Origin of the sequence: Acinetobacter sp. YH12112 (assembly GCF_013418945.1) — a bacterium.
GTDB classification, from domain to species: Bacteria; Pseudomonadota; Gammaproteobacteria; order Pseudomonadales; family Moraxellaceae; genus Acinetobacter; species Acinetobacter indicus.
In genome coordinates this window covers 1-57,671 of the sequence record NZ_VPBA01000004.1, presented here as the reverse complement: position 1 = coordinate 57,671, position 57,671 = coordinate 1, and the positions used below count along the sequence as shown (strand labels likewise).

At 46.5% G+C, this 57,671-nt stretch carries 50 protein-coding genes, 6 tRNA genes and 1 other RNA gene (1 of these 57 running past the window's edge); 27 read left to right on the top strand and 30 right to left on the bottom strand.

The genetic code is table 11. The features are described 5' to 3' along the window. The 5 genes from carB to FTU50_RS02445 form a co-directional block, all read left to right on the top strand. Positions 1–722, top strand: partial view of a carbamoyl-phosphate synthase large subunit gene (carB, locus tag FTU50_RS02465; protein ID WP_180046089.1) — the end only. It extends 2,509 nt beyond the left edge of the window; only the last 722 of its 3,231 coding nucleotides appear in the window; its start codon lies off the left edge, out of view; the stop codon is at positions 720–722. A 92-nt stretch (positions 723–814) separates the two neighbouring features. Next, on the top strand, positions 815–1,291 hold the full coding sequence (greA, locus tag FTU50_RS02460) for a transcription elongation factor GreA (RefSeq protein ID WP_016659940.1): 477 nt from the start codon (positions 815–817) through the stop codon (positions 1,289–1,291). A 132-nt stretch (positions 1,292–1,423) separates the two neighbouring features. Then, a complete protein-coding gene (locus FTU50_RS02455; protein WP_016659939.1) occupies positions 1,424–2,860 on the top strand; it encodes a deoxyribodipyrimidine photo-lyase in 1,437 nt (478 codons plus the stop codon). Positions 2,861–2,902: 42 nt separating this feature from the next. After that, on the top strand, positions 2,903–3,526 hold the full coding sequence (locus FTU50_RS02450) for a CatB-related O-acetyltransferase (RefSeq protein ID WP_005176296.1): 624 nt from the start codon (positions 2,903–2,905) through the stop codon (positions 3,524–3,526). Positions 3,527–3,843: 317 nt separating this feature from the next. Further along, positions 3,844–4,281 carry a universal stress protein gene (locus FTU50_RS02445; protein ID WP_005176293.1) on the top strand — a complete coding sequence of 146 codons (438 nt, stop codon included), beginning with the start codon at positions 3,844–3,846 and terminating at the stop codon, positions 4,279–4,281. 52 nt (positions 4,282–4,333) lie between these two features. Here FTU50_RS02445 and FTU50_RS02440 read toward each other — a convergent pair whose 3' ends face one another. From FTU50_RS02440 to FTU50_RS02430, 3 genes are all read right to left on the bottom strand, one after another. Beyond that, positions 4,334–4,663, bottom strand: a complete 330-nt coding sequence (locus FTU50_RS02440) for an MGMT family protein (RefSeq protein ID WP_168390664.1) — start codon at positions 4,661–4,663, stop codon at positions 4,334–4,336. A 137-nt stretch (positions 4,664–4,800) separates the two neighbouring features. Beyond that, on the bottom strand, positions 4,801–5,706 hold the full coding sequence (locus FTU50_RS02435) for a neutral zinc metallopeptidase (RefSeq protein ID WP_016659937.1): 906 nt from the start codon (positions 5,704–5,706) through the stop codon (positions 4,801–4,803). Positions 5,707–5,753: 47 nt separating this feature from the next. Next, on the bottom strand, positions 5,754–6,680 hold the full coding sequence (locus FTU50_RS02430) for a DUF808 domain-containing protein (protein WP_075174426.1): 927 nt from the start codon (positions 6,678–6,680) through the stop codon (positions 5,754–5,756). A 203-nt stretch (positions 6,681–6,883) separates the two neighbouring features. Here FTU50_RS02430 and trpS point away from each other — a divergent pair, with 203 nt between their 5' ends. The 3 genes from trpS to FTU50_RS02415 all read left to right on the top strand — a co-directional run bounded on the left by trpS (position 6,884) and on the right by FTU50_RS02415 (position 10,705). Next, positions 6,884–7,897: a tryptophan--tRNA ligase gene (gene trpS / locus FTU50_RS02425; RefSeq protein WP_075167197.1), complete on the top strand. Its 1,014-nt coding sequence runs from the start codon at positions 6,884–6,886 to the stop codon at positions 7,895–7,897. Between the two features lie 404 nt (positions 7,898–8,301). Continuing rightward, the gene (locus FTU50_RS02420; protein WP_168382433.1) at positions 8,302–8,949 is read left to right on the top strand and encodes a YqiJ family protein; all 648 of its coding nucleotides are present in this window, start codon (positions 8,302–8,304) and stop codon (positions 8,947–8,949) included. Between the two features lie 25 nt (positions 8,950–8,974). Continuing rightward, on the top strand, positions 8,975–10,705 hold the full coding sequence (locus tag FTU50_RS02415) for a flotillin family protein (RefSeq protein WP_075167198.1): 1,731 nt from the start codon (positions 8,975–8,977) through the stop codon (positions 10,703–10,705). 59 nt (positions 10,706–10,764) lie between these two features. Here FTU50_RS02415 and pgaD read toward each other — a convergent pair whose 3' ends face one another. From pgaD to sdhC, 13 genes are all read right to left on the bottom strand, one after another. Beyond that, positions 10,765–11,253 carry a poly-beta-1,6-N-acetyl-D-glucosamine biosynthesis protein PgaD gene (gene pgaD / locus FTU50_RS02410; protein ID WP_180054303.1) on the bottom strand — a complete coding sequence of 163 codons (489 nt, stop codon included), beginning with the start codon at positions 11,251–11,253 and terminating at the stop codon, positions 10,765–10,767. Beyond that, positions 11,246–12,514 carry a poly-beta-1,6-N-acetyl-D-glucosamine synthase gene (gene pgaC, locus FTU50_RS02405; RefSeq protein ID WP_171249326.1) on the bottom strand — a complete coding sequence of 423 codons (1,269 nt, stop codon included), beginning with the start codon at positions 12,512–12,514 and terminating at the stop codon, positions 11,246–11,248. Before pgaC ends, pgaD begins: the two co-directional genes overlap by 8 nt. Next, a complete protein-coding gene (gene pgaB / locus FTU50_RS02400; RefSeq protein ID WP_180054301.1) occupies positions 12,514–14,364 on the bottom strand; it encodes a poly-beta-1,6-N-acetyl-D-glucosamine N-deacetylase PgaB in 1,851 nt (616 codons plus the stop codon). Before pgaB ends, pgaC begins: the two co-directional genes overlap by 1 nt. After that, a complete protein-coding gene (gene pgaA, locus FTU50_RS02395) occupies positions 14,364–16,823 on the bottom strand; it encodes a poly-beta-1,6 N-acetyl-D-glucosamine export porin PgaA (protein WP_180054299.1) in 2,460 nt (819 codons plus the stop codon). The genes pgaB and pgaA overlap by 1 nt, the downstream gene beginning before the upstream one ends. Before the next feature lie 191 nt (positions 16,824–17,014). Beyond that, positions 17,015–17,905, bottom strand: coding sequence for a succinate--CoA ligase subunit alpha (sucD, locus tag FTU50_RS02390; protein ID WP_005176265.1), 891 nt, complete (start codon positions 17,903–17,905; stop codon positions 17,015–17,017). A gap of 11 nt (positions 17,906–17,916) precedes the next feature. After that, the gene (gene sucC / locus FTU50_RS02385) at positions 17,917–19,083 is read right to left on the bottom strand and encodes an ADP-forming succinate--CoA ligase subunit beta (RefSeq protein WP_005176263.1); all 1,167 of its coding nucleotides are present in this window, start codon (positions 19,081–19,083) and stop codon (positions 17,917–17,919) included. A 170-nt stretch (positions 19,084–19,253) separates the two neighbouring features. Beyond that, positions 19,254–20,687, bottom strand: a complete 1,434-nt coding sequence (lpdA, locus tag FTU50_RS02380; RefSeq protein WP_005176261.1) for a dihydrolipoyl dehydrogenase — start codon at positions 20,685–20,687, stop codon at positions 19,254–19,256. 99 nt (positions 20,688–20,786) lie between these two features. Next, entirely contained in the window at positions 20,787–21,995 is a 1,209-nt protein-coding gene (gene odhB, locus FTU50_RS02375; protein ID WP_075167202.1) for a 2-oxoglutarate dehydrogenase complex dihydrolipoyllysine-residue succinyltransferase, read from the bottom strand. A gap of 16 nt (positions 21,996–22,011) precedes the next feature. Further along, entirely contained in the window at positions 22,012–24,837 is a 2,826-nt protein-coding gene (locus FTU50_RS02370) for a 2-oxoglutarate dehydrogenase E1 component (RefSeq protein ID WP_005176258.1), read from the bottom strand. A gap of 818 nt (positions 24,838–25,655) precedes the next feature. Further along, on the bottom strand, positions 25,656–26,366 hold the full coding sequence (locus FTU50_RS02365; RefSeq protein ID WP_005176256.1) for a succinate dehydrogenase iron-sulfur subunit: 711 nt from the start codon (positions 26,364–26,366) through the stop codon (positions 25,656–25,658). Between the two features lie 14 nt (positions 26,367–26,380). Then, the gene (locus tag FTU50_RS02360; RefSeq protein WP_104470394.1) at positions 26,381–28,279 is read right to left on the bottom strand and encodes an FAD-binding protein; all 1,899 of its coding nucleotides are present in this window, start codon (positions 28,277–28,279) and stop codon (positions 26,381–26,383) included. 12 nt (positions 28,280–28,291) lie between these two features. Beyond that, a complete protein-coding gene (gene sdhD, locus FTU50_RS02355; RefSeq protein ID WP_005176252.1) occupies positions 28,292–28,657 on the bottom strand; it encodes a succinate dehydrogenase, hydrophobic membrane anchor protein in 366 nt (121 codons plus the stop codon). Continuing rightward, a complete protein-coding gene (gene sdhC / locus FTU50_RS02350) occupies positions 28,657–29,055 on the bottom strand; it encodes a succinate dehydrogenase, cytochrome b556 subunit (protein WP_005176242.1) in 399 nt (132 codons plus the stop codon). Before sdhC ends, sdhD begins: the two co-directional genes overlap by 1 nt. A 1,021-nt stretch (positions 29,056–30,076) precedes the next feature. Here sdhC and gltA point away from each other — a divergent pair. Beyond that, positions 30,077–31,351, top strand: coding sequence for a citrate synthase (gene gltA, locus FTU50_RS02345; RefSeq protein WP_005176240.1), 1,275 nt, complete (start codon positions 30,077–30,079; stop codon positions 31,349–31,351). A gap of 119 nt (positions 31,352–31,470) precedes the next feature. Here gltA and FTU50_RS02340 read toward each other — a convergent pair whose 3' ends face one another. From FTU50_RS02340 to FTU50_RS02320, 5 genes are all read right to left on the bottom strand, one after another. After that, complete coding sequence (locus FTU50_RS02340) at positions 31,471–33,090, bottom strand: NAD(P)/FAD-dependent oxidoreductase (RefSeq protein ID WP_104500246.1); 1,620 nt, start codon at positions 33,088–33,090, stop codon at positions 31,471–31,473. 9 nt (positions 33,091–33,099) lie between these two features. After that, the gene (locus tag FTU50_RS02335; RefSeq protein WP_171432076.1) at positions 33,100–33,951 is read right to left on the bottom strand and encodes an SDR family oxidoreductase; all 852 of its coding nucleotides are present in this window, start codon (positions 33,949–33,951) and stop codon (positions 33,100–33,102) included. 15 nt (positions 33,952–33,966) lie between these two features. Continuing rightward, positions 33,967–34,923, bottom strand: a complete 957-nt coding sequence (locus tag FTU50_RS02330; protein ID WP_180054297.1) for a metal-dependent hydrolase — start codon at positions 34,921–34,923, stop codon at positions 33,967–33,969. A gap of 209 nt (positions 34,924–35,132) precedes the next feature. Further along, positions 35,133–36,596: a VWA domain-containing protein gene (locus tag FTU50_RS02325; protein ID WP_180054295.1), complete on the bottom strand. Its 1,464-nt coding sequence runs from the start codon at positions 36,594–36,596 to the stop codon at positions 35,133–35,135. Beyond that, on the bottom strand, positions 36,584–38,086 hold the full coding sequence (locus FTU50_RS02320; protein WP_180046095.1) for an AAA family ATPase: 1,503 nt from the start codon (positions 38,084–38,086) through the stop codon (positions 36,584–36,586). The genes FTU50_RS02325 and FTU50_RS02320 overlap by 13 nt, the downstream gene beginning before the upstream one ends. Positions 38,087–38,240: 154 nt before the next feature. On the opposite strand from FTU50_RS02320, the gene FTU50_RS02315 reads away from it, so the two are divergent. The 3 genes from FTU50_RS02315 to FTU50_RS02305 all read left to right on the top strand — a co-directional run bounded on the left by FTU50_RS02315 (position 38,241) and on the right by FTU50_RS02305 (position 41,173). Next, the gene (locus tag FTU50_RS02315) at positions 38,241–38,741 is read left to right on the top strand and encodes a hypothetical protein (RefSeq protein WP_016659914.1); all 501 of its coding nucleotides are present in this window, start codon (positions 38,241–38,243) and stop codon (positions 38,739–38,741) included. 374 nt (positions 38,742–39,115) lie between these two features. Then, a complete protein-coding gene (locus FTU50_RS02310; RefSeq protein ID WP_005176221.1) occupies positions 39,116–40,741 on the top strand; it encodes an NAD+ synthase in 1,626 nt (541 codons plus the stop codon). 237 nt (positions 40,742–40,978) lie between these two features. Beyond that, positions 40,979–41,173 (top strand): hypothetical protein, encoded by a 195-nt coding sequence (locus tag FTU50_RS02305; protein WP_180046097.1) that lies wholly within the window; start codon positions 40,979–40,981, stop codon positions 41,171–41,173. Positions 41,174–41,383: 210 nt separating this feature from the next. Here FTU50_RS02305 and FTU50_RS02300 read toward each other — a convergent pair. Next, positions 41,384–41,460: transfer RNA gene (locus FTU50_RS02300), tRNA-Met, on the bottom strand. A 186-nt stretch (positions 41,461–41,646) separates the two neighbouring features. Here FTU50_RS02300 and FTU50_RS02295 point away from each other — a divergent pair. After that, on the top strand, positions 41,647–42,060 hold the full coding sequence (locus tag FTU50_RS02295) for a hypothetical protein (protein WP_228148563.1): 414 nt from the start codon (positions 41,647–41,649) through the stop codon (positions 42,058–42,060). 41 nt (positions 42,061–42,101) lie between these two features. Here FTU50_RS02295 and FTU50_RS02290 read toward each other — a convergent pair. The 4 genes from FTU50_RS02290 to coaD all read right to left on the bottom strand — a co-directional run bounded on the left by FTU50_RS02290 (position 42,102) and on the right by coaD (position 43,414). Continuing rightward, a tRNA-Met gene (locus tag FTU50_RS02290) sits at positions 42,102–42,178 on the bottom strand. 73 nt (positions 42,179–42,251) lie between these two features. Then, positions 42,252–42,630: RNase P RNA component class A (rnpB, locus tag FTU50_RS02285), an RNA gene on the bottom strand. A gap of 27 nt (positions 42,631–42,657) precedes the next feature. Then, positions 42,658–42,921 (bottom strand): YfhL family 4Fe-4S dicluster ferredoxin, encoded by a 264-nt coding sequence (locus FTU50_RS02280; protein ID WP_034597403.1) that lies wholly within the window; start codon positions 42,919–42,921, stop codon positions 42,658–42,660. Between the two features lies 1 nt (position 42,922). Further along, on the bottom strand, positions 42,923–43,414 hold the full coding sequence (gene coaD / locus FTU50_RS02275) for a pantetheine-phosphate adenylyltransferase (RefSeq protein WP_005176208.1): 492 nt from the start codon (positions 43,412–43,414) through the stop codon (positions 42,923–42,925). A 181-nt stretch (positions 43,415–43,595) separates the two neighbouring features. Between coaD and smpB the strand changes: the two genes are divergently transcribed. Beyond that, positions 43,596–44,072 (top strand): SsrA-binding protein SmpB, encoded by a 477-nt coding sequence (gene smpB / locus FTU50_RS02270; protein ID WP_005176206.1) that lies wholly within the window; start codon positions 43,596–43,598, stop codon positions 44,070–44,072. 74 nt (positions 44,073–44,146) lie between these two features. Here smpB and FTU50_RS02265 read toward each other — a convergent pair whose 3' ends face one another. From FTU50_RS02265 to rluD, 3 genes are all read right to left on the bottom strand, one after another. Further along, the gene (locus FTU50_RS02265; protein WP_005176197.1) at positions 44,147–44,716 is read right to left on the bottom strand and encodes a flavodoxin family protein; all 570 of its coding nucleotides are present in this window, start codon (positions 44,714–44,716) and stop codon (positions 44,147–44,149) included. Positions 44,717–44,749: 33 nt separating this feature from the next. Continuing rightward, on the bottom strand, positions 44,750–45,499 hold the full coding sequence (pgeF, locus tag FTU50_RS02260) for a peptidoglycan editing factor PgeF (protein WP_005176194.1): 750 nt from the start codon (positions 45,497–45,499) through the stop codon (positions 44,750–44,752). Positions 45,500–45,563: 64 nt separating this feature from the next. Continuing rightward, a complete protein-coding gene (gene rluD / locus FTU50_RS02255) occupies positions 45,564–46,616 on the bottom strand; it encodes a 23S rRNA pseudouridine(1911/1915/1917) synthase RluD (RefSeq protein WP_045796449.1) in 1,053 nt (350 codons plus the stop codon). 71 nt (positions 46,617–46,687) lie between these two features. On the opposite strand from rluD, the gene FTU50_RS02250 reads away from it, so the two are divergent. Beyond that, complete coding sequence (locus FTU50_RS02250) at positions 46,688–47,671, top strand: outer membrane protein assembly factor BamD (RefSeq protein ID WP_104488034.1); 984 nt, start codon at positions 46,688–46,690, stop codon at positions 47,669–47,671. 460 nt (positions 47,672–48,131) lie between these two features. Next, positions 48,132–50,030 carry a DNA primase gene (locus tag FTU50_RS02245; RefSeq protein ID WP_104488032.1) on the top strand — a complete coding sequence of 633 codons (1,899 nt, stop codon included), beginning with the start codon at positions 48,132–48,134 and terminating at the stop codon, positions 50,028–50,030. A 36-nt stretch (positions 50,031–50,066) separates the two neighbouring features. On the opposite strand, the gene hemA is transcribed toward FTU50_RS02245, so the two are convergent. Then, positions 50,067–51,350: a glutamyl-tRNA reductase gene (hemA, locus tag FTU50_RS02240; protein WP_016659909.1), complete on the bottom strand. Its 1,284-nt coding sequence runs from the start codon at positions 51,348–51,350 to the stop codon at positions 50,067–50,069. 78 nt (positions 51,351–51,428) lie between these two features. On the opposite strand from hemA, the gene FTU50_RS02235 reads away from it, so the two are divergent. From FTU50_RS02235 to panD, 11 genes are all read left to right on the top strand, one after another. Continuing rightward, positions 51,429–53,141, top strand: coding sequence for a tetratricopeptide repeat protein (locus tag FTU50_RS02235; protein ID WP_035363052.1), 1,713 nt, complete (start codon positions 51,429–51,431; stop codon positions 53,139–53,141). A 5-nt stretch (positions 53,142–53,146) separates the two neighbouring features. After that, positions 53,147–53,725, top strand: a complete 579-nt coding sequence (lolB, locus tag FTU50_RS02230; RefSeq protein WP_016659907.1) for a lipoprotein insertase outer membrane protein LolB — start codon at positions 53,147–53,149, stop codon at positions 53,723–53,725. A gap of 12 nt (positions 53,726–53,737) precedes the next feature. After that, positions 53,738–54,568 carry a 4-(cytidine 5'-diphospho)-2-C-methyl-D-erythritol kinase gene (ispE, locus tag FTU50_RS02225; protein WP_005176175.1) on the top strand — a complete coding sequence of 277 codons (831 nt, stop codon included), beginning with the start codon at positions 53,738–53,740 and terminating at the stop codon, positions 54,566–54,568. Further along, positions 54,567–54,641, top strand: a tRNA-Gln gene (locus FTU50_RS02220). Before ispE ends, FTU50_RS02220 begins: the two co-directional genes overlap by 2 nt. 26 nt (positions 54,642–54,667) lie before the next feature. Then, positions 54,668–54,742: transfer RNA gene (locus FTU50_RS02215), tRNA-Gln, on the top strand. Between the two features lie 19 nt (positions 54,743–54,761). Beyond that, positions 54,762–54,836: transfer RNA gene (locus tag FTU50_RS02210), tRNA-Gln, on the top strand. A gap of 91 nt (positions 54,837–54,927) precedes the next feature. Further along, positions 54,928–55,002, top strand: a tRNA-Gln gene (locus FTU50_RS02205). A gap of 36 nt (positions 55,003–55,038) precedes the next feature. Next, complete coding sequence (locus FTU50_RS02200; protein ID WP_005176171.1) at positions 55,039–55,992, top strand: ribose-phosphate pyrophosphokinase; 954 nt, start codon at positions 55,039–55,041, stop codon at positions 55,990–55,992. Between the two features lie 99 nt (positions 55,993–56,091). After that, positions 56,092–56,388, top strand: a complete 297-nt coding sequence (rplY, locus tag FTU50_RS02195) for a 50S ribosomal protein L25 (protein WP_005176167.1) — start codon at positions 56,092–56,094, stop codon at positions 56,386–56,388. 19 nt (positions 56,389–56,407) lie between these two features. Beyond that, positions 56,408–56,992 (top strand): aminoacyl-tRNA hydrolase, encoded by a 585-nt coding sequence (pth, locus tag FTU50_RS02190; RefSeq protein ID WP_016659905.1) that lies wholly within the window; start codon positions 56,408–56,410, stop codon positions 56,990–56,992. Between the two features lie 134 nt (positions 56,993–57,126). Then, complete coding sequence (gene panD / locus FTU50_RS02185; protein ID WP_005176160.1) at positions 57,127–57,507, top strand: aspartate 1-decarboxylase; 381 nt, start codon at positions 57,127–57,129, stop codon at positions 57,505–57,507. Positions 57,508–57,671 lie beyond the last annotated feature (164 nt).

Genomic DNA, 57,671 nt, shown 5'->3' with positions numbered 1-57,671 from the left:
ACATTCTGGAAGTGAACCCACGTGCTTCTCGTACCGTGCCGTTCGTATCTAAGTGTATCGGTGAATCATTAGCGAAAATTGCTGCACGTTGTATGGCGGGTCAATCTCTGGAGTCACAAGGCTTCACAACCGAGATTATTCCTGAGCACTTCTCTGTTAAAGAAGCGGTGTTCCCATTCAACAAGTTCCCGGGTGTTGACCCAATCCTTGGCCCTGAAATGAAATCTACAGGCGAAGTAATGGGTGTGGGTAAAACTTTTGGTGAAGCATTCTACAAAGCTGTGTTAGGCTCGAATGAACGCTTACCAGGTTTGCCAACCGAAGGCGAAATCAAGCATGCATTCATTTCAGTACGTGATTCTGATAAACCACGTGCAGCAGGTATTGCCAAACAGCTTGCAGACTTTGGCTTCAAAATTATCGCTACCGGCGGTACTTATGATGTGATCAAAGCCGCAGGAATTGAATGTGAACGTGTGAATAAAGTAACTGAAGGTCGTCCGAATATTGTGGACCGCTTGAAAAATGGCGAAATTCACCTCATTATCAATACCACTGAAGGCAAACAAGCGCAGCAGGATTCATTCTCAATCCGCCGTTCTGCCCTGCAAGGTAAGGTCTATCATACGACTACCCTGAATGGTGCCGATGCGGTATGCCAAGCGTTAGCCATTAAATTGCCGATGGATGTTTATCGTTTGCAAGATTTAAGCAAAGGTTAATTGTCTACCGAGAAGTCCCGTCACCTCTCGGTGGCGGGCTTTTTTTCATTTATAGAGCTGTATTTTTCTAATATTCAACTTGAGGGACAACAATGCAACGTTATCCTATGACTCCTGAAGGCAAAGTCGCCTTAGAGAAAGAATTACACCAGTTAAAAACTGTTGAACGCCCACGTATTACTGCTGCGATTGCAGAAGCACGTGAACACGGCGACCTAAAAGAAAATGCAGAGTATCATGCAGCACGTGAGCAGCAAGGTTTCTGTGAGGGGCGTATTCAAGACATCGAAGGTAAACTCGGTGCTTGCCAAGTCATTGATGTAAAAGAACTTGAGCAAAATGGTCGTGTTGTATTTGGGGTAACAGTAACCATTGAGAACCTGGACACTGAAGAACGCAAAACTTATAAAATCGTTGGCGATGACGAAGCAGACTTCAAGATCAATAAAATCTCTGTGAACTCTCCTATTGCTCGTGGTCTTTTAGGTAAAAATGAAGGCGATGAAGCAAAAATTGTAACACCACAAGGTGAAGTTGAGTACGAAATCGTCAGCGTTGAATACATCTAATCCTTAGATGGTTTGACATCCCAAAGCCCCTCTTCTGAGGGGTTTTTTTATTATCTTTAAAACAAAAGTTCACGAAAAAATTACAGCAAATGTATATGCTTTAATAGTCAATATTTTTCTATAAATTTTAAAATGCAGCTTATTTGGTTCCGTCAAGATTTAAGAATTCATGATCATGCAGCTCTTTGGCATACTCGCGAAGCTGGCCCTTGCATTGCCTTAGTCGTGCTATCGCCAAAACAATGGCAAGTGCACAATGATGCGCTAATTAAAATTGACTTCTATTTAAGACAACTGAATCATCTAAAAAATGAACTTGCCACGTTAAATATTCCACTTGTTATTTTAACTATTCCATTATGGAAAGACCTGCCAAATCAATTATTAAGCTTATGCCAAAATCATAATATTCAAGCTGTTCATGCCGATATAGAATTGGGTGTAAATGAATTAAAACGCGATGCTCAAACTCAACAGCTATTAGAAAAGAATAATATTCGTTTTGAGTTGTATCATGACCGAACTATTTTCCCTGTTGGAAGCATTCGTAATAAAACTGGTCATCCATATCAAGTATTTGGTGCATTTAAAAAGCAATGCTATGAGAAACTCAGCATAAGCTTGCCACAATGCTACCCAACTATTGAGGTTCAAAAACCAATTCCACAGCACAATGACTTTACAAGAGAAGTTCCACAATTAAGTGATATTTACTCAGATTCAGAAGAAAAAGTAATCAGCGAAAACCTACAAAATCTTTGGCAAATTGGTGAGCATCATGCTTGGGAACTTTTAGATGAGTTTATTGAAAATCAAGTTGAGTATTATCATATTGAACGTGATTTCCCGAATTTGAATAGCACGAGCAAACTTGCAGCTTATTTAAATATTGGCATTCTTTCTATTCGCCAATGTTTACAAGCTTTGTTTCGCCACAGTCACGGCTGTATGGAATTTGAAAACAATGGGCAACAAATTTGGTTAAATGAACTCCTTTGGCGTGAGTTTTATCAGCATATTTTATTCGACTACCCTCGCGTATCGAAAAACTTACCATTTAAATTAGACACTCAACGCATTGTATGGCGCAATGCTCCTGAAGATTTACAGGCTTGGCAGCATGGGCAAACAGGTATCCCAATTGTAGATGCTGGCATGCGACAGTTACTTGCAACGGGTTGGATGCATAACCGTGTTCGTATGATTTGCGCGATGTTTTTAAGCAAAAATTTACTGATAGATTGGCGTTTAGGCGAATCATGGTTTATGCAGCATTTAATTGATAGTGATTTGGCTGCCAATAACGGTGGATGGCAGTGGTGTGCATCTACAGGAACAGATGCTGCACCGTATTTCCGTATTTTCAACCCTGTAAGTCAGTCGCAAAAGTTTGATGCAAATGGCGATTATATTCGTCAATGGGTACCTGAAATTTCACATTTAAATGCGAAACAAATTCACGAACCTTATGCGAAAAATCCACAACTAAAATTGGATTATCCAAAACCGATTGTAGATTTAAAAAGCAGTCGTGTTCGTGCAATTGAGGCCTTTAAGCATTTGAGTTAACTTCGGCTATAATGGCGTTACGCTTGTTCTTTGATTGCTCTTATGGCTGAACCCTTAATTAATTCCCCTGTTAAGCATTGGTGTGAATTCGAATTTATTTCTAAAACTATGAAAAACCCTAATATTCACATTAAGGGAAACTATTCTTATTATTCTGCTTATTGGGATCAGGGTTTTGAGCGTTGTGTTGTGCGTTATTTGCATGACAAGCCTTCTACGCCTGAGAAGCCAATTGATCAGCTTTATATTGGCAATTTCGTGTGTTTTGGGGCGGAATGCGTGATTATGATGGGCGGTAATCAGTTACACCGAACTGACTGGATTTCTGCCTTTCCGTTTGATACGCGCAGTTTTGTACCTGCTGGCGATACTGTTATTGGTGATGGTTGCTGGATTGGCTCACGTGCCATGATTATGCAAGGCGTGACGCTGGGTGAAGGTGCAATTGTGGCAACTGGTGCGGTCGTAACAAAAGACGTTCCACCTTATGCCGTGGTGGGAGGAGTTCCTGCCAAAATTATTAAATATCGCTTTCCACAAGAAGATATAGAAAAACTGCTTTCCCTTAAAATTTACGAGATGGATGAAAAGCAGTTTTTAAAGATGCGGGAACAGTTACAGACAGAGGATGTTGCTGCTTTGGTTGATTATTTCAAAGACTGCTGATTATTCCCTTGGACTTTTGCTTAGGCCAAGCATCAGGTCAAAACTTTCATCTAATCGATATTAAAACTCAAAAAACCTAAGCTAAACTCACTCTAAAGCCAGACTTAATGAAATAAGCCTTCAACTTTAGTGTAAATTGCTGATTAATTACTCAAAAACATGTTAAATTAGAAAGGCTTAAACTTCCTTAAAAATAATTATCCCTATGAAATTACTGGGTTTTATTATTTAAAAATAAGCGCTAAGATAAGATTAAGGCAATAGAAAGTGTTCCCTCAATTTTTTATTGTTGAATGACACAATAAGGAGAAATAACGATGGCATTTCAACACATTTTAGTTCCAGTGGACGGTTCTGAAACTTCTTACGCAGCAGTTGCCAAAGCAGTCGAGCTTGCCAAAGCTTTCGGCAGTAAAGTAACCGTTGCACAGGTGTTAACACTCGATCCATATATTGCATCAGAATACATTTCAGCAGGCCAGACCAATGACCTGATTGAACGTGCGCGTGTGTCTATTCTCAAAACACTGGATGAAGCCAAAGCAAAATTCCAGGAACAAGGTGTAGCAGTTGAGTCTCGTCTGCTTGAAGGTCAAGTGATTCATCGTGAAATTGCACGTGCTGCAACTGAAATGAATGCAGACCTGATTGTGATGGGTTCTCATGGCCGTACCGGTTTGAAAAAGTTATTCCTCGGTAGCGTCGCGCAAAGCGTACTGGGCGAAGGTAATGTTCCTGTACTCATCGTACGTTAATCTTTCCTCCAGAAAATTCCCTGTACCTGCGGGTATGGGGAATTTTTTATTTTTAGGGCTGCCATTGATACTGCTTTAAGCTCACCTTGTTATTCAGGACCACTACACCCTCCTGTATCAGTTTTAACGCCTGTATATTTTCACCCTGCGCATTGATTTTGCTTAGGCTAATTTTCCCTTGCGCATTTAGCACCCGATGCCATGGCAACACATGCCCCGGTGCCAGATGTTTCAGTACATAACCCACCAGACGCGCATGTTTCGGCAAACCGGCCAGTTTTGCAATCTGACCATAGGTGGCAACTTTACCAGGTGGAATCTGGGCAATCACCGCGGTGATATAAGCGGCCAACTCCTGACTGGGACGTGCTGGAATAGACATAAAAAGAATCTTAGAGTGTTGAAATCTATTGGGATGAAAAGCTGTGCTGGTTAGAAAAGCTAGGCTTAAAAAACTAGAGGACATGCAGTTGCACATTCTCCTGTATTCACCTTGAGTTAAAAAGCGGATGCAACGCTTTAGATGGCTTGTCCAAAGGTATCGCAATCATTCATATTGCCCGACTTCAGACCAGTATTAAACCATTGCACGCGCTGGGCACTGGTACCATGGGTAAAGCTATCCGGCACTACTTGTCCACTCGAACGTTTCTGCAAATAGTCATCACCAATTTTATGTGCGGCATCCATCGCTTCCTGCACATCACCCTGTTCCAGGAATTGAGTACGCTGATGGTTATGATGCGCCCAGACACCGGCCAGACAATCGGCCTGAAGTTCCTGACGAACCGATAACTGGTTGCCTTCGACCTGACTGGCACGCTGACGCATCTGCTGTACCTGTCCGGAAATCCCCAGAATGGTCTGAATATGATGGCCGACTTCATGTGCAATCACATAAGCCTGGGCAAAATCTCCAGCCTGATCCTGACGCGATAATTCGGTCTGGTTCTGCTCGCCGGAAATTCCCATCTGGGTGCGCATATCTTTAAAGAAACCAGTATCTAAATAGACTTTCTGATCGGCCGGGCAATAAAACGGCCCCATGGCAGCGCTGGCATTGCCACAGGCGGAACTGACCGCACCATTAAACATCACCAGTTTGGGTGGCACATATTGCTGATTCAGCTGCTCGGCAAACACCTGCGTCCAGGTATCTTCGGTATCGGCCAGAATAGTGCCAATAAACTCCATCGATTCCTGCTGCTCCGGCGTCGGATTTTCCAGACCACGCGTTTCCGCGCTCTGCCCCTGATTAGTCACCTGTTTGGTGGCCTGATAGGCTGTTTGCGGATCGACCCCAAAAAACTTCCAGGCCACAAAAGCCACCACCAGACCCAGAATACTGATTCCGCCGGCTTTGGCACCGCCACCACCGCGACGATCTTCTACATTGCTACTGACGCGACGACCTTTCCAACGCATAGCAATCTCCTTATTATCTTTATCTCTTGGCTAGAATTTTACATAGTTTAAGAGGCTTTGGAACGTGGCCAGACCTTTTTCACCAGACCAATTAGCGCCACCACAATCAAACCGGCAATAAAGCCCACAGCAAAATTGATCAAGGTTGGAGTAAGCGCACCAAAAATACTGCCGATATTGGGAATTTCCTGCACGTATTCCACACTGTCTTCGGTAAAGTGATGTACCAATGGAATAGCGTGGTTGATAATCCCGCCGCCCACCAGGAACATGGCCAGAGTCCCGACAATCGACAGGATTTTCATCAAGATTGGCGCAAAGGCCAACAAGCCGCGCCCGACCGACTGTTTAAAATTAGAAGCCTGTTCCGAGAGATGCAGCCCAATATCATCAATCTTGACAATAAATGCCACTAACCCATAGACCCCAATGGTCATGGCGATGGCAATAATACTCAGCACTGTGACTTTTACACCAAAGGCCGCGGTAGCTACAGTACCCAAGGAAATGACAATAATCTCTGCCGAGAGAATAAAGTCGGTCCGGACTGCCCCTTTGATTTTTTCATTTTCAAACGTGGCCAGATCGGTTTCGGTTTTAATTAATTCCTGCTGCGCTTCTTCGGCAGTTTTGGCTTTTTTCTTGTGCAAGGAATGCAGAACTTTTTCAACCCCTTCATAACATAAGAATAAACCGCCCACGACCAGTAACGGGTTAATCAGCCACGGCGCCACCACGCTAATCAGTAGAGCTAAAGGCACCAGAATCAGTTTATTGACAAAAGAACCTTTGGCCACGCGCCAGACCACCGGCAGTTCCCGCTCCGAACGTACACCGCTGACCTGCTGGGCATTCAGGGCCAGATCATCACCGAGTACACCGGCCGTTTTCTTTGCGGCCATTTTACTCATGACCGCCACATCATCTAAAACAGTGGCAATATCATCTAATAATAGTAATAAGCTACTCGCCATAATTTTTATCCTTATCGTGTTCTAGGCTTATTCTAAGGAGAAATCTTCCAAAACTCTGTATTTACTTAATTAATAAATCTTTAAAATTTCCAGACAATTGTTGATTCTGTTCGGCTTATCCCGTGACATTCAAAAATATTATGCCGTACAATGTAGCCCAATCATCGGTATAGAAATGTCGTAACAACGACTTGGAAGAGATAATGAGTAATCAAGATAATCGTCCTGTTATTTTGACTGGCGACCGTCCAACCGGACAACTTCACCTCGGTCATTTTGTAGGTTCTTTACGTTCACGTGTAGGTTTACAGGATTCTCACCATCAACACCTTTTACTTGCCGATGCTCAAGCCCTGACTGATAACGCCGACAACTTTGAAAAAGTACGTCGCAATATTATTGAAGTGGCGACCGACTACCTGGCGGTGGGCATTGACCCGACCAAAACCACCATTTGTGTTCAGTCTTGCCTGCCGGCCTTGAATGAACTGACTATGCTGTATTTAAACTTTGTCACTGTGGCACGTTTAGAGCGCAACCCGACCATTAAATCTGAAATTCAGATGCGCGGTTTTGAACGTGATATTCCAGCCGGTTTCCTGTGCTATCCGGTTGCCCAAGCGGCCGATATTACCGCGTTTAAAGCGACTGTAGTGCCCGTGGGTGAAGATCAGATTCCTATGATCGAACAGACCAACGAAATTGTACGCCGCATTAACCGTCAGGTGGGTCAGGACCTGCTGCCTGAATGTAAAGCGCTGCTGTCGAATGTAGGCCGTTTACCTGGTTTTGATGGTAAAGCCAAAATGTCAAAATCATTGGGCAACACCATTGTGCTCGATGCTACTGACAAAGACATTAAAAAAGCAGTAAATGCCATGTACACTGACCCGAACCACCTCCGCATTGAAGATCCGGGTCAGGTTGAAGGCAACGTGGTATTTACCTACCTAGATGCTTTCGATCCGAACAAAGAAGAACTGGAAGAATTAAAAGCCCATTATCGCCGTGGTGGTCTGGGTGATGGTACCGTGAAAAAACGTCTGGAAGGCATTTTAAAAGAGCTGATTGGTCCAATCCGTGAACGCCGTTTAGAACTGGCCAAAGATCCGGATTACATCATGGATATCTTAAAAAGCGGTACCGATAAGTGCCGTGACATTACTCAAGCCACTTTAGATGAAGTTAAAGCCGGTTTAGGTGTGTTCCGCTTCTAAGCAGCCATGCTGATCTTGAAAAGCCTTTCCTCGCGAAAGGCTTTTTTATGCCGTGTTTACAATGATGGAGAAAATATGGAGAGAAATGTCACACAATTTTTATAGAAGCAACAATCTTTAACATGAATTTACCTGAACGCTGCTGAACCTGGCCTGATGCCGGCGTATTCTAGTCACATGTTCTAGGAGCAATCCTAATTCATAACATTTCTCCTTTACCGAAACTGTGCAAGCAGATTCGTTGTTCTACGCAATGATCACCCCAATCATTGCGTATTTTTTTGCCTAAAATATGCAGGTTTTTGAGACAAAAACGCGACCTAATGCTATGCTAGGCGCATTCAATAATAATATATATTGAATATCAATAATTTAAACACAACAGAACAATAGAGTATTCAGTTATGTGGGATTTGCTCACTCACCCTTCCAATCTGATTTTTAGTGTCTGTATCTGCCTGCTGTTTTTCTTTGCCCTGCTGGAAGTGTTTCTGTTACTGGTCGGCGGCGGCAGTCAGGGCATTCTGGACCAGTTCCTGCCAGATGACTTAATTCCGCATAAAGATGTGGAAGTGAATATTGATGGTTCTAGTGGCCTGTTGGTCCAGTTTTTAGACTGGCTGTACATTGGCCGGGTACCGCTGCTGATCTGGCTGATTATTTTCCTGACCTTATATGGTCTGTCTGGCCTGATTTTACAATCTGTACTGTTTCAATGGACCGGACAATATATTACAGCCTGGATAATGGCACCGGCCTGTCTGTTTCTGAGCATGCCTCTGGTGCGTTATAGCGCCATGCTGATTGCCCGCATTTTACCGCAAGATGAAACCACCGCCATTTATAGTGACGAGCTGATTGGCCGCACAGCCACCATTATTTTAGGTGTGGCCACTCCAAACTCTCCGGCAGAAGCCAAAGTGCAGGATCAGCATGGTCTGACCCACTATATTCTGGTAGAACCGGAACAGGACGAAAGTTTTCAACAGGGTCAATCCGTAATTTTAACGGGGAGAACCAAAATTGGCTTTTATGCCATGCATTTAAATTAACAACTGAAAAACACAAGAGATAACAATGTTAAGTTCAAATATGTATAACATCTTGATTATTGCCGGAATTATTTTCCTGGCCTTATTTGTGATTGGTTTAATCCTGGCCCGTCTGTATCGCCGCTCTAGCAAGGAAATTTCCTTTGTACGTACCGGTTTTGGCGGTGAGCATGTCATTCTCGGCGGTGGTGCGATTGTATTACCGGTGCTGCATGAAATTATTCCGGTCAATATGAATACCCTTCGTCTGGAAGTACGCCGTGCTGAAGATCAGGCCCTGATTACCCGCGACCGTATGCGTGTGGATGTCATGGCCGAATTTTATGTGCGGGTTAAACCGACCGCTGAATCTATTGCCACCGCAGCACAAACGCTGGGGCAAAAAACCATGTCACCGAATGAATTAAAAAATCTGGTCGAAGGTAAATTTGTCGATTCTTTACGTGCCGTAGCCGCAGAAATGGCGATGGAAGAACTACATGAAAAACGCGTCGACTTCGTGCAGAAAGTGCAGCAGGTGGTGTCGGAAGATCTGTTTAAAAACGGTCTGGAACTGGAAACTGTGTCTTTAACCGGACTGGATCAGACCAGTTTCCGCTACTTTAATCCGCAAAATGCTTTCGATGCCGAAGGTCTGACCAAACTGACCGAAACCATTGAAGATCGTCGCCGTAAACGTAACGACATTGAACAGGATGCCGACTTAGCCATTAAAGCCAAAAACCTGGAAGCTGAACAGGCGCGCCTGCAAATTCTACGTGAAGAAGAATATGCCAAGTTACAGCAAGAACGTGAAATTTCCGTGCGCCGTGCTGAACAGCTGGCGGAAATTGCAGCCCAGGAAGCAGCCAAAAAACGTGAAGCGGAAGAAGCCCGCATTGCTGCTGAACGTGAAATTGAACTGAAACGGATTGGCTCAGCACGTGATGTCGCCAATGAAAATATTTTAAAAGAACAGCTAGTCCAAAAAGCCCAAGTGGAACAGAAGAAAACCATTGAGCTGGCCGAACAGGATCGTGCCATTGCCATTGCGGAAAAATCCCGTGCCGAATCTGAAGCCAAAGCGCAGGCCGATTTAGCCCGTGCTCAAGCGGTAAAAGCAGAAGAAGAAGTGATTACAGTACGTGAAACCCAGCGCGCAGAACGTGCCAAGGCAGTCGAGCTGGTGGCTGCCAAGCAGGCCGCTGAAAAAGATGCGATTGCCATTACTGTTGCTGCTGAAGCGGGCAAACAGGCGGCGGTCGATGAAGCGGAAGCGGTGCGGATTACCGCAGAAGCCAATGCAGAACAGCTGCGTTTAAAAGCGCGTGGTGAAGCCGATGCCAAAGTCCTGCTGGCACAAGCGATGGAAAAACAGTATCAGGTTGATGCTGAAGGTACCCGTGCAGTCAACGAAGCCAATAACATCCTGTCGACGGAACAGGTCGAAATGCAGGTACGTCTGGCCATGCTGAAATACCTGCCAGAAATTATCCGTGAAAGCGTCAAGCCAATGGAAAATATTGATGACATCAAGATTCTGCACGTCAATGGTTTAAATGGGATGGGCAGCGCACATGTCGATGGCAGCGAACACGGTCATGGTCAAGTGGCCCTGTCTGATCAGGTGGTGAACAGTGCCCTGCGCTATCGTTCGCAAGCGCCGTTAATTGACAGCCTGATGAGTGAACTGGGTATTCATGGCGGTGATATTAACGGTCTGACCCAAAGCCTGAAATCTCAGCCGAAAATCAATCAGGAAACTTCATCAACTTAAATGAGGTGAATAAAAAAACGCAGCTAAGGCTGCGTTTTTTATGGCTGTTTTTCAATGTTCTATGATGAAGACAGTGGCTGATGAACTTCAAATTTTTCCAGCTGTCCATCTTGATCATAATGTAAGGTCAGATTTTTGGCCTGCTGCAAATACGCCATTTCAGTTGTGTCGACCTGAAAACTTTCCGCCAGCTGCTCAGTCTGAATATGCTCCGGAAAAGCCCGGCGCTCATTATCACGAAAACGCAGCCAGTTATACACAGCCCAGATCAGCAGAATCAGAATAAACACCATAATCGCCAGCCCCAGATAAAACAGGCTGAACGAGCTTTGCGGTGCCGACATCACAAACAGCTGCTCATATACGGTATAGCCCTGAAACAGCCACAGCAATACGGTGATCAGGGGCAGGAATAACCAGATCCAGGCCAGCCAGCCCAGAAAGAATAGTCCATAGCCTGCGACCTTGTTACGTACATAGCGCGGCTCATCAATATATTCTGGTAGCTCCAGCTGAGCTTCATCCTCAATCATTTTAAATTTAGCCATGCTCGTGCTCCTTGGTAAAACCACGGTCCGGACTGACCCAGCGTGCACGTTTCTGCTTTTTCAGCAAAGTTTTTGGCACAGACACCACCGTGGTCAGCGCGGTAATCAGCCAGAAAAATAGCGGATACCAGATTACCCAGAAATAGGTTCTCAAGGTACGGTTTTTATCATATTGATGATCGATCATTAAGCTGACCAGAAACTGCAGCAAACAGGTCAGGCCCAAAATCACCCCGTACCACTGCGGCAGAATCGATTGAATTGCCCACTCGCCCGGCAAGGGGAAAAACAGCCCATAAAAATACAGCACAAAGATGCCCATAATCACATAGGCCCATAGCACGCTGATGATCGATTCAATCACAATCGGCCACATCCGTCTAAGGCGCCATTTAAACAGTTTTGGCACATAGGCAATCAGCACTTCAATCCCGCCTTGTGCCCAGCGTAAGCGCTGTTTCCATAACCCTTTGAAGGTTTCCGGCATATAGATATAACACAGGGCTTTGGGCACATACTGCAAATCCCAGTGGTCGAACTGCAAACGCCACGAAACATCAATATCTTCAGTAATCATGTCATCACGCCAGTAGCCAATCCGGTCCAGCGCGGTTTTACGAAAACCGGCAATCGCACCTGATACGGTAAAAATCCGGCCATAGGTACGCTGCGCGCGTTTAATCAATCCAATAATTGAAGAGAATTCACCGACCTGAATTTTACCGAGCACGCTGGAACGGTTAATAATCCGTGGATTACCGGTAACCGCCCCGACACGCGGAAAGCTGGTCAGCTGATGCATCATCCAGAATACTGCGTGTGGATGCAGCAGCGCATCACCATCAATACAGACCAGAAATTCATAGCGACTAACCATTGCCCCGGCTCTTAAGGCATAGGCTTTGCCCTGGTTTTCGGCCAGATGGACCACCCGTAGCTTTGGATATTGCGTGGCCAGCTCATCCAGAATTGCTGCAGTCCGGTCCTGACTGCCATCATTGACTGCAATCACTTCAAATTCCGGATACTGGCTTTGCATGGCAAACTTGATGGTACGTCTGACCTGCTCTTCTTCATTGAAGCAAGGAATGACGATACTGCAGCCTTCATCGCTCGGTTCAGGGAAATGATCCTGACGATGTTCCCGTTTAAAATAAAACCAGATCCCGCCCGCAATCCACAGCCAGGCCATCAACAAGGGATATAAAAATGCAAAACCAAAATAAAAATCGTTAAAACTCAATTTCGAGAACACTTCCATCATTGCGGCTCTCCCTGTTCCAGGACATAGGGATCACGATAACTCAGCGGACTTGCATTCAGGCTCAACGCCCGGTACAGGTGCTGATGCACGGCCTGCCCATGGGTCGGCTGATAATTATCAATACCAATTTTTTGAATGCCCTGACGTCTTAGCTGCTGATACATCTGCTGATAATGTCGCCAGTCTGTTGCAGTGCTGTCCGGATTAATCTGCAAGTTAATCATCAAATGCTGCTTTTCCCGCTCATTTAACTGGTTTAAAGCCTGATGCAGATGTTTGATGGCTTGGGGTGATGGCAACGGATCGACAGCCAGATACAGGAAATCGGCATGATCCGGCAGTTGCTGCAGCAGTTTTTTCAGTCCGTCAAGTGGCTGATTCTGAATCTCCAGCTTTAATGCAGTCTGATAGTTGTTACTGATATTGGCATAGTATTTACCCTGGCTTTTGGTCCGGTTCTTGATGCTCAATACCTGTTGCAGCTGTGCCTGACAGCTTGCATTCCATTCGGCCTGAAATACGGCGCAATGTAACGCATCGCCGGTTTCAATCATCAGCCCTTCAATCGAGCTGTTGTTTTTCACCAGATCTGCGGTCAATTCTGCCAGATCATAACCTTGCCGGGTTTCCAGACTCAGCGGCATTTCTGCATATACCCGATTAGCAATCCGGGTCCGGGCCTGCCATACCACCCGGTTCAGCAAATCCTGAGCCACCGGCAAGGTCCGATTCGGAAAATAAGCCACATCAATTTTACCATCAGCATTCTGATCGGCCACCGCATTTAGGACCAGCGTATTGGATTGAAAGGCATTGACCTGATTGAGCAGCTGGCTCAAATGTGCTTCTGATGCGGTGATATTGCTCCCTGCCAGATCTGCCAGGTTGATGCGTAATAAACTTTTACGCTGCTTATGCGGCGCCCGGCTATTCATTAAGAAGTCTTTAATTTCACCAAACACTTCTTCTGGCGATGGGTTTTCCGTAATCAGGGCACGCTGATAGGTGGTATCGGCATCGGCCAATGTCAGTACGCTGCCCAGACTAAACGACATTGGTAGACCGGCTTCACGGGCCAGCGCTTCAGTTTCCTTGGTCACCGCACCATACGGCCAGAAAATGGCACGGGTATTGATTCCCAACTCACGATCCAGAATCTGCTTTGATTGACGCAAGTCTTTTACCACTCGCGTCGCATAGGCGCGATCAGATTCATAACGCTGCTGGGCCGGGAAATATTCACGGGTAATCGCGGCCGGCTGCTGGTTCAGCTGCGGATTGGCAATAATCCCGTGATGCAGGTCATCACTATGTGAGGCAAACTCGACCAGACCGGATTGCTGCATTTCACGCATCTGCGGCCAGTTCATCAGGTTGCCCTCTCCATAGGCTTCATAGGCATCTTTGGTATTGCCATTAATCCAGCTGGTCGGAATGGCAAAAACAGCCGGAACCTGATGCAGTTTTAATAAGGGGAAAATATGGCTATAGCTGCTGAGCGCGCCATCATCAATAGTTATTAATACTGCTTTTTCCGGTAAGGCTGTCTTATGCTGACGGGCCTGCCAGACATCTTCTAACCGAATAGGCTGCCAGCCATGTTCCCTGATCCATTGCAGGAACTGGGCAAAGTTATGGGTACTGATGGCGTATAGATCACGGTCACCCTGTTTGGCAACGTCATCACGCACATCATGAAAAGTTAAGGTAACAAATTCATAGGCCTGCGCATCAAGCGGCGCTATAGTTGCTGCTGGCGCTGTGCTGGTCTCGGCCTGCACGGTCAAAGGAGAATAAACACATGCAGCGATACAGGCACTCAGGAGTAAAGCGGGTTTCATTTGCATTAGAATCGTCCTTCAAAGCCGAATACTGCATAGGTTTTTTCTTCTGTTTTGCCATCGTATGGATGGCTGCCCCAACCAATGCCATAGTGCAGTTTCCAGGTTCGTGACACATGCCAGTCATGGCGATACAACAGGTGATATATCGGCTCATTGGAATAGTCTTTCTGTCCAAATGTGCCCAGCGTCAGTTCAAAATGCTGATTAAAATGTTGCTCATAACGACGCCAGGTCATCCAGTCATGTTCCAGTTTCAGCTCTAAACTATGGCTGGATTCAGGATTAAAATAATCCACGGCGACGGGCTTATTTTTTCCATAATAGCCGCTGAGCGTGGCACGACTCAGATGATGCGGTGCCTGATAAAACTGCTGGCTAAAATAGGCCTGATATTCCTGACGGGTGTTGCCATCATCAATATCGGTCAATTGAAATTGTGCACCGGCTTTACGCGACTCGTTGGCCTGCCAGTTGAGGCCAGCCCGATACGATTGCCCTTCATGTGCTTTGGCCACTGCCTGCAACGGAATATCGGCCTGGGTATTCACCGCCAGATGATATTGCCAATGATCATTTAACCAGTGTGACCAGTCCAGTGCAGCGCCCACACGGTCTTCATCTAAAGATTGAGACAGCAACAGGCTGGCATACTTGCGATCTTTGGACCAGGCCACACCCAGACCTAAACGCGGATCATCCAGAGTGCCATCTTCATAACGCCCCTGCCGATGCTGATGGTCAATAAAAACCTGATAATGCTCATTTAGCCACGGGCTGTTAAGACGGGTCCAATGGGTACGCTCTTCTGAACCTTTTAAACGGTTCAGCAACTGTTCCTGATCGGAACGACTTTCAGAAAAATAACTTTCATGCTGAATGCTGAAATGATCGCGATCCTTTAATTCTTTGCGGCTTAATTGCACACCGGTATCATCTGCAGCCGTCTGTAACAAGGCCTGATTCAGCTGACGCCAGCCCCTAATATCATTCAGGGCTTGGGCATTTTGCATCTGGTTAATCTGGGTGATTTGACTGACCTGATCCAGGCCATTCCACTGCTCCAGCGTCTGTTGGGAAGTCAGTGGTTTTTCACGCCAGCGCTGAATTTGTGCCAGATTGTTCTGATAGGCCAGATTATTCGGTGCAATTGAAACCAGGGTTTCAAAATACTGCTCGGCTTTGGCATGTTCATTGCGGTAAGCATAGTTCAGCCCTTTTAAAGCCAGATACTGCTCCCGGTCTTCATGGGTACTGCGATCCACGCCTTTGGCCTCACTATAACGATAACGCGGCAACTGACGGTCCATGTCTTGAATCAGCTGATCGGCCTGCTTGAATTTTTCCTGTTCGATATAGGCATAATACAAACCGGCATACACCGTATAGTCTGCATAGTTCTTTTCCTGAAACAGGCTTAAATACACCGGTTCAGCCAGTTCGGGCTGTCGGGTGGCCAGATAGGCATCGGCAATGGCATGGCGTACATAAGCCGGCCAGTTTGCAATTGGCTGATGCTGCTGTTGCACAATTTTCAAGACCTGCTGATGACGCTTACGCTGTCCCAAGGCATACAGATAATCGGCATAGAATGCGCGCTGCAGTTCAGCGTCAGCTGCCACCTGTGGTTCATGTGCAGCCATATCGGCCAATACCGCATCCAGCTCGGTATAGGCTGTTGCATATTCACTGCGCAGTTGTGCCGTTTTATAGGCCTGTACTGCATTCTGAATCCGGGTAGAAAACTGGTGCTGTTTGACTTGCAATAATAAACGAGGATGGCTCTGTGCTAACTGTTGTTGCAGCAGATAGTGCTCTGCTGCCTGATGCTTGCCATTAAGCATCAGCGCCAGCACATATTGTTCATGACCTGCGATACTGCTTTGCTTTTTTAATCCGGCTTCGGCCGCCTGCAAGGCTTGTACCGACATATTCAGGATACGATAGGTATAAGACAATAAACTCAGGTCATCGGCACTAAGCTGTTGCCATTGCAGGTTTTTCAGCAACGTTTTAGCGGCTGCTGTCTGCCCCGCCTCGGCTTCCAGTACCGCGCGCCAGACTTTGCCGCTGGCCTGGGCATTTAAGGGCTGAAACCGGGCCAGATACGCTTTGGCCTGAGCGTACTGCTTGGCATCACGGAGCACCTTGATGGCGCTGACCTGGGCATAGGCAGGAAAGGTTTTAGGTTGAATCTGCTGCGTTAGGCGGTATAAATCCTGTGGATGTACCGCAGGCTGACCATAGGCCAAAACCAGATAATCCGCAATTAACTTTTGATCTGTGGGAAATTGAGCTAATAACGCCTGCAAGCGATTGAGTCCAGAGACCACCTGTCCGGACCGAACCATCTCCACCGCGTGCTCACGTTGCTGATCAAGCATATTGGCATGAGCAGAAGAAAAAAATAAAAAAGAGCAAAGCGACAGACACTGAATCGGCATGATCGTTGTTATTTTGATCATATAAATTCTCAAGTTTCTAATAATTATTGCTCAATATTCTATTAAAGTGTGATGCAAATCACAATTACCAAAACAATCATTTTATTTGTTTTGTATGCTTTACTTTTTTCCTCAATAGAAGCGTCATCATTATCTATGTTCTTTGCCATAAAAAAACCCCAAGAACTGGGGTTTTTTTAGTCAGTTAGGTTTTACACCAAACCTTTGTCCTGCAATACTTTCAGCATGGTTGAACCGAGCTCGGCCGGGCTACGGGTATAAGCCATTCCGGCACGTTCAAAGGCAGCAAATTTCTCCTCTGCGGTTCCTTTACCGCCAGAAATAATCGCGCCAGCATGGCCCATGCGTTTGCCTTTTGGTGCGGTCACACCGGCAATATAGCCCACCACAGGCTTGGTCACATGCGCCTGAATGTATTCGGCTGCTTCTTCTTCGGCTGTGCCGCCAATCTCACCAATCATGATAATGGCTTCAGTTTGAGGATCGTCCTGGAACAGCTTCAGACAGTCAATCTGGTTCATGCCCGGAATCGGATCTCCCCCGATCCCGATACAAGTAGACTGACCCAGTCCAAGCTTGGTGGTCTGCGCTACGGCTTCATAGGTCAAAGTCCCTGAGCGCGAGATAATTCCAATTTTACCCGGCTGATGAATATGACCTGGCATAATCCCGATCTTACATTCGCCCGGGGTGATAATACCCGGACAGTTCGGGCCAATCAGGCGTGTACCATTACCATTGGTTTCCAGATAGCGTTTGGCTTTTAGCATATCTAGGGTCGGTACACCTTCAGTAATTACCACAATCAGTTCAATACCGGCATCGACCGCTTCAACAATCGAGTCCAGTACAAAAGGTGCGGGTACATAAATCACCGAAGCGTCAGCCTGAGTTTCACGGACCGCCTGCTTCATGGTGTTAAATACTGGCAGGTCTAAATGGGTTTGACCACCTTTACCTGGAGTTACACCGCCGACAACACGCGTGCCATAATCCAGCGCCTGGGCCGAATGGAAGGTTCCGTTTTTACCGGTGAAGCCCTGAACCAATACTTTTGTATCTTTATTTACTAATACGCTCATGATGCATCTCCTTAAGCTTTTACCGCAGCAACAATTTTTTCTGCAGCATCGGCCAGGCCATTTGCAGAAATTAAGGTCAGGCCAGATTCATCTAGTAATTTGGCCCCCAGCTCAGCATTGTTTCCTTCCAGACGTACCACCACCGGCACGCTGACATTGACTTCCTGAACTGCTGCAATAATCGCTTCCGCAATCATGTCACAACGTACAATCCCACCAAAAATATTGATTAATACTCCCTGAACCGAATTGTCGGCCAGAATAATTTTAAATGCTTCAATCACGCGCTCTTTGGTTGCACCGCCACCGACATCAAGGAAGTTGGCCGGTTGACCACCATACAATTTGATGATGTCCATGGTTGCCATGGCAAGACCGGCACCATTGACCATACAGCCAATATTGCCTTCTAGCGCTACATAGTTCAGATCGAACTCAGAGGCTTTCAGCTCGCGCTCATTTTCCTGGCTCTTGTCACGCAGCGCAGCCACTTCCGGCAAACGGTACAGCGCATTGGAATCAATGCCGACTTTGGCATCGACACATAAAATTTCGCCGTTTTCACGTACAGACAATGGGTTAATTTCAAACAGGGCAAAATCGTTTTCAATAAAGGCCTGATACGCCGCGGTCATGATTTTGACAAACTGGTTGATTTGTCCATCTTTTAAGTTCAGGGCAAACGCAACTTCACGTGCCTGAAATGGTAATAAACCGACTAGAGGATCAACTTCAACTTTAATAATTTTTTCTGGGGTTTCTTCTGCGACTTTTTCAATTTCGACCCCACCTTCGGTTGAGGCCATAAAGGTCACGCGACGGCTGGAACGGTCCACCACGGCACCCAAATATAATTCACGCTCTACCGGATAGACATCCTGGGCCACCAGAATACTGTTCACCGGCTGGCCATTGGCATCGGTCTGATAAGTGACCAGTCGAGTACCGATCAGCTGATTGGCGTACTCTGCCGCTTCTTCAGCCGATTTCACCACTTTCACACCACCCGCCTTACCACGGCCACCCGCATGCACCTGGGCTTTCATGACAGCGAATTTGCCACCGAGCTGTTCAAATGCCTGTACTGCTTCATCTGCATTGGTTGCAAGCAGACCTTCCTGCACCGGCATACCATATTTTTTTAATAGCGCTTTGGCTTGGTACTCATGTAGATTCATTTATTTACCTTTTACTACTTTTCACGTTTTTTTATGACTCGCTAAAACTCCAACATCCATCGTCGTGAGTATTAACATTTATACAGTTTTATCGTTTTAGTTTTAGATGATTATTCAAACAAAAACAACCACCAAATGAAAAAGAGCGGTCGAAACCGCTCTTTTTTTATTTATTTACGCTTACGCTGAATCGCGTGGATGGCACGTCCATCGACGGCCAGTGCCGCTTCGTGCACCACCTCAGAGAAGGTTGGGTGACCGAATGTCATTAATTGTAAATCTTCAACTGAAGATACAAATTCAAGCGCGATCATACCTTGGTGAACAATGTCAGACGCCGCAGGTCCAATCACGTGCATACCCAGTAAACGATCTGTTTTAGCATCGGCAACGAACTTCACGAAACCAGCACCTTCACCGGCAGCTAAAGCCCGGCCGTTGACTGCGAAACCGAATTGACCGGTTTTCACTTCATGACCTTTTTCTTTAGCCTGCTCTTCTGTTAAACCTACCCACGCCGCTTCAGGGTGTGTATAGATGACAGAGATGATGGTGTCATAGTTCACTTGAGCAGCATGACCGTGAATACGTTCAACTGCCATTACGCCTTCTTCCATAGCTTTGTGTGCCAGCATTGGACCGCGTACCAAGTCACCAATTGCGTATACGCCTTCAACAGAAGTCGCACACCAGTCGTTCACTTCAACCAGACCACGTTCAGTCAGCTTGATACCACAGTCATCAGCCAGTAAGCCTTCAGCATACGCACGACGACCCACACACACGATCAGCTTGTCGAAAGTCTGTTCTTTCTCTTCGCCGCCTTGAGTGTATTTAACAGTCACTTCACGACCGTTGACTTCAGTGCCCGACACTTTCGCGCCTACACGAATATCCAGACCCTGTTTGGTCAGCAGTTTCTGGTAGTCTTTTGCCAGCGCTTTATCCGCCATTGGCAAGAAGGCATCCATTGCTTCAAATACAACAACTTCAGCACCTAGACGACGCCATACTGAACCAAGCTCCAGACCGATCACGCCGGCACCAATCACACCTAAACGCTTCGGTACTTCAGGGAACTCAAGCGCGCCAGTAGAGTCAACAATAATGTCTTGATCAACAGGAGCAACCGGAATGTTCACAGGTACAGAACCAGACGCAAGAATTACGTATTTTGGTTCTAGAATCTGAGTTTCACCTTCGTGAGGAACAAACTCAACTTTCTTACCCGCCAGTAATTTACCAGTACCTTTTAACCATTCGATACCATTGCCTTTCAGCAACTGGTCAATACCGCCAGTCAACTGGTCAACAATCTTGTCTTTACGTGCCAGTAATTTAGACAGGTCAAAGTTTACTTCACCTGTCGTAATACCATGATCAGCCAGGTGATGAACGGTATCTTCATAACGGTGTGAAGAATCAAGCAGTGCTTTAGACGGGATACAGCCCACGTTTAAGCAGGTACCACCTAAAGATGGTTTACCTTTGTGGATGCGTTTTTCGATACATGCCACTTTAAAACCAAGCTGAGCCGCACGAATGGCTGCTTCATAACCGCCTGGACCACCGCCAATAACAACTAAATCAAATTGTTGAGACATTTTTATCTCCAATCAATCTCTCTAAATTCCCCCTTTTGCTCAAGGGGGAACCTTTCCCCTCTTTTTTAGAGGGGTTAGGAGAGATTTTTAATTAATAAATTATAAGTCAAGGATAAGTTTAGCTGGCTCTTCTAACAATTCTTTGATTGTTACAAGGAAACCTACCGCTTCTTTACCATCGATTAAACGGTGGTCATAAGACAGCGCTAAATACATCATTGGCAAGATTTCAACCTGACCATTGACTGCCATAGGACGTTCCTGGATTTTGTGCATACCCAGAATAGCAGTTTGTGGTGTATTCAGAATTGGCGTAGACAGCAGTGAACCGAAAGTACCACCGTTAGTAATGGTGAATGTACCGCCAGTCATGTCTTCAATCGCAAGTTTGCCTTCACGCGCTTTCGCAGCATAAGCACCAATGCCAGATTCAACTTCAGCGTAGTTCATACGGTCTGTATCACGTAATACAGGAACCACCAGACCACGGTCAGAAGATACAGCTACACCGATGTCATAGTAACCGTGATAAACGATATCGTCGCCATCAATTGATGCGTTGACTGCTGGGTAACGTTTTAGCGCTTCAGTCGCAGCTTTTACGAAGAATGACATGAAGCCAAGACGCGCACCGTGGCGTTTTTCAAATGCGTCTTTATATTGCTTACGCATTTCCATGATTGGTTTCATGTTCACTTCGTTGAACGTCGTCAACATTGCAGTTTCTTGAGTCGCTGCAAGTAAACGTTCAGCTACACGCTTACGTAAACGCGTCATAGGAACACGTTTCTCGATACGCTCGCCTACTGCTGCAGTTAAAGGCGCAGCCGCTGGTTTCGCCTGGTGGTTTGCCACATCTTCTTTGGTGATGCGACCGCCACGGCCTGTACCTTGTACGTCAGCAGCGTTGATACCTGTTTCAGTCAATGCTTTACGCACTGCTGGTGCCTGGTCCGCAACTGGTTGAGCACGCTCAACTACAGGTGCTGCACCTGCTTCAGTTTTCTCAGCGGCCTGTTCAACTTTCTCTTCAGACTGAACTGCTTGAGTTTGCGCAGCGCCAGATACAGCACCTTCTTCAAACTGTGCAATCACTTCGTTTGAAAGTACAGTATCGCCTTCATTTTTAATGATTTGAGCAATCGTACCGTCTGCAGGAGCTACAACTTCCAGAACAACTTTGTCTGTTTCAATGTCACAGATCACTTCATCACGTGATACTGCTTCACCTGGTTGTTTGTGCCAAGTCGCGATTGTTCCATCTGCAACTGACTCTGGAAATACCGGTGCTTTAATTTCGGTTGCCATTACTTCGAATCTCCTGTTATTCAGCTACGATCGCAAGCGCGTCATTAATGAGCTGAGCTTGTTGTTTTGCATGCAAATATGGTGAACCACACGCTGGAGCGGCAGAAGCCTCACGACCAGCAAAGCTGATACGAACCTGTTTACCAGCTTTCATCACGTCATCATATAGACGCGGCGCGATGAACAACCAAGCACCTTGGTTCTTCGGTTCTTCCTGAGTCCAAACCAGTTCTTTCACGTTTGGATAAGCTTCAAGAATTTCCGCAATGCGTTGTTCTGGGTATGGATACAACTGTTCAATACGAACAATTGCCGTGTTGTTCAATTCTTTTTCACGACGTTTTTCAAGCAGGTCGTAATACACTTTACCACCACAAAGTACCAGACGGGTCACGTCGGCCTTGTTGATGTTGCTGTCGATTTCGTCAATCACGGTCTGGAAGGTACCAGTTGCCAGCTCATCAAGAGATGAAGTTGCCAGCTTGTGACGCAGCAATGATTTCGGTGACATCACAATCATTGGCTTACGGATTGGACGAATTGCCTGACGACGTAAAGCGTGGAAAATCTGTGCTGGTGTAGTCGGGGTAATCACTTGCATGTTGTCTTCAGCACACAGCTGTAAGAAACGTTCTAAACGTGCAGATGAGTGTTCCGGACCTTGACCTTCAAAGCCGTGTGGCAGCAACATGGTTAAACCACATACACGTTCCCACTTGGTTTCACCAGAGGCGATGAACTGGTCAATCACCACTTGCGCACAGTTAGCGAAGTCACCAAATTGTGCTTCCCAAATGATCAGACCGTGTGGAATCGTGGTCGCATAACCATATTCAAATGCCAGTACCGCCATTTCAGACAATAGCGAGTCATATAAAGCAAAACGCGGCTGGTTTTCTTTCACATGGCACAATGGAATATAAGTTTCGCCATCAACCTGGTTATGCAGTTTGGCATGACGGTGCGAGAAGGTACCACGACCTACGTCTTCACCAGTAATACGTACCAGGTAACCCTGATCTAGCAGTGTTGCATAGGCTAGAGTTTCAGCAGCACCCCAGTTCAGCGGCATTTCGCCGGTCTGCATTTTCAGACGTTCGTCAATCACTTTAGACACCTGACGCTGCATCACGAAACCTTCTGGAAGTTTACGCATGCCTTCACCAAGCTCTTTTAAGCGCTCAGCCGGGAAAGTGGTATCCCATTCGTCAGTGTATTCATGGCCCAGGTACGGCGTCCAGTCCACAAACATTTTCTTGTTCGGTTCAAGAACCAGCGCATTGGCAACGTGATTACCTGCTTCAAGATCGGCACGGTAGTCTTCAACCATTTGGTCTGCAGCAGCGCGATCTAATACGCCCTGTTGTACCAGTTGGTCTGCATACAAAGTACGTGTAGTGGCTTTCTTGTTGATCACCTGATACATCAGTGGCTGGGTTGCAGATGGCTCATCCGCTTCGTTGTGACCACGACGACGGTAACAGAACAGGTCAATCACTACGTCTTTACGGAAAGTATGACGGAAGTCGTGTGCCAATTGCGTTACGAAGATTACCGCTTCAGGATCATCACCATTCACGTGGAATACTGGCGCCTGAACCATTTTCGCGATGTCGGTACAGTATTCTGTAGAACGCGCATCACGTGGATCAGAGGTAGTGAAACCAACCTGGTTGTTAATTACGATGTGCACAGTACCACCCACGGTATAACCGCGTGTTTGTGACATCTGGAAAGTTTCCTGGTTCACGCCCTGACCTGCAAATGCAGCATCACCGTGTACGATTAATGGCAACACGTCATCGCCACCAATGTCTTTACGACGTACTTGACGGGCACGTACCGAACCTTCAACCACAGGTCCAACAATTTCAAGGTGCGACGGGTTAAACGCCAATGCCAAGTGAACTTCGCCACCTGGGGTCATTACGTTAGATGAGAAACCTTGGTGGTACTTAACGTCACCCGAACCTTTCTTGTGTAAAGATTTACCTTCGAACTCGCCAAACAGGTCAGCCGGGTTTTTACCCATGATGTTAACCAGCAAGTTCAGACGGCCACGGTGTGGCATACCAATCACGACTTCTTTACAACCAACCGCACCGGCACGTTGAATTAGTTCGTTAACCATTGGAATGAAAGATTCACCACCTTCCACACCAAAGCGTTTTGCACCAACGTATTTATTACCTAAATATTTTTCCAGACCTTCAGCGGCAGTTAAACGCTCAAGGAAGTGTTTTTTCTGTTCTGCATTGAAGCCATACTGACCACGGGCACTTTCAAGACGCTGTTGAATCCAGCGTTTCTCTTTGGTGTCAACAATGTGCATGTACTCTGCACCAATTGAACCGCAGTAAGTTGCTTCCATCGCTTCAACCATTTCGCCCAGCGTGGTATCTGTTTTACCAATCGCCAGGTTGCCTGTGTTGAATACCGTATCTAAATCAGATTTGGTTAAACCGTGCGCAGCAAGATCAAGATCTGGCACTTCTTCGCGTTTTGCCAAACCTAGTGGATCTAATTTTGCTTTTTGGTGACCACGATTACGATACGCTGCGATCAGTTGCAGGACGCCAATTTGACGACGTTCATGCTCAGAGCTTACCGCGCTTTGAGCCACAGACTGAATACGATTTGAGTTGCGACCCAATAAAAGGAATTGCTCACGTACATTGCTATGAGGTTGATCACCTTTTGGGAATTTATCGAAGTACACTCTCCAGTCTTCACCAACTGACTCTGGAGACGTTAAATACTGCTCATAAAGTTCTTCAATATACGCTGCACTATCAGCGGAAAGTTCAGTGTCAAGACGCAGAGCGTCAGCAACTTCTTGCATTTGTGGACCCATTTCCTATTGCAAAAACATTTTTCAGGATGCTTTTTAAGCAAAACCCATGATTGATAATGTCAAATTGGTAACATGACATTCGTCCCCATTCGACAACTGTCATGAGGCGTTATCACTACATTAGGACTACCCAATGTGAATAATGAATCATAACGCCCTGATTGGCATCATCACTCATTTTATACTCGGCCAAAACCGAGCAATTTTTTTGCAAATCGACTTAGAAAAATTAATTCGGCAAATTAGCTTTTCTAAATAGGTTTACTCTAATTTCTGGCTTTCTACATCTCTTTAAATGTTGAAAAAATGTACATAAATTCAACCTCAATTTTTAAATATAGAAGTTTATTAATCGTAACATGATCTCCAACTCTCAATTGATTTTTTTGACGTATACCTCCTATAAATTGGCGAAATACAAGAAACATATTTTGCTCTAACATATGGTGCTTTATTTAATAATTAGAAGCAATTAAGACCAAAGTCCAACGGCTTCTTTATTCCATAAAACAAAAGAGAGCACATCTTTCAATCTGCCCTCTTCAACTTGCGTTATATAATAACATCTTGCACCACTTTTTGCAGTCCCATGCCCCATTTCTGGGCGTATTAAAACAAAATACCATCACTCTATTACACTTTTGTAGAGGATTGATTTAAAACTATTCACCTGCACTTTTCATACCCAGTTTATATGCAGCAATGCATCTCATCAGACCAGCCCCACTCAAGTGTTCAATAAAGCAGCATAAAAAAAAGCACATCCGGAGATGTGCTTTTTTGAGTTCACCAAACTGGCGTTCAGATTAACCCGCAGTATCCAGAAGCATGTTACGGATGTGACCGATTGCTTTGGTTGGGTTCAGACCTTTCGGACAAACTGACACACAGTTCATGATACCTTTACAACGGAACAGCGAGAACGGGTCGTCAAGACGCGCCAGACGCTCTTGAGTTGCAGTATCACGTGAATCGATGATGAAGCGGTAAGCATTCAACAGCGCTGAAGGACCCAGGAATTTGTCCGGGTTCCACCAGAATGATGGGCATGAAGTTGAACAGCATGCACATAAAATACATTCATACAGGCCATCCAGGTGCTCACGGTCTTCCTGAGACTGTAAACGCTCTTTTGGTGGCGCAGGCTGGTTGTTGATCAAGAATGGCTGAATCTTGTTGTACTGGTCGTAGAACTGATTCATATCAACAACCAGGTCTTTGATCACTGGCAGACCTGGTAATGGACGAATGGTGATTTCATTTGGTAAATCGTTCAGGTTCCAAAGACACGCCAAACCGTTTTTACCATTGATGTTTACACCATCAGAACCACAAATACCTTCGCGGCAAGAACGACGGAACGTTAAAGTTTCGTCTTGTACTTTCAACGCCAAAAGTGCGTCAAGCAACATACGATGCTTATCAGTCAATTCCAGCTTGAATGTTTGCATGTACGGTGCTTTATCCTTATCAGGATCATAGCGGTAGATATGAAATGTACGAGTACCTCTACTCATCTTGTTTCTCCTGATTAGAATGTACGTGGTTTAGGTGGAATAGCTGCAACAGAAAGCGGCTTGTAACGTACTGGTTTGTACTCAAGACGGTTGTCTGCAGAGAACCACAGAGTGTGCTTCATCCACTCATCATCACGACGACCATAAGAATAAGTCGGGTGATCTGGTGGTAATTCAAAGTCTACAACAGTGTGCGCACCACGACACTCTTTACGCGCAGCAGCAGAAATCAAGGTTGCTTTTGCGACTTCGTATAGGTTTTCAACTTCTAATGCTTCTACACGTGCAGTGTTGAAGACTTTAGATTTGTCTTTCAGGTGAATATTGCGAACACGTGGTTCAAGCGCAAGAATCTGTTTCACACCTTCTTCAAGCAATGCTGAAGTACGGAATACACCTGCGTGATCCTGAACGATGTTACGAATTGCATCCGCAACTTCTTGAGCGTTTTCACCTGAGGTTGATTCGTCAAGTTTACGAATACGGTTCAGCGTGTTTTCAAGTACAGTTGTAGGTAGTGGTTCGTACTCGCCATCGTGCTGTTTAGTTACATACTCAATGATATGTTGACCAGCCGCTTTACCAAATACCACCAGGTCAAGCAGTGAGTTAGTACCTAAACGGTTTGCACCGTGTACAGATACACATGAACATTCACCAATTGCATAGAAACCTTTTACTGGTTTCGCAAAGTCACGACCTTCCGCATTTGTAGAATATGTGTCAGTGTCTTTGTCGTAGTTGGCAACCAGTGGAGTCGTTTCACGAGATTCTGGAACAACAACCTGACCATGAATGTTGGTCGGAATACCACCCATTTGGTAATGGATTGTTGGTACAACCGGAATTGGCTCTTTGGTACAGTCAACGTTCGCGAATTTCTTGCCAATCTCGAATACAGATGGCAGACGTTTCATGATCGTGTCAGCACCCAGGTGCGTCATATCCAGCAAGATGTAGTCTTTGTTCGGACCACAACCACGGCCTTCTTTAATTTCCTGGTCCATAGAACGTGATACGAAGTCACGTGGCGCCAAGTCTTTTAAAGTTGGAGCATAACGTTCCATGAACGGTTCGCCAGAAGCGTTACGAAGGATACCACCCTCACCACGACAGCCTTCCGTTAACAATACGCCTGCGCCCGCAACACCTGTTGGGTGGAATTGCCAGAATTCCATATCCTGTAATGGAATACCTGCACGAGCAGCCATACCAAGACCGTCACCCGTGTTGATATACGCGTTAGTAGATGCACGGTAAACACGACCTGCACCACCAGTAGCGAATAGCGTCGCTTTGGCTTGGAATACCGCAATTTTACCCGTTTCCTGGTCAATTGCAGTTACACCCAGTACGTCGCCTGCTTCGTTACGAATTAAGTCAAGTGCAATCCATTCAACGAAGAATTGAGTCCCCATTTTCACGTTGCTTTGATAAAGCGTGTGAAGCAGCGCGTGGCCTGTACGGTCAGCAGCAGCACATGCACGTGGCACAGCTTTTTCACCGTAGTTTGCAGAGTGACCACCGAATGGACGCTGGTAAATTGTACCGTCTGCGTTACGGTCAAATGGCATACCCAAGTGTTCTAATTCATAAACCACTTGTGGCGCTTCACGCGTCATGAATTCGATCGCGTCTTGGTCGCCTAACCAGTCAGAACCTTTAACTGTGTCATAGAAGTGGTAGTGCCAGTTATCTTCTTGCATGTTACCAAGAGATGCACCAATACCACCTTGCGCCGCAACCGTGTGCGAACGTGTTGGGAATACTTTGGTCAGTACCGCAACTTTCAAACCCGCTTGAGCAAGTTGGTAAGATGCACGCATACCTGAACCACCACCACCAACGATGACTGCGTCAAAAAATTGGTGTGGAATGTTTGAATAATCTTCTTTAGGGTTAATCGCGCCCATGATATCTTCCTATCAATTCGCCCAGAAAATCTGGATTGCCCAGATTGCATATGCAAAAACAGCAATAATCACTGCTGAAGTCAGCACTAGGCGTAAACCTGAAGCTGAAGGACCCATCTGACGAGTAGTCACGTAATCTGTGAATACCTGCCACATACCAATCCATGCGTGTGCAACAAGAGATAAGACTGCCAATAAAGATAAAATCTTCATTGGTAATGTCATCATAAAGCCGTACCACTGTTCAAAGTTAAATCCGCCATTCAGCAGAATCCAACCAAATACCACAACGGTATAAACAGCAAGAACAACAGCACTTACGCGTTGGATAAACCAGTCGCGAGAACCTGAACCCGTTAAACCTGTAGCACTTTTCATTAGAGAACAATCCATACAAAGGCTGCGAGAATACCAATCGCAGACAAGACTAATGCGATAGTAGCTGCAACACGACCACTTTGCAGTTCCTCTGCAACACCAAGGTCAGCAAGTAAATGCTTGACACCAGCGATGAAGTGATAGATTAATCCGGCTACAAATACCCATACGATAAAGCGGACAAAGAAACCGTTAAAGATTTCCTGTACTTCTGCAAAACCTTCTGGCGAAGACAAAGACTTGTCTAATAACCAAAGAAGTACCGGTACGAGTAAAAATACGATGACACCTGAAAGACGGTGTAAAATTGATGCAATAGCCACAGGTGATTTTAAGTTTACTGATAAAACTTGACCCATGGACAAATTGACAGGTCTGTTGCTTTTCACAGCGGGCATCCTGTAAGTAAAAACTCCATCCGGAGTTTGTTGGAATTAATTCGAAGGAAAGCTGGCATTGCTAGGCATTCGAATGCCTATATTCAAAACGACACTGAATTATAAAACGTCAACTATTAAAATACAAACAACCGCACCGGGCTTTTTGAACAAAAAATCCTTAAATAAGAATCATTAACAAATAGGTAATTTGTGAAACACATTAACCAGATACACCGTTAAGGCATCATCTCACTGTTTTTTATTAATTTATTTTATATTTCTGCTATTGGTTTTAGCTATAATTGCAATTTTCACCGGACTGAAATATTTAGACTAAAGCAGCACAGTAAATGTCTAGGCACTATATTGTTGAATCTTTTCACTTTATCTTTGGGTGCCTGAATATTTTTTCCTTGAATATTCGCTATCAGGAAAACAACATGAAATATTTTCAGCGCCCTGCCCGTGCTTCCCGCTTCAGGCTGACATTTGGTCTTCGCTTTTAAAAAAATGCCGATAGATTGTTCTGCCTTTACTTGCAATTTCAGCGCATCAGAACAAGTTAACTGGCTGAATGGCTGATTTAATCAGCTATTTTTTAACCAGTTAAACCTAAAAAAATGACAGACTTAGCGCTTTTATTTATGAATAACAAAGCAGCAGCAGAACCGGCAAAGCCCAGCTAAGTTATGAAAAACAGATACATTTCGGAAAGCTTAAAATTCCAGCAGCCTGGCTTTTCAAGAGCTTTTAACGCTAAAAAATTGCTTACAATTAAAGCATTCCTATTATTTTTTTCTGCACCTGTCCGGGAATTTGACTTATTATAGCGCGTCGGTGCTGTGATTTTACTCAGTTTTTCATACGAATATTTTTTGACTAAGCTGCTGTGTCAGCGTCACTTTTTATCCATAAGTATAATTGACAAAATTTCAGTACACACTAATCTTATAGCAAATTTTCGATCCGTCTGATTCGCGCATTAAAAGATTGATACTACGAGTCAGATCAACATTCACCAGGACAGGAGATCTATTGAATGTCTGAAGCAACTGGCAAGAAAGCCGTTTTACAGCTTGATGGCAAAGAAATTGAATTACCAATTTACAGCGGCACATTGGGCCCAGATGTAATTGACGTTAAGGATGTGTTGGCTGCAGGTCACTTTACTTTTGATCCTGGTTTTATGGCGACAGCTTCTTGTGAATCTAAGATCACATTCATTGACGGTAACAAAGGTGTTCTGTTACACCGCGGTTACCCGATTGATCAATTGGCGACTAAAGCTGATTACCTGGAAACTTGCTACCTGTTATTAAACGGCGAGCTTCCAACAGCTGAGCAAAAAGAAGAATTTGACGCGAAAGTTCGTAACCACACCATGGTTCACGACCAAGTTAGCCGCTTCTATAACGGTTTCCGTCGTGATGCGCATCCTATGGCGATCATGGTTGGTGTTGTGGGTGCATTATCTGCGTTCTATCACAACAACCTGGACATCGAAGATGTTAACCACCGTGAAATCACTGCGATCCGTTTAATCGCGAAGATTCCTACTTTAGCGGCTTGGAGCTACAAGTACACTGTGGGTCAACCATTCGTTTACCCACGTAACGACTTAAGCTACGCTGAAAACTTCCTGTACATGATGTTTGCTACGCCTGCAGACCGTGACTACAAAGTGAACCCGATTCTTGCCAAAGCAATGGACCGTATCTTCACTCTTCACGCTGACCACGAGCAAAACGCGTCTACGTCTACAGTACGTTTAGCGGGTTCTACCGGTGCTAACCCTTATGCTTGTATCGCTGCGGGTATCTCTGCACTTTGGGGTCCTGCGCACGGTGGTGCGAACGAAGCAGTTCTTAAGATGCTGGATGAAATCGGCACTGTAGAAAACGTTGCTGGCTTCATGGAAAAAGTGAAGACTAAAGAAGTTAAACTGATGGGCTTCGGTCACCGTGTTTACAAAAACTTCGACCCACGCGCGAAAGTAATGAAAGAGACTTGCGACGAAGTTCTTGGTGCATTAGGTATCAACGATCCACAATTAGCGTTAGCAATGGAACTTGAGCGTATCGCGCTTTCTGACGAATACTTCATCAAGCGTAACCTGTATCCAAACGTAGACTTCTACTCTGGTATCATCCTGAAAGCGATTGGTATTCCGACAGAAATGTTTACTGTGATCTTCGCGCTTGCACGTACAGTTGGTTGGATCAGCCACTGGTTAGAAATGCACAGCGGTCCTTACAAGATCGGTCGTCCTCGTCAGCTTTACACTGGCGAAGTTCAACGCGACATCAACCGTTAATCCGGTTCGCGTTCAACGACGAAAAAACCACCCGTTTGGGTGGTTTTTTTATGGACATTCAAACTAAATGCGCGTTTCGACCAGACCGAGGCAACGCCAATATTCAGCGCAAAAGTACGTTAAGCTACCTGATAATGCTCCAGATCTAGGCGCTGTAAACGTCGCTTTAACTCGGCCAGTGACCACGGCCAGGCGGCAAAGTTGCGACCATTCTGGTCCAGATAATAACTTTGACAGCCGCCACGGTTAAACACAGTTTTCTGCACATGAGTCTGTACTTTGGCATTGTGGTATTTCAGCACATCCGGCTTGATTTCAATGCGCTTTAAGCCCTTGGCTTTCATTTGCAATAAACCACTGACAATATAGTCCAGTTGCGCTTCGGCAATGCCAATAAAGGAATCATAGACCAGAATATTCGGCCCGAGCACCAAAAAGGCATTGGGTAAATGCTGGATACTGGTGCCCAAAAAGGCTTCGGGTGAACTGCTCTGCCACAGCTCGGAAAGTCGTTGGCCTTGGGCATTCTGCACACGGCGACCAATCGGTGGATGTGACACCTCAAAGCCCGTTCCCCAGATAATCACATCGACCTCATGCCGGTCACCATTGGCGGAAATCACCGTATTGCCTTCAATTTCCACCAAGCCATGCGGAATTAAAGTGCTATTCGGGGCCTGCAAGGCCGGATAATAATCATTGGCAAACAGTAAACGCTTACAGCCAACCGAGAAATTGGGGGTAACCGCCTGACGTAAAGCCGGATCTTTGACCTGTAATTTTAACAGCTGCCGGCTGAGTACATTGACGGGCTCCAACAAAGGTGGATGGCGCAGGCCAAAATTAATCAGATTCAAAGATTGTGATACCGCGCCGCGCCAACGCTGCTGAATGACCGGAAACTTGGCCAGCGTACTTTTCATCACCTGATTCAGCGGCAGATCAGGCTTTGGCAGGACCCACGGCGCTGTACGCTGGAAAATATATAACTCTTTGGCCAGAGGCTGAATTTGTGGAATAAACTGAATAGCCGAGGCACCGGTACCAATCACCGCAATGCGTTTACCACACAGGTCATAGGCATGGTTCCAGCGTGCCGAATGGAACATTTCGCCCTTAAAACTGTCGATGCCTTTTATTTTCGGCAGTTGCGGCTCGGTAATCGGGCCGGGGGAGAAAATCACGGTTCTGGCCCGATATCGCCCTTTGCTGGTGTTGAGCTCCCACATCTGTTCAGTCTCATTCCAGCGTGCATCTTGCAGTTCATTATGAAATTCAATCTTGGCATATAGCTGAAAACGGGTCGCCACATCTTCCAGATAATTCAGGATTTCCGGCTGCTTGGCAAATAAATGACTCCAGCCATGACTCGGTGCAAAAGAAAAAGAATATAAGGCCGAGGGCACATCACAACCACAACCCGGATAGGTGTTGTCCCGCCAGGTGCCACCTACCCGGCCGGCTTTTTCCAGCACCAGATAATCCTGATAACCGGCCTGATTCAGTTTATAGGCCGCTGCCAGACCGGAAATACCCGCCCCAATAATAATGGTGTCATAGACCCGGCTTGGTACAGCGGTCGATCTACTGCGCTGCTCGACTGTTTGAGAATTTGGCTGATTGGCCCCTGCCCTTGCTGATGCTGCACTGACACTTTTGGCTTTTCGACTGGGCTTTTTGAGCACAGGCTCGGCCGGCTCGGTGACTGCTTGCGACGTGACTTGATCATCTTGTTTCATTTTTGCTACTCAGGATTTTTGTACATATTTATTGAACAGTGGATAACCCACACCCAGCAGCTTGGTATATAAACGCGGCGCGGCACGCTTGAACCACCAGAACAGTTTGGCGTCTGGCTGTGGAATGGTATACAGCTCGCCCCGGTCTAAATTGTTTAAAGTCTGCGCTACCACCTGCTCACAGCTGACAAAGGCATGATGAGTCAGCAAATGATCTGCTAGCCCAGAATAATGCGCAGGCAAACGGCCATTTTTCATGATATTGGTCGGCACCAGCGTTGGGCATAACACATTGATGCGAATATTGGCGCCACGTAACTCGGCAGACAGGGTTTCAGACAAGGCCAGTACGCTGGACTTGCTGACGTTATAGGCGGTCATTTCCGGCGCTGCGGTATAACCAGCAGCCGAAGCGACATTAATAATCGCACCACCACCCTGCTGTTTCAGTTTCGGTACGAAATAATGACAACCGTGGATCACGCCCCATAAGTTGACCTGCATACACCATTGCCAGTCGGCCAGGCTGACTTCATCAAACTTGCCACCCAGCCCCACACCGGCATTATTGATCAGCAAAGTCACCGGATGGCCCAACAGCTGTTCAGACTGTTCAGCCAGTTGCTGCACCTGCTCGGCCACACCCACATCACATTGCAACGCAAAGACCGCAGTCGCAAACTGGTGTTCAATCTGCTTGGCGGTTGCTTGAGCCGCCGCCAGATTGATATCGGCACAGATCACGCTGCCACCACGCCTGGCCAGTTCCAGCGCAAAACTGCGTCCAATCCCACTACCTGCACCGGTCACCACCGCATAGGCCTGCTGGCTCAGTCGCACTTTTTTTGCAAATAATCCCATCATTCTTCTTCATCCTTACACTTTGAGCGCCGGGGTAAATTCCTTGACGAAATACGGCGTTAACACCCCGCTTTCCGGATGCAGCAAACGTTCCTTGTAATAGGCTAAAAAGGCCGAAGTATCATGGTCATTCGGATGAAAACCGGGACGCAGATAATCCAGAATATACGCCCAGCTACTGCCATACACGCCATCTTGCAGACCAAAAATCAGCTTGATGCTACGCGGCAGGTCTTTCCAGTAACTCAGGCTAAGCAGATTAGACGGTTTGCGATAAAACGGCACCAGCAGCGAGGCAATGGAAATCAGCACCAGGATGGTGATGAGCGCCGGGAAGAAACCGGCAATGCGCAAGCCATAACTGTTGGATAAAGACTGGAACACATCATAGGCAATGTCTTTGTGTTCCGATTCTTCCAGCATGTGCCACATCCAGATGGCACGCTGCTTTTCATCATGCGACTGGAAGAAAATTTCCTCATGATTCATCATGTACTCGGCCAGCACCGCGGTGAAATGTTCAATGCCAGCCATCAGCGACAGTTTCATCGGCTGTGGCAAACGGTTAAAGCCGTGATCAAAGACAAATCTGGCCCAGGAACGGAACAGCTCAACCGGCAGATCGGCATCCCGAAAGGCATCATTCAGCTCTTCATGCAATCTGGAATGTAGCGCCTCCTGGCCAATTAGGGAGGTGACCCGCTGTTTTAGCACGGGATCATTTAACAGCTCACGATGATAACGCGCGGTGTCAATCACCAGATCTTCGCCATAGGTCAGGAAAATCGACAGCGAGGCAAAATAGGCACTGGCCAGTTCGGCATTCAAGTAAAATTTGGGATCTATTTCTTCGGCCTTAAAGTCGAATTTCATATGCCGGATTGGGAGGGCAGCCGACTGTTTCTCGGCATCAAAAGGTGTCGCGCTGAAAAAATGGCGAACAGGCTGAGGTAAAAACTGAGCAATCTGCATGGCTATTCTCTTTGTTTTGTCCATTTGAGCCAGGTCAAGACACCGTGGTCATCGACCTGAATGAGACCAAAACTAAGCCAGCCCTGCATTGAAACCAGTTACCAAAATCGTCATAAAATTGGCAAATCGTGACTTTAAAAAATATTGTCTGACAATTTGCTCACACTTTTTTCCGCAGAGCTCATTTCCTTGTCAATTGAGGTCAGCGCCTATTCGGGCACTCTGTCACTGCGACTACTGGGCAGATAACGCACTTTGCGTTCTTTGGACTGATAAATCCACTGATGATCGAACAGGCCCTGATTCAGATGTTCAAAACGGAAGTTACCAATCGCTACCGCATAAAAACCGGTGCCCTGCTGTTTCTGCTGCTCGACTTGGGCCATCAGTTCTGTCGGTAACTGCCCCATGATGAAATCGGACACCACCAGCACATCGGCATTGTGAAAATTTGGCTGGGCCAGCATCGACAGGGCATGTTCGATGGCGGGAATAACATCGGTGCCGCCATGAAAAGACTGGCTAAGAAAGTGAATCAGATCATCCAGCGAATAGCCTTCGAGTAAATTCAGGCTGGTCAGCTGGGTCGAGAAGTTAATTAAATACATCGGGCGTTTGGCTTTCATGGCCTGAATTGCCAGATACAGACTCATGGCTTTGGCAATCAGCTCCGGCTGGCCGTGCATGGAACCGCTGGTGTCCAGACACAAAATCATCGGGCCTTTTTGCCCCAGACGCTTGTGCCGTACTGTTTGATCCTGAATTACCCGACTGCTGTGCTGACCTTGCAGGTTAAAGCTCATCAGGTTAGATTCCAGATATTTCAGGTCAAATAAAAGCGCCAGATCGGGATCGGCCAGTAAGGCCAGCTCGCTCGGCAGCGCCAGATTCAAATCCTGCGCCAGCTGAATACCGGTAATTTCTTCATGCCAGTGCTGCTCCAGCAATTCCAGCTCCTGCTCTGGCCGATGCTGCTGCACGGCCTGGCGCGGATAATGTGCAGGCTGGGCAGAACCGATTTTCTGGCACAAGGCTTGCAGCTCACGATCCTCCTGCAGATAGCTGGCCCATTGCTCAAACTGCTGGATATCCTGTGGTTGTAACTGGCCTCTGGAATAGTCAATAAAAATACCGGTTTCGATGCCGGTGGCATCTTTGTATTTGGCCAGTCGCTGCATCTGGCTAAGAAAATCGCGAATCTCATCCAGAAAAGCATCCCGCTGCAAGGCCAGCTGCTCAAATTCCCAATGAGCAATGGCTTCGGTCAGTTTACGTTGCCATTTTTCTGTTAATAACTGTGCCTGTAGCTCGCGCTGTCCGGCAGAGAAAGTAGCGCTTTGAGTCCAAAACGGGCTTAAATCAGGCAGCCCCAGCTGAGCCTGAAAATCCTGATATTGCACCTGCATCTGCTGAAACTCGGCGCTATTGATGGAGGGCTGCGCCAGCCAGTGTTCCAGTTGCTGCTGCACTTCCCTATAAGGATGCTGCTGATCGAGACTGGATTTGGCCTGATAGGCCCAGGCCCGGACTTTATCATCCAGATGCTGACTGACTTTCTGATCATCCAGCCAGTGTTTTAAGGAGGAATCGGCCAGCTCCTGATACAGCTGTCCGGTCAACTGCTCTAACGCTGTATGCTGACGCTGATGCTGCTGCAGGTCTAGCCTTGACATAGCTGTTCCAGCCGCGCGCAGTCTTGCAGTTGCAACTGATAGCGCTGTAACTGCTGCTGCACATGCTGTTGTAACTGGGCACTGTCGGCGGCGGCAACAAAGACTGAAGCAAAATGTGCTGACTGGGCATCAAAACGCTGCTGTAACAGGGCTAAATCTTCGCTCAGTGCATTTTGTAGCTGGGCAAGCTCTCCCCGCAACTGCTGCACCAACTTTTCATCAATGACACGGCGTGCGCTGCCTTTCGGGTATTTAATATACGGTGTGACCACTTCTTCCAGCCCATAATAGCCGCCTTTTAAGGTACAGACCCGGCCGCCATTAAAGTTACACACGATGCCGCGAATTTCCTCACCGGAAGCATCCACAGCAAAGAAATCCTGTTTGCTGTCCATTTTATTTAATAACAGATACAGCACTTTATCCTGATAATGATGATCCAGGTGAGTCACTGCTCTTAAGTATTCCTTGTCCTGAATCAGATAGCTTTCATAGACATCATCGGTATAGTAAAAGGCGTTCAGCATCTGCTGTTCCAGCTCGTCTTTGCGCTGAATTAGTGACTCCAATTGCAAATCGGCGTGCAAGCCTATCTCCAGAATGGCCTGATCAATCAGCTTGTGCATCTCCGGAATATCTTCCAGCTGATTCCACAGGCAGGATTTCAAGAGATACAAATCACTGACCAAGACCTGTGAGCGGCCATTTAAAAATGCCGCAGCTTTAAGCAGATAAGCCACACGTTGCCAGCGCCGGTCGGAAATATAGACCGACAGGCCATCGACATGCTGCTGTAAATACTGGCGAATCAGATCAATCACCTGGAATACCAAAGCCGGCAGCTCAATTTCATGAATCTGTTCGCGCCATTCGGCCAGTTCGGCCTGGGTAATTTTAAGCGGTTCATCCATCTGCAAATGAGCACTGCCCGGTTTGGCTTGTAGCAGCTGATGAAAATTGCCGGCCTGCTGAATGGGTTCGACCACCAGACGCAAAATAAAACGGTCATACAGCGCATCCAGTCCCTGATTCGGTTCAGGAATTTCATTGGATGCACCAATCAGCACACTTAAGGGCACCTGCTGCAGCTGCTCGCCATTTTTAAAGACTTTTTCATTCACCAAAGTCAGCAAGGTATTTAAAATGGCCGGGCTGGCCTTCCAGATTTCATCCAGAAAAGCAAAATCGGCACAGGGCAGATAATGCTCGGTTTTACGGATATAGTGATCTTCTTTTAAGGCTTTAATTGACACCGGGCCAAAAATTTCTTCCGGGGTACTAAAGCGGTTCATCAAATATTCAAAATAGGCATAGACCTCAAAAGCGGCTGCAACCCGTCTGGAAATCAGGCTTTTGGCCGTGCCCGGCAAGCCGTATAAAAAGGTATGACTGCCGGCCACAGCGGCCAGCAAGGTTTGTGCGATCACCTGTTCACGTTCATACATCTGCTGGGACATTTGCGAAATAAGTGTATGAATACGTGCTTTCATCGAATACCTGAACCTGCGCGAAAAACTGCATTGTAACGGTTTGCGGAAATGAAGAAAAACCGGCAAGCCACCGCAGATGAAATTTTTGCTACATATCTGCCTGCCAGTTTTGTTATAACTGGGAAAATTGAATGGCCCGACCTGATCTTTCACCATGCTGTTATTGAAACTGTTACCGCTGCTACTGCGCCTGCTTAAACTGGAGCAGTTTCGCTGCCGGGCTTTAACCCCGGGCGAAATTGCGTTGTGCCAGCGCGTATTCGGGCAGCTGATTGATTACAGCCGGGTCAGCATCATGAATCATCCTTATTTGCCCTGGCAACCGGCGCATATTCTGATGGCGCCGCAAGGTTATATTCATGTGCGTGATCCATTGTACCGGGAAGATTATAGCCAGGCACCGCTTGCCTTTCAGGCGGTGCTGATTCATGAAATGACACATATTTACCAGCATCAGCAGCAGATTAATGTGCTGCTGAAAGGTGCGCTGCTGCAAACCGCTTTTTATCTGTCTGCCGGGCGGTATAATCCCTACCGTTACCAGCTAATTCCCGGTAAGCCGTTTTTTGCCTACAACATTGAACAGCAAGGCGATATTGCCCGCGATATTTTTTTAAACAAGATTGACAATATTATTCTGCATCCACCGGCCTAAACTGCGCTGCAATAGCGCTTTCATGTTGCAAGCTGCCGGTTTTTTGTGCCATCAGGCCTGATTCACCAAACCCATGCTTTTGTTACTCAAGCTTACTAAATAAAGCATTATGCGCCTTCTCTCACGGCGCGAATTGCCGCTACTATGCAATTATCCTGAATATGCTCTAGCATCTGAATTAATTTAAGATAAAATAAACCCGTCTGATTTTTTGCATTGCAAAATAAGATTTTATCAAGTCGTATGCGTATTACTTTTTATACTTGAGCCAGTCGGCAGTACTTTTTAGTATCAGAATGCACCGCTGCCCGATCACCATAATTACAAGCGGCAGCCCGTGTATTCAAAACCCTATAGGAATAGGACGTAAATTAATGAAATCTTTTAAAATTGCCCTTGCACAGTTCTCTCCATACATTGGCAATCTCGAAGCAAATGCGCAAAAAATGCTTGAACAAGCAAATGAAGCGAAAAAACAACAGGCTGACCTGATCATTTTCCCAGAGCTTTCTCTGATTGGTTATCCAGCAGAAGATTTGCTGTTACGCCCAAGCCTCAAAAAACGCACGCAAAAAGCGTTTGAACAGCTCAGCCAGATTAAAGACATCGTCGTGGTATTTGGTTTTGTCAATGAAACTGAAGATGGCCAGCGTTATAACTCGGCTGCGGTAATGAAAGATGGCCAGATTCTGGGTATTTATAACAAACAGAATTTACCGAACTACGGCGTGTTTGATGAAAAACGTTATTTTAACGAAGGTCATCAACATCTGGTCTTTGAATACTTGGGGCATAAATTTGGCGTACTGATTTGTGAAGATGTCTGGTCTTTAGCCACTGTACAGCAACTGGCCCAGCTGAATGTAGAAACCGTGCTGGTGCTGAATTCATCGCCATACGAAGTTGGTAAACCACAGCACCGTATTGATACCATGACTGCGCTGGCCAAACAGCTGAATCTGAACCTGGCCTATGTCAATCAGGTTGGTGGTCAGGATGATCTGATCTTTGATGGCACCAGCTTCCTGATCAGCAAAGACGGTGAACTTGCTTTACGTGCGCCAACCTATCAGGAAGGCCTGTTTGTGGTGGAGTATGAAGCCGAACAGCAGCGCTATAAAACGGGCGAACAGGCGGCAGCCCTCGACACCATGGCTGAAATTTATCAGGGTCTGGTGCTGGCAACACGTGACTATGTACAACGTTCAGGTTTCCCAGGCGTGATTCTGGGTTTATCTGGCGGGATTGACTCTGCACTAACCTTGGCCATTGCGGTTGATGCCCTGGGTGCAGACAAAGTACAAGCGGTGATGATGCCGTATACCTATACCGCGCAAATTAGTGTAGAAGATGCTGCACAGCAAGCCAAAACCATGGGTGTGACCTTTGGCATTGCCGAAATTCACTCGATTGTGAACAGCTTTATGCAAACCCTGTATCCATTCTTTGGCAATAGCCCGGTTGATACCACCGAAGAAAACCTGCAGGCCCGTGCCCGCGGTACGTTGCTAATGGGCTTATCCAATAAATTTGGCAACCTGGTCCTGTCGACTGGTAACAAATCTGAACTGTCAGTCGGTTACTGCACCCTGTATGGCGATATGGTTGGTGGTTATGCAGTTCTCAAAGATGTCTACAAAACCATCGTGTTTGAACTGGCCAAATACCGGAACAGTATAAGCGAACAGCCGGTGATTCCGGAGCGTGTAATTAGCCGTCCGCCATCAGCTGAACTGAGCCCGGACCAGAAAGATCAGGACTCTTTGCCACCGTATGATGTGCTAGATGCGATCCTGTATGCCTATATTGAAGAAGACCTGAGCCAGGACGATATTATTGCCAAAGGCTTTGATCAGGCTGTGGTTGAAAAAGTGGTGCGTCTGGTTGACCGCAATGAATACAAACGCCGTCAGGGCGCAATTGGTCCGCGCATTACATCACGTTCTTTTAGCCGTGAACGCCGTTATCCATTAGTCAATGGCTGGAAACCGGGCCTATAAGCTCCTGATCTGATCCATCCTAAAAACCTCAAGCCAGTCTTGGGGTTTTTTATTGTCCGCTGGAATGAGGCTACTTAGAATACGCATCTTCCCCTGCCATCTAAACCGATCCTATATTTTTGAGTTCTACGTCATTCAAAAAAACCAATATCAATGAATCGTCTAGGTTGACTAAAAACAGATAGACAACGGTCTATGTTTAACCCTATGTTCAAGATATGCATGAGCTAAAATTGGATGCAATGGATTTCATATGACACTAAGAAATACCCTGCAGACTTTAGAACAGATTTATCATTATTTAATGAACGTCCGCATTTTCATTGCTATAGCCAGTATGAGCGCCTGAACGCGTTTTTCGCCGAAATCCATGATACAGGCAGTATCGAGTTTGAAGCTGGGCAGTCTTATCTGTTTAAAGGTATAATTTAATGGCAAGCCTAAAGTGATTGATGGTTCTAAAGCGCCGGCCCTTGCGCATAAACAGGAATTCTTAAGCTGGGTACAGCAACAGCTGAATTCCTAAGCCAGCATTTTATTCATCGCTGGTATCTAAATTGCGCGGAGAGTTTGCACAACATTTTTTTGGACTTTTTGAACAGACAAAAAAAGAGACCAAGCTGAGAGCTTGGTCTTTTAAAATGGTGGCTATGACGGGACTTGAACCTGTGACCCCCGCATTATGAGTGCGGTGCTCTAACCAACTGAGCTACATAGCCGTAAACTGTGTGCGCATTATCTAAAGTTCGGACTTTATCGTCAAGATATTTATCTACTCAAATGAACACTGTTTAAGCAAAACATGACGTTTTTATTAATTTTTAACCGGATTTGCAATTTTTTACTTGGGTCAAACCCTTTCGCTGACTATGATGAAACTTTCCAGGATCAATCACTTGAACACAATGCAGTTAAAAATATGGATCAGTAGTCTGCTAGTTGCGACATTATCGGGCTGTCAGCTGGTTGCCCCACTCATGGTGGACTATAACGGGGTACGCCGCGATGTCGCAGAATTTATTAATGGTCATCTCTGGTTCACCATTCCGCAAAAACGCATTCTGGTCGAGTATGCCAAAGGCCAGCAGAAGATTTTAACCGCAGATCGCCTAAGTCCTGAAGCACAACAGGCGCTTGCACAGGAACGCTATGAAGGCCGTTATTGTGCTGCACAAAAAATTGCTGTGTCCAAACTGGATCAGGTCGATGAGAAAATTTTTGTCTATGCCGACCAGCAGCAACGCTGGCAACAGATTCAACAGCTACAGCAGACGCTGAAGCTGGATGTGCAGCAGCTCAACTGCGAGCACAGATTTTAAAGACAAAAAAAAAGATCACATAAGGATGTGATCTTTAAAAATGGTGGCTATGACGAGACTTGAACTTGTGACCCCCGCATTATGAGTGCGGTGCTCTAACCAACTGAGCTACATAGCCGTAAACTGTGCGCGCATTATCTGCTGTAATGTTTATAACGTCAAGCCCTTCTACAGGCTAATTGTACAAAATTTGGTGAAGTGAACCGATAAGCCGGGTTCTGTCGAGAACGATCATTCCTCTAGGCGTACAATCACTCATACGCTCAAGCGACCTACCCGAATCCAGTACGGGCCGTACCTCAGGATTCCTATTTGGTCTTGCTTCTGGTGGGGTTTACCATGCCATGAACTGTTACCAGTCATGCGGTGCGCTCTTACCGCACCCTTTCACCCTTACCTTCGATTTCTTCCGAAAAAGAAACCTGAATGAAGGCGGTCTACTCTCTGCTGCACTTTCCGTCGGCTCACGCCGCCCAGGCGTTACCTGGCACCCTGCCCTATGAAGCCCGGACTTTCCTCCCCTGCTTTAGTCACGGAGACCTCCACAGCAGCGATCGTCTGGTTCACTTCGAGGGCGCATCTTAACAAATAAATGCACTAATTGCTCGTGCTTTTTTGATCAATCAGTTTTTGATACTTTTCCAGCAATTGTTCCTGGGTTTCGACATGATGGGGATCATGCGGAATACAGTCCACCGGACAGAATAACTGACACTGCGGTTTATCATGATGCCCGACACATTCGGTACACAGCGCCGGGTTGATTTCATAAATCAGCTCGCCCATGAAAATAGCCTCATTCGGGCACACAGGTTCACAGACATCGCAGTTAATGCATTCATCGGTAATATATAAAGACACGCTACCAACCTTGTTGATGTTTGCGTTCAAAGGCTTCGACCACGGTTTGCGGTACAAACTTGGTCACATCTCCTTTTAAACGCGCAATTTCACGCACCAGCGTGGATGAAATAAACGAATATTGCTCTGACGGCGTTAAAAATACCGCTTCAAAATTGGTATCCAGCTGACGGTTCATATTGGCCAGCTGAAACTCGTATTCAAAGTCAGACACTGCACGTAAACCACGCAGTACCGCCGTGGCCTGCTGTTCGCGGAAGAAATTCACCAGCAGGCCATCAAAGCCGACAAATTCCACATTGGGTAAATGGCTGAGTGAGGTTTTGGCCAGTTCTACCCGCTCATCTAGAGTAAACACCGGATTTTTATGATGACCAATGGCAATTGCGACCACCACTTCATCAAACATTCTGGCCGCCCGTGTTACTAAATCGATATGACCATTGGTGATTGGATCAAAGGTCCCCGGATAAATCACGCGAGTTTTAGACATCCATTTTTACTCTAGTTGGTTTTGTAGAGCCATATTTTAGCAAAAACTTGATTTATTGGTGAATAAACTCGGCCAATTTCACAAAAATCCTGCGATAGTGCTGTAATTCAGTGCTGATTTTGGAATTGTCAGCATGCCTGTGTTTGGGGCACAATAGGCCTAACGTTGGAAGTGACTCATTATGGCGAAAGCAACTGTAGTTAAAAAAAATACCAGTGGCACGATTGCACAGAACAAACGTGCACGCCACGATTATTTTATTGAAGAAAAATTTGAAGCCGGACTGTCCCTGCAAGGCTGGGAAGTCAAGTCTTTGCGTGCCGGTCGTATGAGCCTGACCGAAAGCTATATCACCTTTAAAAATGGTGAAGCCTTCTTATTTGGCGCCCAAATTCAACCTTTACTGTCGGCTTCGACCCATGTGGTGCCTGAAGCGACCCGTACCCGCAAGCTGTTATTGAACCGCAAAGAAATTGCCAAACTGCTCGGTGCGGTGAACCAGAAAGGTTATTCCTGTGTGCCGCTGGTCTGTTACTGGAAAGGTCCACTGGCCAAACTGGAAATTGCCCTGGTGAAAGGGAAACAGCTGCATGATAAACGTGCCACTGAAAAAGACCGCGACTGGCAGCGTGATAAAGCCCGTTTAATGCATAAATAAGCACGTTTGAACACAAGTGCTTGATGTAAAAATGCCTCCAACATGGGAGGCATGTTTTATTGCATCATCGAAAATCAGGCTGAGTTCTGTTTTAAGCCCACCAGATAAGCGCCAAACTTCACCGCTGTTTCCAGGTCACCTTCTGGCGGGGTGACCTCAACGCTGGCATTGTCAGACTGGGTCATTAGGCCCAGAAAGCTCGACATCCGGTTAATATCATGCGGGCTACGGCCAGTCGGCATAAACGGCAAGCCCGACCATAACATGCCATGCTGCATGGCAAATAAATTGATCTGCTGTAACACCGCCAGCTTGTCACCGCTTAAACCGCCGCCATTGGTAAAGCCAGCAGCAATTTTGCCCTGCCAGCTTCGCGCCAGCCAGCGTTTTGAAGATTGTTCCATAAACTGTTTCAGTGCCGAAGTCAGACTGCCCATATAGGTTGGACAGCCCATGACCAGAATATCGCTCTGATCCAGCACATCCCAATCGACCTCGCTCACTGCCATTAAATGTACTTCAGCTCCGGCTTTTTCGGCGCCCTGCACAATATGCTGTGCCACCTTGGCGGTATGGCCATAGGGACTATGATACACAACACAGACTTTTACTTGCGACACAGATGTTTGATCAGTAACAGACATGGAAACTTTAAAAACCCAATAATTCAGTCAAGTTTAGCATTGATCAGCGATAAAAACGAATGTTGCCATGCGTCCGGTTTTGGCCTGACGACGATAAGAATAATACTCCTCGGCCTGCCGATAGGTACACTGATCACCACCTAAAATGGTGGTTACCCCCTGCTCGGTCAGGATATAGCGGGCAATCGCATATAAATCGGCATAGAATTTTCCGGCCTGTTTCCCTGCCTGAAAGGCGCTGCTTAATGCGGGATATTTCTCACAAAATACCTGCTTTACTTCGGCCCCTACCTCAAAACACGGCTGGCTAATGGCCGCGCCTAACCAGGCCCAGGTCGGTGGGTGCTGCATGGCGGCAATGGTATTTTCAACAATACCCTGTGCCAGACCTTTCCAGCCGGCATGTAAATTGGCCACTTCAGTGCCATCCTGATTGCCCAGCACAATGGGCAGGCAGTCGGCGGTCATCATCATTAAGGCATGGCCTTTGCGCTGCGTGACCAGTCCATCGCCTTCCGGTGCATTAAAATGCAGCTCATCATTTATCACATGACACAAGGTGCTGTGAGTCTGGTTCATCCAGCTGATTGTATTAACACCGTATTCGGCCAGCTGTTCCAGTAACAGCATACGATGCTGCTGCACCCGTTCCGCTGCATCCTGCACATGCAAGGCCAGGTTAAAACCGGCCAGTTCCGGTACTTGCGCTGGCAAGGCCTGCTGATGCTGAATCCGCGTTTGCGCCACATAAACCTGTGCCGGTAATCCCTGAATAAATTGCATCTCAGCTCCTGTGTTCACTTAAAAGCGGCGTTGAGATCATACTTTCTCAACGCCGCAGAACGGTTTAATAGGCAGCGTTTTCGCTACGCAACACATCCACCAGCTGGCTGAAATCTTCCGGCCACGGCGCTTCAAACATCATGTCCTGTTTGGTACGTGGATGCACAAGCCCCAGTTTGGCCGCGTGCAGTGCCTGACGTTTAAAACCGCGCAAGGTTTCATTGAGCAGCTCGGAGGCTCCAGCCGGCACACGCACACGTGGCATATACACCGGATCGCCAATCAAACCATGACCGATATAGCTAAAATGAACCCGGATCTGATGGGTACGGCCGGTTTCCAGACGCGCCTGAACCCGGGTGAAATGCTGGAAACGCTCTTTCACGTTATAGTGCGTCACGGCATCTTTCCCGCCCGGCAATACCGTCATTTTAATCCGGTCCACCGGATGGCGCTTGATCGGCTCATCAATGGTGCCACCGGCAATAATATTGCCATACACCACCACATCATAAATCCGGTATACCGACTTGTTGGCCAGCTGCTTGCTCAGGTCAAACTGCGCTTCCAGATTTTTCGCCACCACCAGCAAACCGCTGGTGTCTTTATCAATACGATGTACCAGCCCGGCACGTGACAATTCTGCCGATTTTGGATAATGGAACAGCAAGGCATTGACCAGTGTGCCGGTAATATTGCCCGCACCAGGATGCACCACCATGCCAACCGGTTTATTAATCACTAAAATATCATCATCTTCATAGACAATATCGAGAGGGATATTTTCAGGCTGACTGTTGGTCTGTGCTTCAAGTTCAACATTTAAACTTAACAGTTCATTGCCTTCGCACTTGTACTTTGGTTTGACAGTGTTACCATTCACCAACAAATGACCATCTTTTAGCCACTGTTTCAGTTTTTCACGTGAAAAATCACTCCAGATGAGGGCTGCAACCTGGTCGATACGTTGCCCCAGATAGCTTTCATCCAGTTGAAATTGCAACGATAAACGTGTTGCAGTTGGGTCTGAAGTATGATTATCTGCATCCTCAGAATCATCAAGTAAATTGAAGTCAGTTTCAGGGATGTTGGAATTGGAAGATTGTGCTTGAGACATTTGATCATTCAGACAAAAGTGGTTTAATAGCGCAATTGTAGCTCATTGCCCGTAATAACAGAGGAATTTTTATGTCGCTACCACGTTATAAAATTACCATGCTAGCTCTTTCACTTGGCGTTGCATCTGCAATCGTGGGCTGTAGCAGTAATCCAAAAAAAGAAGTGGTCGATACAGGTCCGCAATCTAGCGAACAAGTTTATATTCAAAAAGCAGAACGAGCACTGGAACGCGGGCAATATACCGATGCTATCCAGCATCTTGAAGCATTAGAAACCTATTATCCTACCGGTGAATATGCCCAGCAGGCACAACTTGAGCTGCTGTATGCAAAATTCCAGCAAAAAGATTATGAAGGTGCAGTCGCACTGGCCGACCGTTTTATCCGGATGAACCCGCAGCATCCAAATGCTGACTATGCCTACTATGTGCGCGGCGTGGCCAATATGGAACAGAACTATGATGGTTTAATCCGTTATACCTCGTTAAAACAGGCGCATCGTGATGTCAGCTATTTAAAAGTGGCTTATCAGAACTTTGTCGATTTCATTCGCCGTTATCCATCAAGCACCTATGCTGTGGATGCTGCACAACGTATGCAGTTTATCGGGCAAGAGCTGGCAGAAGCGGAAATGAATGCGGCACGTTTTAATATTAAACGTAAGGCCTGGGTCGCCGCGGTGGAACGTTCACTCTGGGTAATCGAGCACTATCCGCAAACCCCACAGATTCCGGAAGCAATTGCCACCGCAGCCTATGGTTATACCCAACTGGGTGACCGTGCCACTGCACAACAGTATATTGACCTGTTAAAACTGAACTATCCAAATCTGGTTAAAGCCGATGGCTCTGTAAACCTGCGTGCTGCACGGAATGAAGGTAGCTGGTTGAACCATGCGACTTTAGGTATTTTTGGTCGTGAAGCACAGGCCACCACCGAACAGCAGCAAAAACTGGCCAACCAGCAGGAAGAACCACGTAGCTGGACCAACCGTTTAAGTTTTGGTTTGCTGGACCGTCCTGAAAAACAGGAAAACAGTGAAGCGGCCGAGTAAACATAATTAACATCCATGACTGTCTTAAATTTGATTTAAACATTCCATTGGATACGCGGATGTGGCAGGGATGCCACACGTTCCCCATCACAACAAGGATGTTGTGTATGGGGAACAAAGACTTTTGCCTACTTTGGGTCTTTCCAAAGTAGGAAATTCTCCATACAAAGCCCTTAACAGGCCGAATGAAAATAGAGGCCCAACACACTTAAAATAAAATTTGTCTCTTCCTTTTATTGTCCTAACATAAGTACAGCTTTGAAAAATAGCGAGTAAGGATAGAGCTTTTAACCTGTTTTTCAATTTTGCAAAATATAAAGCATACGTTACTATACTTGCCCTTTTATCTTGGCCACTTGCCTGAACACGCAAAACCGGATAGAAAGGAAACAATACACTGTAATCTCTATACCCTGTCGATCTGTTCGACCTACCGCTTAACCGACCCGATAAAAACAGTATGGCTATTCCTCAACACACGATTGATCAGATTCTGGATCGGACCGACATTGTCGATCTGATTGGTCAGCGCGTGAAACTGAAAAAAACCGGGCGGACCTATTCGGGCTGTTGTCCATTTCATCAGGAAAAAACCCCGTCTTTCCACGTTTATCGCGACAAACAGTATTATCACTGCTTTGGCTGTCAGGCCAACGGCAATGCAATTCGCTTTTTAATGGATATCGACAGCCGTAACTTTGTCGATGTCATGAAAGATCTGGCCAGTCAGACCGGTATCGAGCTGCCAAAAGACAATCAGGACAGCAAAAAACTGGTCTATAAGCGTGAGGCCAAAAAGCCGGCGCCACCGGCCAAAACCGCACCCGCGCCAGCAACACCCACACCGACCGAAACTGATCAAGTCCCTGCTGCACATTTTGATCCTTTTGAGCAGTTCCAGCCAGCAGATGATCCCTTTGCCGGTTTTGAACAATATCCGGATTTTGATCAGGAGCCGATACAGGAAGGCAACCTGTTTGATCTGCTGGAAAATGTGGCGCAGTTTTATGAACAGCAGTTACCGCACAGCCAGTCGGCACAGCAATATTTTCGCCAGCGCGGTTTAAGCGCACAGACCATCCAGTTCTGGCGTTTGGGTTATGCACCGGAAGACTGGCAACATCTGGAAAAAGCCTTTCCGCAAGATATTGAAGGTTTAAAACTGCTGGGGCTGATTCGTACCAGTGATTCCGGCCGCGATTTTGACCTGCTACGTGACCGGGTGATTTTCCCGATCCGTGATCATAAAGGGCGTGTGGTTGGTTTTGGCGGCCGTGCGCTCAATGACGAGATCAAGCCGAAATATATCAACTCGCCCGATTCTGAAGTCTTCCACAAAAACCAGCTGCTGTATGGCCTATACGAAGGCCGCAAGCAGAAAGCCCAGGACTGGCTGATGGTGGAAGGCTATATGGATGTGATTGCGCTGCAGCAATATGGCATTTATGGCGCCGTGGCAACGCTGGGGACTGCCAGTAATACCGAACACCTGAATATTCTGTTTAAGCAGAACTCACGCATTACCATTGCCTTTGATGGTGATGCCGCAGGTCAGAAAGCAGCACGACGTACGCTGGAAATTGCCCTGCCCCTGCTGAATGATGGCCGTGAACTGAAGTTTTTTGTGCTGCCGGATGATCATGACCCAGACTCGCTGATCCGCCGTGAAGGCATTGAAAATTTCCGCCGCCTGCTCGATCAGGCGCCGCTACTGTCTGATTTTGTGTTTGCGCATTTAAGTCAAAACCATGATATCAGCAAACCGGAAGGCAAAAGTCAGGTGATGGGCGAGTTAAAACAGCTGACTGAACTGTTACCGAAAACCGGCTCTTACCGTTATCTGCTGCAACAGTTTTTCCGGGAAAAACTCGGCTTTAACCGCAAATGGCAGCCACATACCAATAATGATGCCTCACTCAGCTTTAGCACCAAGGTTGATGCCGAAGAATATGTGGTGGCGATTCTGATCAACCATCCGTATTTATATATTCATTTTGAACCGTTACGCGCACTGATTCCGGCCGATCAGTTACTGGCCAAAATCCTGCAAATCTTTAACGGAATTTTTGATGAATTACCGGATGATCCAGAACTGGCCAAATACTATGTGCTAGGCGCCTGTGCTGCTTATCACTACGAATTACAGCGCATTTTACAGCAAGCCAATGTCGGCGATTACACCACTTCGCCAGAGAAAGCTGACAAGCTGGCCGAAGATTTTTCCATTAAACTGCAATACCACTTCTTGCAGCAAAAAATCCGCTCGAAGAAATTTAGCAGTATTGAAGAAATGCGTAATCTGAAACATCAGATTTATCAGATTGATAAAAAACGTTCCCTGACTTTACTTGAAGAATAAGCGGCGTTAAACACCACGCTGAACCATCACAATGGCTTAGCGTTTAGATTTACGCCGTTTGGCACTGACCTGCTGCAGTTCGCTTTGCAGCATTTCAAAGTATTCCGGATCTTCGGCTTTGGCCGCCTGACGCAGCACAATCGAGGTGGGATGCAGCAATTTCTGGGTCAAACGGTAAGAAAATTCCTGTAACACCTGTGCCGCATTTTCACCTTTGGCAATTCGCGCCATCGCCAGTTGCAGTTCTTCCTGACGTAACGTTTCACCCTGCTCACGATAAGCCTGAATGGTACTGCCGGCACTTTTGACCTTTTGCTGGGTTACCAGTTCGGTCGCCAACTGATTCACCATCACCTCGGCTTCTACCGCGGCCTGACGACGCTGTGCCAGATTCTCATCAATCACGCTTTGCAGGTCATCGACACCGTATAAATACACACCATCTAGTGATTCGACTTTCGGGTCGATATCACGCGGAACAGCCAGATCGACCAGCAACATCTGCTGGTAACGACGCTTTTTCAGCGCGGCTTTGACTTCTTTATAGCCAATCACCTGATGCAGGCTGCCGGTACAGCTGGAAATCACATCGGCGCGATGCAAATGTTCTGCCAGCTGTTCAAATTCAATAATTTCAACTTCTACCCGATGGGCAATTTCCTGGGCCAGATTTTCAGCACGGGCGCGGGTACGGTTACAGATCATGACCTTGGCCACGCCCATTTCCGCCAGATGTTTGGCCACCAGGCTGTTCATTTCACCTGCCGCCACCACCAGCACGGTTAGTTTGTCCGGATGGCTAAACACCTGTAGCGCCAACTGCGCTACCGCATAGCCCATAGACACCGCATGACTGCCGACTGCCGTTTCAGAGCGCACCCGTTTGGCCGCATAAAAGGCGTATTCAAAAATATGGTTTAAATCTTGCGAAACGGTGTGGGCATCTTTGGCCAAAGATAAGGCCGATTTGACCTGCCCCAGAATCTGCGGTTCACCGAGCATTAAGGAATCGAGGCCGCTGGCAACGCGCATTAAGTGGGTGACAGCCTGCGCATTTTCATAGCGATAAACGTGATTTTGTAGTTGTTTGACATCCAGACCATTTACCTGGGCGAGCCAGCCCAGCACCGTGTCTGCATGGTCAGACATGGCGTACACTTCAGTTCGGTTACATGTAGAAACCACCACCATGTCATTTAACAGGTGGCTCTGGCTTTGTTCGGCAAGTAATTGAGTTAACTTTTCAGGGTTAAAAGCAATTTGCTCACGCAATTCTACAGAGGCGGTTTGATGGTTGACACCCAATGCAAAGAAAGACATATCAGATCATCATTTCGCTAAATTTATGCTATTGTGCAATAACGGTGTCATAAAAAGCATTACTTGGATCAAGAAAAATTGCGTCAAACAACCAGCCGGCTTAGCGGCGCGACAATTAAGCAATATTCTACCACAATCTTACTCGTGGGTAGCATGGCTTCTAGTGCTCATATTAGAGCATCTGGAGATTTTTTCCATGCACCTACAAATCTGAATGCCATAAAACAAAGCATGGTGGCGGAATTTGCCCTCGCCTCAAATGACGTGGCCACCGCCTTACATAACTATACTGTACTGGCAATTAAAAGTAATTCAACCAGTATTAAACAGCGCGCACTGAATATTGCACTGGAACACAATGACTTAAATGCAGCTTTGGACATTGCCACCCACTGGGTGATTCAAGAACCGGAAGATGTTCCAGCCCTGTTTTATCTGGCGCATATTGCCCTGAAAGCGCATGAATATGACCTGGCCGCTGAAACCCTGGACAAGATTCTGGCCATTGATGCCACTGCCGATTTAGAACAGATTCTGGCCGGTATTGCCCCGGAGTCGCCAGAAGATCGTGAGTTTCTGATTCAGGCACTACGCACCAGCAAAGAAAAAGATAATCCCTCAATTCTGATTCTGATTGCCGGTTTAAAAGCCCAGAATGGCCAGTTAGAAGAAGCGCTGGAAACGGTCAACCGGGTGCTGCGCAAACGTCCGAAAGTGACCGGTTATATCCTGCTCAAAGCCAGCCTGCTAAGTGCGCTGCAAGACTCGAAAGCTGCCCAGGAATGGTATGCCAAATCCAGCCGCAAACATAAAAACAATCTGGAAGTACGTCTGGCTGAAGCCAAATATCTGTTAAAAACCAATCAGCCGGAATTGGCCCTGACCAAACTGGAAGCGATGCTGGAAAAATGGCCAAAGGAAGATGAAGCCCTGTTTCTGGCTGGTCTGACCAGTATTGACTTGAAGCAGTATGAAAAGGCCGAGAAATATCTGGTCGAGTTGCGTTATTCCAACCAGTATCAAAATGAAGCCTATTACTATCTGGCGGTCAATGCCGAGCGTAAACAGCATTTTGAAACCGCCAAAGCCTATTACCGTCTGGTCGATGGCAGCCTGTATACCGTTTCGCGGCGCAGCATGATCAATATTTATAGCCAGCAAAGCCGCCAGCATGAAGCCTTACGCTTTTTGACCCAGGAACGGGTCAATTATCCGCAGCACGCCAGTTTTTTATATCAGGCTCAGGCGGAAATTCTAAAGCGCATGAACAACAAGACTGCCGCCTTAAGACTGCTGGATGAAGCCATCCGCAATTTACCCGATGATCCGGAACTGCTGTATTCAGAAGTGTTGCTGCTAGACCCTTATCAGGACAAAGACAAACTGGATCGTTTACTGAAAAAGCTGTTACAGGTCGAGCCGAACAGTCCGACTTATTTAAATGCCTATGCCTATACCCTGGCGCTGCAAAACCGCCGGCTGGATGAAGCACGCCAGTATGTGGAACAGGCACTGGAATTCGCCCCGGAACAGGCCTCAATTCTGGATACTTTAGGCCTGATCAGCTATCTGCAAAATGATTTTGACACCTCTGCCCAGGTGCTGGAAAAGGCTTTTGCCTTAAGTGCAACAGTCAAAATTGGGGTCCGTTATGCCAAGGCGCTGTATATGCAGGGCAATTTGACAAAATTTAGTCAAGTTTTACAACAACTCCAACAAAAATATCCAAATGATCCGCAATTAGAACAGCTTCATTCGTTATTGTTACCGCAACACAGCCCTCAGAGTTAATACGCATGCAACTTATTTCCAAACTCAGTCTTAGTCTTGTCACGGTCAGCACCCTGGTGCTGGGTGGTTGTCAGCAGTTCACCCAACCGCAAACACCCGCAAGCCCAATGGTTGAGGCAGAAAATCAGTTTCATCTGCAAGGAAAAATCGGGGTACGCACACCACAGCAGTCAGGCAGCGCCTTTTTTAACTGGCTGCAACAGCAGGAACAGTTTGATATTGAACTAAGCGGCATTTTAGGCGTCGGTAAAACACAGATTTCCGGCCAGCCGGGACAAGTCACACTGAATAGCGCCAAAACCGGCACTATTCAGGCAGCAACAGCCGAAGAACTGCTGCAGCGGGCCACCGGCTGGCAAGCGCCAATCAGTCATATCATTGACTGGGTGCAGGCACGTCCGGCCACCACACAGGCCAAAGTCGCTTACGATAGCCAGCGTCGTCCAACCCAGTTTCTAGAAGATGGCTGGACCGTTGATTTAAGCTATAACGAACAGGCGCGTTTGCCAAACCGTTTAATTTTAAAGCAAACATTTGAATCCGGTCAGGAGAACCGTATTACAATGGTGATCCAAAACCGTTAATTTTGTGCTGTCATGATTCGTGTTCCTTCACCTGCCAAACTGAACCTGTTTTTGCATATTACTGGCCGCCGTGAAAATGGCTATCATGAACTGCAAAGCATTTTCCAGCTGATCGATCTCTACGACTGGCTTGAATTTGAGCCATTGGATACAGCCGAGATTCAGATCGACGGTTTAAATTCAGTCGATCTGGAACAGAACCTGATTTATCGGGCGGCGCAGATCTTAAAACCTTTTGCCCAAGCGCCGACCGGTTTAAAAATCCGGCTGGACAAACAGATTCCTATGGGTGCCGGACTTGGTGGTGGCTCATCCAATGCCGCCACCACCCTCATTGTGCTGAACCAACTGTGGCAATGTGGACTCAATTCTGAGCAGCTGGCCGATTTAGGGGTGCAACTGGGCGCAGATGTGCCGATTTTTGTCCATGGCCGCAATGCCTGGGCAGAAGGTATTGGTGAACACTTAACATTCATAGACTTAGAACAAAAACAGTACATAGTGCTAAAACCTGACTGTTTTATCAGCACTCAACTGCTTTTTTCACAAAAAACGTTGACAAGAGATACGAAGCCATCTAAATTTTGCGCCTATCAGTTGAAGCCATCTGATTTCGGAAACAACTTTGAGCCACTGGCCAGAGCCTTATATCCTGAAGTCGATGAAGCCATGCAATATCTGGATCAGTTCGGAGTTGCCAAGCTTACAGGTACAGGTGCCTGTGTTTTTATTGAAGTGACTTCAGAAATGAAGATTGATGAGATTCTGGCTCAGGCACCATGTAAAGCTTACCTGGTCCACAGTTTAGCCGAATCACCATTAATTCATTTCAAAGTTGAATAGGGGTATCGCCAAGTGGTAAGGCAGCGGGTTTTGATCCCGCCATCCGTTGGTTCGAATCCAGCTACCCCTGCCATTTTTCACCTGTAGATGTACTGTATTAGGGGTATCGCCAAGTGGTAAGGCAGCGGGTTTTGATCCCGCCATCCGTTGGTTCGAATCCAGCTACCCCTGCCATCTTACAGTCATCAAATTTAGGGGTATCGCCAAGTGGTAAGGCAGCGGGTTTTGATCCCGCCATTCGTTGGTTCGAATCCAGCTACCCCTGCCATTTTCTCGAAAAAGACAGAGCATTGGTTTGCTGTTCTGCTGTTAATTTACCTTGACATCGACCAGCAAAAATATTAAAGTTCTGCCGCATTAGGGGTATCGCCAAGTGGTAAGGCAGCGGGTTTTGATCCCGCCATTCGTTGGTTCGAATCCAGCTACCCCTGCCATCTATTTTCATACATTCCAACCGCCAAGGGTGCTTCATGCCCAATCTTGTCGTTTTTAGTGGAACTGCGCATCCACAATTCGCCCAAAAAGTCGTAAGCCATCTTCACATTCCTTTAGGTGCTGCCTCAGTCGGTCAATTTTCTGACGGTGAAATTGCTGTAGAAATTACCGAGAATGTACGTGGTAAAGACGTTTTCATCGTTCAGCCTACTTGTGCCCCAACCAATGATAACCTGATGGAAATCCTGGTGATGGCAGATGCATTGCGTCGTGCAAGTGCTGGCCGTATCACTGCCGTGATTCCTTATTTCGGTTATGCCCGTCAAGATCGTCGTCCTCGTTCAAGCCGTGTGCCAATTACTGCAAAAGTGGTTGCAGATATGTTGACCACTGTCGGTATTGACCGCGTGGTGATGATTGACCTGCACGCTGACCAGATTCAAGGTTTCTTCGATATTCCTGTAGACAACATTTACGGTACGCCAGCGCTGCTTGCTGACTTACGCCAGCAGTCACACGACAACCTGATGGTGGTTTCACCTGACGTGGGTGGTGTCGTACGTGCCCGTGCTGTTGCCAAGCAAATGGGGGATATCGACCTTGCGATCATTGATAAACGTCGTCAAAAAGCCAATGAATCACAAGTGATGCATTTGATTGGTGATGTGAAAGATCGTGACTGCGTCATCGTGGATGACATGGTCGATACCGCAGGTACCCTGTGTAAAGCAGCAGATGCACTCAAAACTTTTGGTGCGCGTAAAGTGGTTGCTTATGCTACTCACCCGGTGCTGTCTGGTAAAGCGATTGAGAACTTAAAGAATTCTGTGATTGATGAACTGGTTGTTACTGACACCATTCCATTATCAGAAGAAGCTCAAAACCTTGGCAAGATTCGTCAGGTTTCAGTCGCAAGCATGGTTGCTGAAACAATTCGTCGTATTAACAACGAAGAATCTATTAGCGCAATGTTCGACTCTTATCTATAATAGTGCGCTAAATTTTCAAAAGCCCTGCTTTATGCAGGGCTTTCTATCACCAGATCGGTCGCAGGTCTGGTTTATTTAACCTGAAATAGGATGTCTATCATGGCAAACTTCGTATTAAACGCTCAAGCGCGTGAAGCAGCTAACCAAGGGAAAGGTGCGAGCCGCCGCCTTCGTCACGCTGCTCAAGTTCCAGCTATCATTTATGGTGGCGACGCTGAGCCAGTAGCAGTAACTTTAGAACTTCGTGAGCTTGTAAAAGCTTTAGAAAGCAATGCTTTCTTTGAAGAAGTTGTAGAAATCAAAGTAGGCGACAAAGTTGAAAACGTGAAAATCCAAGCGTTACAACGTCACCCTGCTAAAAACACACCAATGCACGCTGACTTCAAACGCGCATAAGTGTTAATGGTGTAAATTAGTGTCAAATATTTCACTGATTGTTGGTTTGGGCAACCCAGGTGCTGAGTATGCCCAAACCCGCCATAATGCAGGCTTCTGGTTTGTTGAACGCCTTGCAGATCAATATGGCATCTCTTTAAAAGCTGATCCGAAATTCAAAGGCATCAGCGGTCGCGGTAATATTGAAGGTCAGGACGTTCGTCTGCTATTACCAACAACCTTTATGAACCGTTCCGGTCAAAGTGTTGTGCCCTTCGCCAAATTCTATCAAATCGCACCTGAAGCCATGCTGATTGCCCATGATGAACTGGATATGAATCCGGGGATTATTCGCCTGAAAACTGGCGGCGGTCATGGTGGTCATAATGGTTTACGTGACATCGTTCCACACACCGGTCCAAATTTCCACCGTTTACGCATTGGTATTGGTCATCCGGGGTCTAAAGAACGTGTTTCCGGTCATGTGCTCAGCAAAGCCCCAAGCCAGGAACAAGGCTTGATGGACGATGCCCTCAGTCACGCGCTGTCTCGCATGAAATTACTGGTCAATGGCGAGATTCAGCAAGCCATGAACCAGATTAATGCCTATAAACCCAACGAATAACCTAATAATTGTTGAACAATCCTGCTTGCCATCTGGCAAAATTGGGCGCAAAATGCGCTCGTCGGCTGATTCGGTCGCAGTGATTGATTCAACCATAAGATAAAGATCTTAGGTCCACTAAGGAGACGCTAGCCATGCTATCTCGTTTATTAAAATGCAAAATTCACCGTGCTTTCGTGACACATGCGGAACTTCATTATGAAGGTTCATGTGCAATTGATGGCAAACTTATGGATTTAGCTGGCATTCGCGAATACGAAGAAATTCACGTCTGGAACGTGACCAACGGCAAACGCTTTACCACTTATGCGATTCGTGGTGAAGACAATTCAGGCATCATTTCAGTTAATGGTGGCGCAGCACATCAGGCAGATGTCGGCGATATTATCATTATTGCGACTTTCGGTGATTTCACTGAAGTAGAAGCCAATGCGCATAAACCACGTCTGGTATATGCCAACCCGGACAACACCGTGAGCCACACCGCCAACTGTATTCCGGTACAAGTCGCTTAAGACCTAAGATCATCCTACGAAAAAGCCCGCACATTGCGTAATGCCAGTCAGTTAAGCAAATATTAGAAAAATGTAGTAAAAATGAGTGTATGTAAATACGCTCATTTTTTTATGTCTTTATCTGAACATTTAGAATCCACTCTTGAACATTCTCTCCCATCACT

Excerpts from the sequence above, each read along its gene's own strand:
- ispE (WP_005176175.1), top strand. The coding sequence starts at position 53,738 with ATGATTCGTGTTCCTTCACCTGCCAAACTGAACCTGTTTTTGCATATT.
- FTU50_RS02320 (WP_180046095.1), bottom strand. The coding sequence starts at position 38,086 with ATGAAAGCACGTATTCATACACTTATTTCGCAAATGTCCCAGCAGATG.
- pgaA (WP_180054299.1), bottom strand. The coding sequence starts at position 16,823 with ATGATCAAAATAACAACGATCATGCCGATTCAGTGTCTGTCGCTTTGC.
- FTU50_RS02340 (WP_104500246.1), bottom strand. The coding sequence starts at position 33,090 with ATGAAACAAGATGATCAAGTCACGTCGCAAGCAGTCACCGAGCCGGCC.
- coaD (WP_005176208.1), bottom strand. The coding sequence starts at position 43,414 with ATGTCTAAAACTCGCGTGATTTATCCGGGGACCTTTGATCCAATCACC.
- FTU50_RS02445 (WP_005176293.1), top strand. The coding sequence starts at position 3,844 with ATGGCATTTCAACACATTTTAGTTCCAGTGGACGGTTCTGAAACTTCT.
- FTU50_RS02335 (WP_171432076.1), bottom strand. The coding sequence starts at position 33,951 with ATGGGATTATTTGCAAAAAAAGTGCGACTGAGCCAGCAGGCCTATGCG.
- FTU50_RS02315 (WP_016659914.1), top strand. The coding sequence starts at position 38,241 with ATGCTGTTATTGAAACTGTTACCGCTGCTACTGCGCCTGCTTAAACTG.
- rluD (WP_045796449.1), bottom strand. The coding sequence starts at position 46,616 with ATGTCTCAAGCACAATCTTCCAATTCCAACATCCCTGAAACTGACTTC.
- pgaC (WP_171249326.1), bottom strand. The coding sequence starts at position 12,514 with ATGGAAGTGTTCTCGAAATTGAGTTTTAACGATTTTTATTTTGGTTTT.
- FTU50_RS02360 (WP_104470394.1), bottom strand. The coding sequence starts at position 28,279 with ATGGGCGCGATTAACCCTAAAGAAGATTATTCAAACATTCCACACCAA.
- hemA (WP_016659909.1), bottom strand. The coding sequence starts at position 51,350 with ATGTCTTTCTTTGCATTGGGTGTCAACCATCAAACCGCCTCTGTAGAA.
- lolB (WP_016659907.1), top strand. The coding sequence starts at position 53,147 with ATGCAACTTATTTCCAAACTCAGTCTTAGTCTTGTCACGGTCAGCACC.
- odhB (WP_075167202.1), bottom strand. The coding sequence starts at position 21,995 with ATGGCAACCGAAATTAAAGCACCGGTATTTCCAGAGTCAGTTGCAGAT.
- FTU50_RS02250 (WP_104488034.1), top strand. The coding sequence starts at position 46,688 with ATGTCGCTACCACGTTATAAAATTACCATGCTAGCTCTTTCACTTGGC.
- greA (WP_016659940.1), top strand. The coding sequence starts at position 815 with ATGCAACGTTATCCTATGACTCCTGAAGGCAAAGTCGCCTTAGAGAAA.
- FTU50_RS02200 (WP_005176171.1), top strand. The coding sequence starts at position 55,039 with ATGCCCAATCTTGTCGTTTTTAGTGGAACTGCGCATCCACAATTCGCC.
- FTU50_RS02455 (WP_016659939.1), top strand. The coding sequence starts at position 1,424 with ATGCAGCTTATTTGGTTCCGTCAAGATTTAAGAATTCATGATCATGCA.
- FTU50_RS02265 (WP_005176197.1), bottom strand. The coding sequence starts at position 44,716 with ATGTCTGTTACTGATCAAACATCTGTGTCGCAAGTAAAAGTCTGTGTT.
- sucD (WP_005176265.1), bottom strand. The coding sequence starts at position 17,905 with ATGAGCGTATTAGTAAATAAAGATACAAAAGTATTGGTTCAGGGCTTC.
- FTU50_RS02330 (WP_180054297.1), bottom strand. The coding sequence starts at position 34,923 with ATGCAGATTGCTCAGTTTTTACCTCAGCCTGTTCGCCATTTTTTCAGC.
- FTU50_RS02295 (WP_228148563.1), top strand. The coding sequence starts at position 41,647 with ATGCAGTTAAAAATATGGATCAGTAGTCTGCTAGTTGCGACATTATCG.
- FTU50_RS02365 (WP_005176256.1), bottom strand. The coding sequence starts at position 26,366 with ATGAGTAGAGGTACTCGTACATTTCATATCTACCGCTATGATCCTGAT.
- lpdA (WP_005176261.1), bottom strand. The coding sequence starts at position 20,687 with ATGTCTCAACAATTTGATTTAGTTGTTATTGGCGGTGGTCCAGGCGGT.
- FTU50_RS02310 (WP_005176221.1), top strand. The coding sequence starts at position 39,116 with ATGAAATCTTTTAAAATTGCCCTTGCACAGTTCTCTCCATACATTGGC.
- FTU50_RS02325 (WP_180054295.1), bottom strand. The coding sequence starts at position 36,596 with ATGTCAAGGCTAGACCTGCAGCAGCATCAGCGTCAGCATACAGCGTTA.
- rplY (WP_005176167.1), top strand. The coding sequence starts at position 56,092 with ATGGCAAACTTCGTATTAAACGCTCAAGCGCGTGAAGCAGCTAACCAA.
- sucC (WP_005176263.1), bottom strand. The coding sequence starts at position 19,083 with ATGAATCTACATGAGTACCAAGCCAAAGCGCTATTAAAAAAATATGGT.
- pgaB (WP_180054301.1), bottom strand. The coding sequence starts at position 14,364 with ATGCAAATGAAACCCGCTTTACTCCTGAGTGCCTGTATCGCTGCATGT.
- FTU50_RS02370 (WP_005176258.1), bottom strand. The coding sequence starts at position 24,837 with ATGCAAGAAGTTGCTGACGCTCTGCGTCTTGACACTGAACTTTCCGCT.
- sdhC (WP_005176242.1), bottom strand. The coding sequence starts at position 29,055 with ATGCCCGCTGTGAAAAGCAACAGACCTGTCAATTTGTCCATGGGTCAA.
- FTU50_RS02305 (WP_180046097.1), top strand. The coding sequence starts at position 40,979 with ATGCAATGGATTTCATATGACACTAAGAAATACCCTGCAGACTTTAGA.
- sdhD (WP_005176252.1), bottom strand. The coding sequence starts at position 28,657 with ATGAAAAGTGCTACAGGTTTAACGGGTTCAGGTTCTCGCGACTGGTTT.
- FTU50_RS02420 (WP_168382433.1), top strand. The coding sequence starts at position 8,302 with ATGTGGGATTTGCTCACTCACCCTTCCAATCTGATTTTTAGTGTCTGT.
- pgaD (WP_180054303.1), bottom strand. The coding sequence starts at position 11,253 with ATGGCTAAATTTAAAATGATTGAGGATGAAGCTCAGCTGGAGCTACCA.
- FTU50_RS02440 (WP_168390664.1), bottom strand. The coding sequence starts at position 4,663 with ATGTCTATTCCAGCACGTCCCAGTCAGGAGTTGGCCGCTTATATCACC.
- FTU50_RS02415 (WP_075167198.1), top strand. The coding sequence starts at position 8,975 with ATGTTAAGTTCAAATATGTATAACATCTTGATTATTGCCGGAATTATT.
- FTU50_RS02245 (WP_104488032.1), top strand. The coding sequence starts at position 48,132 with ATGGCTATTCCTCAACACACGATTGATCAGATTCTGGATCGGACCGAC.
- FTU50_RS02435 (WP_016659937.1), bottom strand. The coding sequence starts at position 5,706 with ATGCGTTGGAAAGGTCGTCGCGTCAGTAGCAATGTAGAAGATCGTCGC.
- trpS (WP_075167197.1), top strand. The coding sequence starts at position 6,884 with ATGAGTAATCAAGATAATCGTCCTGTTATTTTGACTGGCGACCGTCCA.
- panD (WP_005176160.1), top strand. The coding sequence starts at position 57,127 with ATGCTATCTCGTTTATTAAAATGCAAAATTCACCGTGCTTTCGTGACA.
- FTU50_RS02450 (WP_005176296.1), top strand. The coding sequence starts at position 2,903 with ATGGCTGAACCCTTAATTAATTCCCCTGTTAAGCATTGGTGTGAATTC.
- pgeF (WP_005176194.1), bottom strand. The coding sequence starts at position 45,499 with ATGCAATTTATTCAGGGATTACCGGCACAGGTTTATGTGGCGCAAACG.
- gltA (WP_005176240.1), top strand. The coding sequence starts at position 30,077 with ATGTCTGAAGCAACTGGCAAGAAAGCCGTTTTACAGCTTGATGGCAAA.
- smpB (WP_005176206.1), top strand. The coding sequence starts at position 43,596 with ATGGCGAAAGCAACTGTAGTTAAAAAAAATACCAGTGGCACGATTGCA.
- FTU50_RS02430 (WP_075174426.1), bottom strand. The coding sequence starts at position 6,680 with ATGGCGAGTAGCTTATTACTATTATTAGATGATATTGCCACTGTTTTA.